Raw genomic sequence first — 55,941 nt, forward strand, 5'->3', positions numbered from 1 at the left:
GTGAGTAGACCAGTGATCCCATGAACTCCTCCCAACGCACAAACGTTGGAAGGCTGAGAAAGTTCACTCAATGGAATGAAAAGCCCCGGCAAGGTTTCGTTAACCGGGGCAGGCGCCTTGGGAAATCTAGCTGAAAGCAACGATAAGCGCCCAGTCTCCGTGTAGATCGCTAACTGTTAATATTGTCTTCCCAGAGACGTGGAAAACCCCGGCAACGAGGGTTACCGGGGCTGTGCAGGCCACCAGTCGCGTCGTGCCTGTTGACCTGCTCTTATACTTAGATAGCGCACCGGAGAACAAAAGAAAGCCCCGGACGCAGGAGGGACCCAGTCCGAGGCTTTGCGCACCGCAAAGGGTTAGCGGGGGCTAAAAACGGTGCGCAAAATTGATATAGCGCAATCAGCGAAAAAGAAAACCCCGGCTAGTCCGGGGTTGTGATTGCACTGATTGCCGGTTAAGCGGCTAGTGCTGGCACATACCAGTGGTCGTCGCAATAAGACAAAACAAATTTATCAGTGGTTTCGTCTTTCTGCGCCAGCTTTTCGAACCGGTCTATGATGTCTTTCATAACATCAGGTTTCTTGTCATCAGGAACCAAGGAAAGCAGATAGATCAACCGGAGGGCTAGAACAGCAGGTCCGTTTGGCTCGCTTTGTCCTTTCTCCCACCTAGCTACGCTTTGATCTGTCACACTTAGAACGCGTGCCAAGTCAGACTGTGTCATGTCCAACTCACCACGGAGGAACTTTAGTTCTTTCCCCGTAGGGGCTTTCTTCTCAAGAACAATGTGCAGACCAATAGCACGGTGCAGTCCGTCAATATCCTCAACGGTCAAATATTCTTCGCCGTCGATGATTTCTTTCGTAAAGCCGTTGCGTAGATAGATGTTGTCCAATCCGCACTCCACATAGTGAAGTGGCTCCTTGGAGAGCTTCTCACCTTGCCTGTAGAAGTTTTGGATGTTCATCTTAGGTCTTCCCATTCAACTGTTTTAACAAAGAGACGATCATTACGGATAATCACGACGACTACCCCAACATCTCTTCGGCCTTTCACATTTCGGACGATCTTTGCTTTCCATTCTCCGGCAGATTGGCCGGGTTCGATTGGACCCGAAACACGGCCTTCTCTTAGGACGGTAAGAGCAACTCGGATAGAAATTTCCCGCTCCTCCATCCGTTCTCTTGCATGTGCTGACCATGCGACACGGCCAGTTACTGCAGCGAGATTGCGCACGCGATCTTCAAATTCATCGGGTCGCAGCGCCATGCGGGCGACATTGTGAGAGCGTTGTTCGTCCTTCATGCACCTATCAATATGATAGGCAGATATTAATAGTCAATGAAAATCACATGAAAGTGTGAAAACGACGCACTTAAGTGCTGCAACGCAACAATCAAAGGAATGGAAACGAAAATGGCACGACGCATCAACGCGGCGGGGCTTTCGCTCGTGAAGCAGTGGGAAGGCCTCAAGAATACAGCTTACCGGGACGTGGCCGGTGTCCTGACCATCGGATATGGGCATACGAGCGCTGCCGGTGCACCTACGGTAACGCCGGGAATGGCAATCGGTGACAAGGAAGCCGAGCGCATCCTGAAGGCCGATCTGGCGAAATTCGAGGCGAGGGTAGAGCGGTTCGTAAAGGTGCCGCTTACCGACAACCAGTTCGCAGCGCTCGTCTCGTTCGATTTCAACACCGGGGCGCTTGATAAATCCACGCTGCTGAAAAAACTGAACAAGGGCGACTATGCCGCTGTCCCGGTCGAACTCATGAAGTGGGTGAATGCTGGCGGGAGGAAGGTGCAGGGTCTTGTGAACCGGCGAGCCGCTGAAGCCGGTCTCTGGGCCAAGGGAGATTTCGTTTCGTCCAACTATGTGTCAGCCGAGACGGCAGCCAATAAGACCGATGTCGCCACGATTGGCGGTGCTGGTGCTGCTGGTGCGGCGGCAACGGTCGGCCCTGTCATTCCTGAAATTGTTAGCACCATCTCAAATCAGCAGGACGAATTGTCTAGCGGTCAGTGGGTGCGTGTGGCGATTGCTAGTGTGATTGTCGCCCTTACCCTCTGGGGCATCTGGCGGAAGACGCGCTCATGATCTGGGCGCTCATCCCCTCATGGCTGAAATACTCGCTCGCTGCCGTTCTGGCGGCGTTTCTGCTTCTGGCGGGTGGATATTTCGCCGGGAAGCACGAAGGCCGTCAGCAAGCTGTTTCCGAGCAATTGCGCGAAACCGTCAAAGCCGAAAAGGAAAGGGGCAAGGACGATGAAAAACTACGCGGGCTTACGGATTATGATTTTTGTATTCTTGCCCTTCGTCGTCGCGGGCTGTCCTTCGATCAGTGCGACGAGCTGCGCGGGCTGGAGACAGAATAACCTATCGCCTGCCGGTCTGGTCGCACTGACCAAAGTGGACCGGCCAGCGGCGGAGCGGGTCGAAGGCAATGATGAAAACGGAAAACGGCGGGGCTGCTGGAGATGACGCCAATGGACAAAGATGCTGCTACAGCACACCGCCTTGTAGAGCTGCCGGAGGAAACGAGAGAGTTTCTATCCCAACTTCGCGAGGAAGATATTGACCTCTTGAAAGATGGTCTCGATCTGATCCGGTCACTAAGAACCATTGGCCGTTTCATGCGCTGGCTCATTCTCGGCATTCTGGCGATCCTTATCGGGATCGTTTCGCTGTATGAGAACGCGGTAAAAATATGGGCGTGGTTTCATAAGTGAGCGCGTAAGAAGTGCCATGCCACACTGATATCAAACGGAAAAACGAGCGCGTAAATACTCTATTTGATTTTCAATGCCTTCTTTCTCGGAGCAGGCGTGACCACGATAAGCTCGCGCTCCAAGCGCTGTTTTCGCAGGCGGAGAGTCTTTGCGACCCGCTCGTCTACTTCCGCATCTAGAATAGTACGCACGGCTTTATTGGTACGTGAAGCAACCGACTCGCGAGAGGAAGGAATTGGCTTGAAAAGAGTATCTTTCGTAAAGGGACCGCGTGGGTCTTGGGGCAATTGTTGTAATCCTTTTTGAAGTGAATAAAAAAGGCCAAGCAATGCTTGGCCTCAAAGCTAATTTCCTTCGACAGTGCCAGTACATCCGTGGTCAAAGGAAAGAAAATCAGCTATTTAAGCGGCTTGCAGATTGCAGGCCGACATTTTGCCGGACTTGCGATCCTGTTCAAGATCATAAGTGAGCTTCTGGCCTTCGGTCAGCGAGTACATACCTGCGCGTTCAACCGCAGAGATATGAACAAACGTATCGCCGCCGCCATTTTCAGGCTGAATAAATCCAAAGCCTTTTGCTGCATTAAACCATTTAACTGTGCCGGTGTTCATTTGAACCTCTTTCATAGTATATCAAAAACCGCGTTTAGAAAAACGCAGAGACGAAACGATTTTTAAAAGGGAGTTTTCGTTCATCGCACGGTGCTAATCGCGCAGCAAGCAAAGCTCAGCAAGAAAATATCGATAATTGTCTTTTAGATGGTTAAATAAAAATTGTCAAACGATTAATAAATTATGGGTCAATAAAGTGGAGAAAGCTTCTTAACTCGCTTAATATTTCCATTGTTTTTACAGTGAAATAACGATTCAAAAAATTATTATTTGAGAGGCCCAGTTTGGTGCCTCTCGAGGGATAATTGTTAGGCAGTGCCATAGGCGGACGACACTTCCGTTTGTGGACCTGGGCCTGTTTGAATGTCGCCCATTACTCCATCCATAAATCTCTTCAGAATTAACGCTGAGTCATTATAATGGGGTCCTGGTAGGGGTCTCATCCTGGATGTGACATAGCCGGCCTTAGCAATCATCTGCTTCAGAATGCGATGGTTTGAGTGAAAATCGCCATTATAGATATTGGAAGACATCGCGTCCTCCTTTCAATTGCGGGCAAGGGCCATTCCGCCCATGTCAGGGGCACCCGTATTCAATCAATACACTGACAATTAAGGATGGACTGCTTGCGATTTAATAGCAAGAGAACAATTACGGTCACTTAAAGGCAGATGCCCGATAATCTACTAATCTGGTAAGGCGCGCGATAGGTCAATAACAGCACTACTCCCCGCTGACTGTGAGAAAATACGACAACACAAAAAGTCCCACGAAAATCACTGGGAGACTTACAGCAAAGTCATCAACTTCTTGTAACTGTTTTGAAATTGGCCCTCAGGGAACTTTTCCCCCAGTCAAGTGCGCTACCGGGCTGCGCTACGCTCCGAGCCGGGGAAAGCCGTAGAATATAACGACTTGGCACGCAAGGGATAATTTCTCGAAACTGGCAAATTGCACACCGACTTTGTGTTACGCGTGAAATCGAAAATAGTCCTCCAATCCGGCTTCGGCGAATTGTGTCAGAATTGCGTACAAATTGTGACAATCTGTCACCTTCGATGGCAGCTATGTCTTTCCTAATAAATTGGGATAGGGGAGGGCATCAGTGGATGAGAATCAGTCACCTTTTCAAGACGCTTGATTTCTGGCGGGCGCATCGGGCCGTTAACCGTGAACCCGTCTGGGAGAACATATTGCCGTTGTTCTTCTTTCATCGCGACGGCGTGCTGGCGATCCAAAGATTGGCGCGAGAGTGGACCCGCCTTTACGGGCTCCGGCGGGTTGACGTATTTCAGGGAACCGTCGTCAATGAGAAGTGGTCGAACCGCCGTATCGCTGGGCTTCTCGACCAAATGCAGAAAACCAGCGATGCCCGTTCGGCAAAAAAACGTTTGCGAACAGTGGAGACACCCCGCCATGTCGAGGGAAGTCTGGTCGTGGTTCGCACGCAAGGTACGGAATTCCTGATTGACGGTCGCCGGCGCGCGAATATCTGGAGTAACATGCCGGGCCAATATGCCGTCTGGGTTATCGAAGTAGAGCCGCGCCCATCGCGTCTCTCGAAGCTGATAGGCGGCGGCGAACTCCAACCGTCTCGATCATAAAAGCATTTCCAGCAAAAAGAGCGTCGAAAATCAGGAGCGCGGTCCAAAGAGGATGATGCATGTACCGGCGAAGGCCGTGCACGCGCCGACCACATCCCAGCGATCGGGGCGGGCGCCCTCGGCAAACCAGATCCACAGGATCGACGCGATGATATAGATCCCGCCATAAGCTGCGTAGGCGCGACCGGCAACATTGCTCTCAATCAATGTCAGCAGATAGGCGAACAAGGCGAGGCACACCATGCCGGGCACCAGCCAGAACGGTGACTTGCCAAGCTTCAACCAAGCCCAAAAGGCAAAGCAACCGCCAATTTCAAACAGGGCTGCGGCGGCGTAGATCGCGAATTGCAAGGTTCTGCTCTCCTGAGCCTTCTTTGAGTTTGAGTGAAAGCTCATACTTGTATTCCAGCCCTGCACAACCCCAGATAATCCCGAAAAGCAGATAAAAATGTCGCCAGTGGTCGGTATCGATGACATTTCCGATCAGGACATGCCCGAGATAGGTTGCATAAGCCACCAAGAGAAATGGCTGCCAGGGACGATTGCGAAACAGCAGTTTGAAGCCGATCGCAAGGGTCAGAAATGTCAGTGTCAGAAAAGCTATGAATCCGACCCATCCATAGTCGAGCGCAGCCTTGAGCCAGATATTGTGCGTGTCTTCGCCAAACATCGGTCCGAATTCGAGCGGCCCGATACCCAAGGAATGCTGCGTGGCGAGAATCATACCAAGCCAATGGCGCGCGAAGCGTCCAAGTCTTGCACTGTCATAGCTCTGTTCAAGCCGCGCGCGCTCACGGAAGAAGTCGCCCACGCCGGGAATTTGCAGGATAATGAGGACCGCGAGAACGATCGCCACCACGGCAAGCAGGCCGATTGCGATCAGCCGAAACCGAAAGCGGTTGCTGTTGCTTTGCAGAAAAAGCACGCCGAACAAAAGGGCGAAGGAGAGGGGAACCATCGCCCATGCCGCGCGCGAAAAGGACAGCAGTACGCCAAGCATGAGCAGGCAGCAGAGCGGAAGATAGGCAGCCACATCGCGCATGCTTCCGCGCATGACGCGATAAAGCGTCCAGGTCAGCGGCAGTATAAGGAAGGGGCCGTAGACGTTCGGGTCTTGAAAAGCACCCTGCGCGCGTCCGTAGCGCGTGAAGTTTTCCGCTCCGGGGAAGAGGGCGAAATAACCGGCAATGCCGAGCAAGGAGGAGACGATGCTGACAAGAAGATAGGCGTTAAAGATGGTTCGCAGACGCCTGTAGTCAGCTTCGATCACAGCCGCGAAGAACACTGATGTAAAAGCCAGAAACAGCGAGACCGCAATATAAAGCGGGGCCTTCTTCACATCGGCCATCTGCATGACCGAGATCATTCCGCCGAAATTGAACACGGTAAGGATTGCCAGCAGCACGAGGCTGGTGCGGGTCAGCTTCAGGCCGAACAATAATGCCAGCACAATCAGGCCGACCATATAGAGTTCGTAAGGCGCGGGCTCACTCATCACGAAGCCCAACAGAAAAACACCGAAACCGATCGCCGTGTTGGCAATGAGGCGATTGAGCGCACGTTTGCGCGCTATATCTGCCCGCAGCTCTATGGGCGGGGGCAGATTGCCCTCAAACCTGTGCGCTACGCTGGTCAATAGGCGTTTTCCGTGTTGAGAAGCCGTATCGGCGTCAGGAACAGAATCTTGAGATCAAGCCACAGCGACCAGTTTTCGATGTAGTAAAGATCGAATTCCGTGCGCATGCGAATCTTGTTTTCATTGTCGATTTCGCCACGCCAGCCATTGATCTGCGCCCAGCCGGTGACGCCCGGCTTCACGCGGTGGCGCGCGAAATAGCCGTCGACGACCTCGTTATAGAGGACATTGTGCGAATGGGCTGCGACCGCATGCGGGCGTGGGCCGACGAGCGACAGGGAACCTGCCAGAACATTGAAGAATTGCGGCAGTTCATCGATGGAAGCCTTGCGAATGAAACGCCCGACCCGCGTAACGCGAGGATCGTTTTTGGTAACGGCCTGTTTTGCGGTGGGATCGCACATCTCGGTATACATTGACCGGAACTTCCAGACATTGATGACTTCGTTGTTGAAGCCATGCCGCTTCTGCTTGAAGATCACAGGGCCCTTGCTGTCCAGCTTGATAGCGATCGCCGTCCCGATCATGATCGGCGAAAGGAGAATGATGCCGAGAATGCTGAAAACCACATCGAAGATGCGTTTGGCGACGGAATCCCAATCGTTGATGGGCTTATCGAAAATATCCAGCATTGGCACCGCGCCGACATAGGAATAGGCGCGCGGGCGGAAACGCAGGTGATTGTTGAGTGCCGAAAGGCGAATGTCGACGGGAAGGACCCAGAGCTTCTTCAGCAGAGCCAGCACGCGGGCTTCGGCGCTAATCGGCAGGGACACGATTAGCATGTCGATGCGGGCAATGCGGGCAAACTCGATCAGTTCATTGATATTGCCGAGTTTTGGATAACCCGCAACGATGGGCGGCGACCGCTTGTCATCGCGATCGTCGAAAATACCGCATATGCGGATGTCGTTGTCCGGCTGCTGTTCCAGCGACCGGATGAGCACTTCCGCATTGGAGCCGCCGCCTACGATGACGGCGCGGCGTTCCATAGTGCCGTTTCGCGCCCAGCGCTTTATCTTCCAGGCGATGAAGACACGCGACAGCACAAGCAGCACGCAGGCGCTGAGCGCCCAGTACAGGAACCAGCCGCGTGAGAAATCTGAGGAGGATTTCAGCAGGAAACCCGCGATAGCCAGCGTTCCGAGCACGGCGGCCCAGCTGATGAACAGCCGCCGCAGATAACGGCCGGGACTGCGCAGCACGTTGATCTGATAGCCGTCATTGATTTCCATCAGCAGGACGAAAAGCGCGCCGCCAGCGATGATTATGAGCGGGTAGTAGATGAGGAGATGCGTGCCGAGGCCCACATAAAGCAGAAAGCTCGCAATGCCGGACAGGAAGACAAGCCCGAACTCTGCCATGCGCATGACGCCGCTCAGCATCAGCGGTGAGAACGTGTCGCGCTGATATTGCTCCGCCATCTGGCGCGCAAGAGGGCCGAGTTTCACCGGACCTTGTGGCTTGGCGTCTGGCCCTGCATCCTGGTTGCCGCTGGCTTCCATGGCTTTTCGGCCAAAAGGAGAAAGCGCATCATTATTTCGCACAACATTGCCCCTGATCATAAGAATGACGCGTAGTGATTAGCCCCAAAGTCCTAAGCAGAATATAAACACCGCCGGACAAGCTTATGGCTTAGGTAAACACCCGATTAAATACATGACTGAAAGCCATTACTGTTAGCAACGACTAAACTAAAAAGATTTCTGCTCGCACTGTTACAGCATTGGTGGCGGCAACCGGTATGCGCACGTTGCCGCAAGGCAAGCAGCTGCAAGGCTTGCCTTGCGGGATTATATTGCCTAGGACAGTGATATGGAACCGTTGGAAGATAAAGCTGCAAGCGGCATTTTGCCATCGAACTGTTCGGCACATATCGCCGTCAACAGGCAGGCTCTCTTCCCCCTCCTGATAGGCACCAGATCGGACGATGTCATGGGGTTGCTGCGCGCCTGACCGCACAGCGACCCAAATCCTGATGAGAGCAATTCACGCTGCGACCTTTCAAGGTCGTATTAACTGTTTGTTTTGATGCGCTTTATCCGAGCCCTTTGTGACGTTCGGAGAAGCGTACTAGGGTTGAACATGACTATCTGGGTCGAACTGGCTAGAGCGGGCAATCATGCCGGCGATGAAATTTTGTTGCGAAAACGCGATCACATCTATGAAATCCGTTATAATGGCCTGGAATTGATGTCGAACGTCAACTTCCAGTCCGAGACCGTATTGGCAGAGCGGTCGCTTCGCCTGCATGGTCGGGCGGTGTCGCATATGCTGATCGGCGGGCTCGGCATGGGTTTCACGCTTCGGGCCGCACTCGATCTGCTGGGACCCGAGGCCAGGGTCACTGTGTGCGATCTTGTCCCGGAAATCGTGGACTGGAACCGGACCCATATCGGGCATCTTGCCGGTTATCCACTGAACGATCCTCGGGTGGATATCCGGGTCGCGGACGTGATGGATGTCCTTCGTGCAGAACAGGGTCGGTATGATGCCATACTGATGGACACGGATAATGGACCGGATTTCACGGTCCGCGCCGCCAACGGAGCCATCTATGAGGATGATGGCCTCAGGCTGGTGAAACGGGCATTGAAGCCGAACGGCATCGCCGCGTTCTGGTCCGCAACCATATCCGACCCGTTTGAAGACAAGCTGGACATGCTGCCGTGGCAATGGCAACGCGAGGATATATCGTTGATTGGCGGACGCGCGGACGCCTTCCACTACATCTATTTTGCAGCGCAGGGGGGATTTCGGTCACAGGTGGACAGAATTGTGTCTGCCTCCGGGCCCTTCGCCGCGATGGCAGGCTGAGGAGAATATCCGTCAGTCTTCCGGCACTGTCCGGTCGGGATGGGCTTCATAATAGATCGTCTCGATCGACTGGGCCATGGATTGCAGACTGAAACGCTCACCTAGCCGCGCCGCCTCCGGCATCGCGGCGCGAAACGCCGCCGGATCATCCGCAACCTTCAGCATCTTGTCCGCAAGCGCTTCGTCCTCCGGCTCGACCAACGCCGGGGAACGCGGCCCGAACACTTCAGGAATGCCGCCGACATTGCTGGCGATGACGGGCTTTCCGGCGGCAAGCGCCTCCAGAACAATATAGGGAAACGCTTCGGCACGTGACGGGACCACCATTATCCTCCCAAGGGCAAAGGCCTCTCGCGCGGCCATGCCGGGCAGAAAGCGGATCTGCCGGAAGATGCCCAGTTCTTCGGCGAGGGCGACGAAGCCCGGCTTTTCCGCGCCGTCCCCCACCATGGTTGCGGTGAAAGCGCGCTCGCTCTGGTCGCGCAGGCGCGCCAGTGCACGGATCATGAGGTCCGGCCCTTTCAGTTCGCGCATCGTGCCGACAAAAAGAAAATCGCTGGCATCCGGCGCGTCAGCCATTGTTATGAACTCGTCTTCGGTCAGGCCGTTATAGATGACGGCGTGAAGGCCATAGGGCCGTCCTATCTTTTCTTCGTAGATGCGCTTTTCGAAGTTCGAGACGAACATCACCGCGTCGGTGAGAGGGGCCAGCAATCTCTCTATCAGAAAGACGGCGCCGCCTCGGCGCGTCTTCCCGTCGAAATGCAGGCTGCCGCCATGCGGTGAATAGATACGGGCTACGCGAGACCTGAATACCCGTAAGACTGAACCGAACAAACGCGCATAGACCCCGCCCTTGGCGCCATGTCCGTGCAATATGTCCGGCTGCAATTTCTTGATGATGCGATATGTTTTGTAGGCTGCGGCCGCATCGCCCAATCCGATATGGCGCTGCATGGCAATGCGATGCAAGCCGAGCGCGAGCTTTGGCCGTAATTCCTCCAGAAGCGCGTCTTCGCGCGGGCCGCCTGTGGTTGCATCGCAGACAATGCCGACCGCGTGGCCGTTCTCCGCCTGCAAGCCCACCAGATCGCGGACATGGCGGAAGAGCCCGCCGGTCGGTTCGCGGAAGCAGTGGAGGATGCGGAGCGGGGAGACGTTGGTGTCATCAGCCATCAATCGCCATCAGAACAGACGTTCGCGCACATAGATCGTGTCGCCCGGCAAAATAGGATCCGAAATCAGCACCCGCCCGGTCAGAACCTTGCCGTTGAACTGGCGCGTGATATCGACATTTTCCTGATTGGCGCGCGGACTGAAACCGCCTGCAGCGGCGATAGCCTTCTGCGCGGTCATGCCCGGAACATAGGAATACTGGCCGGCGGCACCCACTTCACCCATCACGAAGATCGGGCGATAGCGGTCGATTTCCGCGCTGACGTCTGGATCGCGCAGATAGCCGCCGCGCAGCTTGGATGCGATGATGCCTTCCAGCTGTTTGGATGTCTTGCCGCGGGCCGGAATGCTGCCGACAAGCGGGAAGGCGATATAGCCTGCCTGATCGACGCTGTAGGTGTTGGTAAGGCTCGGCTGCTCGAAAACCGTAATGCGCACACGGTCGCCGGCGTCCAGCATATAGGGCTGGTTCAGCGCTTCGTGGAAAGCGGGCGGGGCAGGGCGATAGCTGGAACAGGCAGAAAGCGTCATGGCCGCAAGGCCGAGTGCCACGAGCATGGCGTGGCCTTTGCGCTTGTTCTGATTTGTCTTCGCCGTCATCTTCCGCCTCGGTTCTTCCGAAAAGCATTATTTCCTAAAGTACGCAATCGACGCGGTATGGCCGCGCAATTGCGAATATCGGTTGCAAGGGTTATCGATTGATTAGGGTTAATGGCTGGTAAAGAAGACAGGGTGAGGCGCAAAATCTTTATGTTTCGCCGGGGTCGTGAGCTGGTCCTGCTTAACCCTCTGGTTACCTTGTTCCTTTACCGTTCGGCCAGATTCGGGGGTGGTTTACCCCACGCGGGCGAGAGCGATCACGCGCGCAAGCGCATTCGCGAAGTCCATGGAGAATGGGGAATGGCAGAAGTCGATCCGTTATCAAGGGATGCAGATATCGATATCGGCGCGCTGTTCGCAAGCCTGAGGCGCCACTGGCTGTTCATCGTCGTGGGCGCGCTCCTGATGGCAGCGCTCGCATGGGCCGTCTGCCTCCTTCTGACCCCGGATTATCGCGCCGAAGCCCGCATCATGATCGAGGCTCGCGAATCCATCTATACCCGCCCCAATGGCGAGACTGCCGCCGAGCGCCCGCTTTTCGACGCCGAAGGCGTGAAAAGCCAGGTCGAGGTATTCTCCTCCGGCGATCTTCTCAAGAAAGTTTCCGACGAGCTCAAGCTGACCAGCAACGAAGCCTTCACGACAACGGATGTGAAGCCCTGGACCCGCGTCCTCATCATGCTCGGCATGCGGACCGATCCGGCTCGGCTGACCCCGGAAGAGCGCGTCTTGCAGAAGCTGCGCAAGAACATGCAGGTGTTTGCCGTGACTGCCTCACGCGTCATCGCGGTGCAATATACCTCGCCGGACCCGGAAACGGCCAAGAACGTCGCCAACGCGCTGGCTGATCAGTACATCCTGTTTCAGCAGGCCGCGAAGCTTGAATCGAACGACGACGCGACCAGCTGGCTTGCCCCCGAAATTGACGACCTGCGCAATCGCGTCCGCGATGCGGAAAGGAAGGTCGCGGACTACCGTGCTTCGCGTGGGCTTCTGACGGGGCAGAGCAATAGCACCATCGCCACACAGCAGCTTTCCGAGGTCTCGACAGAACTCACACGGGTGCGCACCAATCGTGCATCGGCGGAAGCCAAGGCGGAAAGCATTCGCAAGGCGCTCGCCTCCGGCGCGCCCATCGACACGCTGCCGGATGTGCTTGCTTCCGGGATGATGCAGCGTCTTGCCGAAAGGCGCGTCCAGCTCAATGCACAGATTGCCGATCTTTCGACGACGCTTCTGGACGGCCATCCGCGCATCAAGGCGCTGCGTTCGCAGCTTGCCGATCTCGACCAGCAGATCAGGAACGAAGGCCGCAAGCTCATTGCCAGCCTCGACAATGAAGTGTCTGCCGCAAAGCTTCGCGAGGATGAACTCAATCGCGAGCTGAACCGGGTGAAGGCACAGGCGGCACAGGCAGGCGATCAGGAAGTCGAACTGCGCGCATTGGAGCGTGAAGCGGCGGCACAGCGCCAGCTTCTGGAAACCTACCTGACGCGCTATCGCGAAGCCGCATCCCGTACCGACCGCAATTATGTGCCGGTCGATGCCCGCGTTTTTGCTTCTGCCGAGGCTCCCGCTGTTCCCTATTATCCGATGATACTGCCGATTGTCAGCTCGACCTTCGTGGCGGGTTTGCTGCTGCTTTCGATTTTCGTTCTGTTGCGCGAATTGTTCAGTGGGCGCGCATTCGTGACGGCTGATGGCCAAAGGGCCGATGCGGTGGAGGAAATCGAAATGCCGGTTATTGCCGCCGCCGCTGAAGCCGCTGCGGTGCCGCCATCGAAAGCCGAAGGCGGTGATACGGTTTCGAACGAAACAATTGAAGCGCCGCGCCGGTCATGGACTACGCCATTTGCGGCCAAGCCGTTGGCTTCAGACACACGGAGAACCGTGGAGGAGTTTCCCATGACGGGGGGAGATAAGACCAGTCAACGCGAGGCACAGCAGCGTAATCCCAACGGCGTGAAAGCTGTCGCCGATCTGCTTGACGGCGGAAAGGAAAAGCGCATCGTGGTTGTCTCTCCCGAAGGTGACAAGGCATCGGCGGGAACGGTACGTCTGTTGCGCGAATTTGCCGACCGCGGCAAGCGGGCAATTCTCGTGGACATGACGGCACATGGAACCGTCGGTCTGGCCATGCTGGACGGTGCGCATCTGCCCGGCATAACCGAGCTTCTGTCCGGCGAGCGGCGTTTCAACGAGGTCATTCACAGCGACCGGTTTTCACAGGCTCATGTGGTGCCGCTGGGGGAGGCTGATCCCGAAATTGCCATGCGCTCCGCTGACCGCCTCCCGCTTATTCTTGACGCGCTGGAAACAGTCTACGATTTTGTCGTTGTGGAGTGTGGTCCGTCGTCATCGGAACAGATCGCGCGCATTGCCGATGGACCGGCTTCCGTTGTGATGAGCATTGTTGATCCGGACGACAAGGGCGTCGCGCTGGCTGCACTTGATCTCGACCAGGGCGGCTATGAAGATGTTGTCATTCTCATGGATGAGACCGTCTGATAGTCGAATCTGGATCTGGAACAGTATTTTAGAACAGGTTCTTGAACCAGATTGCCAGCATCCCCTACCTTTTTGCGAATCTGCTGCGCAGCGCCTTCGCCAAGCCCCAGAGACGTGGATTGCGCTTGAGATTTCCGGCGACCGTGTTGCGGGCTGATTGCAGCGTCGTGAAAAGCTTTCCCTTGGCGGAAAGCGGCACCAGCGTGTCATAGATAGTAAATTCGACGTCGCACCATTCGCGCTTGTAAGGCTCGTCCCCGATGCCGAAACTGTAGACCGAACGGCCTTCCTCACAACTCCGGCTTATATCCTCGAAGAAGAGGAATTCACCCGGACTTGCCGTCATCAGTTCATCCTCCGCGATCGCACCAAATTCAACGGTCGGTCCTGCAACGCCGAACACTTTCCCAATGATGGAACGTGTTGCTCCGCCCACCTCAAGAAAGCGTAACTCGTTCAGTTCTTGACCTTTGGTCAGCCCGTCACCGAAGAAAGATTTGAAGAAATTACGCACATTTTCATCGGCGAATGGGTCACTAATCCCCATCTTCTGGAAGCGCTGTGCCTTCATCGCGAAATAGAGATCGAGAACCTCGTCCGATTCCGCACGGCTATGCGGTCCGGCAATTCTCCAGCCTCCGCTTTCTTCATAGCGGCGACCATGCTGGCGATGTTTTTTGAGCTTCCGCTTGCGATGGGCGCGATCAAGCACGGCATCGAACCCATCATCAAGAGAGGCGGCGAGAACCGGATTCGGATTGGGGGCCTTTCCGAGAGCAAGCAGCGGGTTGGCGACGCCTTGCAGTTCCGAAAGCTGGCGCGTTAGCGACAATGCATCGATGTCAGGTCGTACTTTGCGGATAAGGCTCACTACCTGATTAACTGCATCGCGACTGCGAACGACGTCATATTCTTTCCGCAGCCATGGGAAATTGCAATTGGCGTGGCTCCCGCCGGGATAGCGCGCAATTTTCGCGCCGTTCTGGCGGACGACTTCCAGCGGCACGAGCAGGATCGGCCCGCTGCCGTCAAAAAGCCCTGCCACGAAACTGTCGGCATTGACGATTGTGCGCCAATTATCGATCCATTCGAGCGATTGGGGTGCGCCATGAATGGCGTCCGCATCTTTCCAGAGCCGCCCGATCTCGCTGAAATCCGTCAGAATGCGCGCTGCGACTTCACCCGCCATTGTCTGCAGCATCCTCAGGGGACTAATGTTGTTTCTTGCGTGGGGGCTGCGCCATCCACCAGATGATGCCCATGGCTGGCAGAACCCACAAAATGCCGGTCACGAAGAAATAAAGCAGATGCACCCAGGCGCTCGACTGGGCCAGATGCGCTACCGCGATGATGGTCGCAAATACCGCATAGACGATGACCAGTGAAACCAGCAAGAAAGTACCGATCAGTTTCTTCAACCGGACAGGCATGCGCATTCTCCTTTTCCCGGTTCATCACTAACCGGTGAAGGGGGCCAGCGAAAGGGCAAAAACGCGGCGGCATGTCGCGTGAGGCGAACTTGTAACTGCTCGGCCTATGCTGCATGTACACTTGAGCTCATTATTGAAGGGTGAACGGCATGACGACAGCAGCGGCGCAGCGTATGGGGCAGGGTTCGAGGTCATCGAAAGAGGACCGCGACCGCCGCCTCGTGCGTTACTGGCTCTATGCGGTTTTCGTCGTGCTGATCGCCATCGTCATGGTCGGCGGCGCCACCCGCATGACCGGGTCTGGCCTGTCGATCACCGAATGGAAGCCCATTCACGGGGTCATTCCGCCGCTCAATCATGCTGAATGGGTGGAAGAGTTCGACAAGTACCGCCAGATTCCGCAATACCAGCAGATCAACAAGGGCATGTCGCTGGAAGAGTTTCAGTACATCTTCTGGTGGGAATGGGCGCACCGCCTGCTTGCGCGTTTTGTCGGGTTTCTGGTCGCCGTTCCGCTGGCCTTCTTCTGGGTGACGGGGCGTCTCAAGGGTGGCCTCAAATATCGTATGCTGGGCCTGCTCGCGCTGGGTGGCTTGCAGGGCGCCATCGGCTGGTGGATGGTCGCATCCGGCCTCAGCGAGCTTACCAGCGTCAGCCAGTATCGTCTGGCGATTCACCTGACGACGGCCTGTGTCATCATAACGGCGGTGTTCTACATCGCGCGCGGGCTTGTCACCTATAGCGAGCGACCGGCGGAGCGATCCATCCAGCGCTTTGCCGGATGGATCGTGTTCGCGGTTCTGGTGCAGATTTACCTGGGCGGTCTGGTGGCCGGCTTGCATGCGGGATTGACTTACAATACCTGGCCGCTGATGGATGGCGCTGTCATTCCATCCGATCTGTTCATTCAGTCGCCCTGGTGGCGCAACTTGTTCGAAAACCCGAAAACGGTTCAGTTCGTGCACCGCATGTTCGCCTATACGGTTCTGGTTCTGGCGGTTCTGCATTCGTTGCAGGTCTGGAAACAGGCTCCCGGCACCACCCATGCGCGCCGCACCATCGTTCTCCTCGGGCTCGTTCTCGTGCAGGCGGTCATCGGCGTTGCCACGCTTTTGATGAGCGTTCCGCTGCATCTGGGCCTGACGCATCAGTTTGTTGCGCTGATCGTGCTGGCTTTCGCGGTGGCGCACTGGCGCGCAACCAAGGGTGCTTACGAGGGATAAGCGCTGTGGCGCAATTGCCGGAGTGCGGAGGCGATCTTCAGTTCCCGCGCTTCCTCCGCGTCGTTGCCGTCTTCACGATGCCAAGCGGCTGACAGGCAACCATAGGCGAAGGCATAATCCAGAATATAGGCCGGTTCGCGCCCGATGATCGGCGCGAAATGTTCGGCCATGTGCCGGGCGCGTTCAAGGTCGAGGCAAAGCTCGTCCCGATCGAGCGGATTATAGAAGATATTAGCCGCGTCGAAGGCGGCATCGCCGACCAGCCCGTGCGGATCGATGGCGAGCCAGCCGCGCGGTCCCTCAATGATATTCTCATGGTGAATATCACCATGCAGCGGAATGGCCTTGTGCGGCGTCGCCAGCAGGCGCTTGGCGACCGTCGTGCCATCTGCATAGATCGGGCTTTCATGCGCCACCGCAAAGAGGCCGGAAAAGTGCTTGTCCAGCGGCTGCAGGCCAGTCGGTATTGGAGCGGGAGAGGGCGTGTGCAGCGCGCTCAGCACCTCGCCGAAGATGTGCAGGCATTCGGCATCCTTGCCGCGCTTCAGGTGCTCATCAAGGTGATAGTCGCCGGCATATTCGAGCAGCATCGATATGCCCTTGAGGCCGTATAATCGCGCTGCACCATGGCCGTCCTGCCAGTCCAGATAATGCGCGCCGCGCAGCTCTTCCATCCCGGCTGGTTTCAACTGTTTGACGACAAAAACCTCGCCCGGATGATCGATGCGTTCGACCTTCCAGACGAGGCTTGAATGTGTATCGACCAGAGGCTCATAGGAGCCGATCTTCCATTCGACAGGAAACACCGGCTTCGTCGGCATCACGCCTTGCCAAGCATGAGGTTCATGTTCTGGACGGCGGCACCCGATGCGCCCTTGCCGAGATTGTCGAGCAGCGCCACCAGATTGACCTCGCCGTCGCCTTCAGTGCCGAAGACGAAAAGCTTCATGCCGTCCTTGCCCGCGAGCTCTTCCGCATCGACACGCGGAAGCTTCCCGCTTTCCTCAAGCGGCACGACCTCGACAATATCCTGACCGGCATAATGCTCCGTCAGCGCGGCATGAACCGCGGCAAGCGACGGCGATCCTTCGAGTTCGCTCAGGAACAGCGGAACCTGCACGATCATGCCCTGCGGGAAGCGTCCTACGCTGGGCGAAAAGATCGGGCGGCGATCCAGACGGCCATGCAATTGCAGTTCCGGCACGTGCTTGTGACGCAGCGGTAGGCCATAGAGGAAATTGTTAGCGGCAAGATGCTCCGGATGGTTCTTGTCTTCCATCTGGGCGATGAGCTGCTTGCCGCCGCCCGTATAGCCGGAAACAGCATTGACGCTGACCGGATAATCGGCAGGCAGCAGGCCCGCATCGCGCAGCGGGCGCACAAGTGCAATCGCGCCGGTCGGGTAGCAGCCCGGATTGGCAACGAGGCGCGCCTCGGCAATGCGTTGGCGCTGGCCCTTGGCCAGTTCCGCAAAGCCATAGGCCCAGTCCGGGTGCACGCGATAGGCGGTCGAGGTATCGATGATGCGGGTCGCGTTATGACCTTCGAGCAGGGAAACCGCTTCCTTGGAGGCATCGTCCGGCAGGCACAGGATCGCAATGTCGGCAGCACGCAGATAGTCGGCGCGCAAATCCTTGTTGCGCCGCTCGGCTTCCGGGATGGAAATCACTTCGAGATCGTCGCGCTCGGCCAGACGGTTGCGGATCTGCAAGCCGGTGGTGCCGTGTTCGCCATCGATGAAGATTTTCGGTTTCATGCGTTTTGCCTTTGAATTCAGAAAGTTACGACAATAGGTGGAATGGGTTTTTGAGCCGCTTGAATCACTTTGTGAACAAGCATCTCATCGTCGTTCTTTCCGTTCGGCCAGAAGGCCCAGATAGTACATTGCGATTGTCGCTCCCGCGATGGCCGTTATATCGGCATGGTCATAGGCTGGTGCAACCTCGACCACATCGGCGCCCACGAAGTCAAGAGTTGTCAGCTTGCGCAGGACCGACAGCATCTTTGCCGATGAAGGGCCGCCAGCGACCGGCGTGCCGGTTCCCGGCGCAAAGGCCGGATCGAGGCAGTCGATATCGAAGGTCAGATAGGTTTTCCGGCCATTGGTGCGTTTCAGGATTGCATCAGCAATCGCCGCCGCCGACATGTCCTCGACCTCATGGCCGTAGATGATTCTGATGCCGCAATCTTCCGGCGCGTGCGTGCGGATGCCGATCTGGATCGAATGGTCGGGATCGATGATGCCATCGCGCACCGCGCGGGCCACGAATGAGCCGTGATCGATCCGCTTGCCATCGTCGAACCATGTATCCTGATGCGCATCGAACTGCACCAAAGCAAGCGGACCATATTTCGCGGCATGGGCCTTGAGAAGCGGCCATGTGATGAAATGATCGCCGCCGAGCGTCAGCAGGAACGCATCGGATTTCAGGATTTTCGCCGCTTCGCGCTCGATTGTGGCAGGGGTCTTGGTGTGATTGCCGTAGTCGAGCAGGCAGTCGCCATAATCGATGACGGCAAGATTCTCGAACAGATCGCGCTCGAACGGATATTGCGGATCATTGTCAAAGATTGCCGAGGCCCGCCGGATCGCCTGCGGGCCGAAGCGCGCTCCGGGGCGATTGGAAACGGCGGCATCGAAGGGAATGCCCCAGACAACCGCCTCTGCAGCCTTGAGCGACTTCGTATATACCCGCCGCATGAAGGACAGCACGCCCGCATGGGTAGGGTCGGTCGCGGCGCTGGTCAGGCTGCGGGCCGTGATCGCGTGGTCGATGGTTTTTGAAGGCATGGTGGTGATCCGAGTGATAGTCTGGCTTCTATAGCGCTTTCATTCGCTCTTGGCATCAAATCCATAGGCGCGCTCCACGCGACCGATACGCACGCGATAGGTTTCATACCATTTTTGGCGACCAAGCTTCTGCGCCACCAGATGATCCACATCGCGCTTCCATGCGCGGATGCTTTCCTCGTCGGTCCAGAAAGAATTGGTGATGCCAAATCCTTCCGCGTCGCGGGCGCTCTCGATGCCGAGATAGCCGGGCTGTTTCGCTGCAAGTTCACCCATCTGAACCGCCATGTCTCCATAGCCATCGTCTTCACCCGTAACGCGCTGCGAAGCAAAGGTGACGATCAGATAAGGCGGCTCCGGGGTGGAAGCAAAACGACTGGACGACATTCGGCTGGCTCCGTGCTGGCTTTGAGTCTCTTGTTACATAGCAAAAAAGCGGACCCGAAGGCCCGCTTTTCTGTAAGCTCTGAAGCGATAGATATTAACGCTTGGAGAACTGGAAGCTGCGACGAGCCTTGGCCTTGCCGTACTTCTTACGTTCGACGACGCGGCTGTCGCGGGTCAGGAAGCCACCCTTCTTGAGAACCGCGCGCAGGCCCGGTTCGTAGTAGGTGAGGGCCTTGGAAATACCGTGACGAACGGCACCGGCCTGACCGGAGAGGCCACCACCGGCAACGGTGGCGACGATGTCGAACTGACCGACGCGGTTCGAAGCGACGATCGGCTGCTGCAGGATCATCTGCAGGACCGGACGTGCGAAATACTTTTCGAATTCCTTGTCGTTGACGACGATCTTGCCGGAGCCCGGCTTGACCCAAACGCGTGCAACGGCGTCCTTGCGCTTGCCGGTGGCATAGGCGCGGCCCTGTGCGTCCAGCTTCTGGACATGAACCGGAGCGGCAGCTTCGGTCTTGGCAACGGTGCCGAGTTCTTCGAGCGAGTTGATGCTCTCAGCCATGATTATGCATTCCCTTTGTTCTTGCGGTTCAGCGCTGCGACGTCGAGGACTTCCGGCTGCTGAGCTTCGTGCTGATGGTTCGGGCCTGCATAAACGCGCAGGTTCTTCATCTGGCGACGGCCGAGCGGACCGCGCGGGATCATGCGCTCGATTGCCTTCTCAAGAACGCGTTCCGGGAAACGGCCTTCGAGGATCTGGCGAGCAGTGCGCTCCTTGATGCCGCCCGGATGGCCGGTGTGCCAGTAATATTTCTTGTCGGCATACTTGTTGCCGGTCAGAACAACCTTGTCGGCATTGATGATGATGACATTGTCGCCATCGTCCACATGCGGGGTGAAGGTTGCTTTGTGCTTGCCACGCAGGCGATTGGCGACGAGCGATGCGAGACGGCCGACGACGAGACCTTCGGCGTCGATCAGCACCCACTTCTTCACCACTTCAGCCGGCTTCTGGGAGAAAGTTGCCATTGAAGTCTTCCTTGACTTGATCCCTGTCCTTGCGAACCGGGCTTTTTTTGTTGCTTGTGTTGGATATTCTCCAACCCGAACGGGCGTGTAAAAGTTGCCTTTCGCACGCTTCCGGCGGGTCGATATACAATGTTGGCGCTTCCGTCAAGCCCTGTATTTGAAGCATCTTTTAAAAAGAATAACAAAATCAATAAGTTGCGTGTTTGGTATTATAATACCTTATATTTTTTGCCCATTTATCGCGGTGGAATCGAATAGGTGGCGGTGGCATGGGCGACCAACTCGCCGCTTGCACCATCGGTCAGGCTGATATCGAGGACCGCAAGGCGCTTGCCGAGTTTCAGGAGGCGCGCCACGGCCTCGACCGTGCCGGGGGAGGGTTTGCGCAGGAAATTGATGTTGAGGTTGGTGGTGACGGCCAGGGCAACCGGACCGATATGGGCGAGAATGGCGGCATAGGCGGCAACGTCGGCCAGCGCAAACAGCGAAGGGCCGGAAACCGTCCCGCCCGGGCGCAGATGTTGCTCATCGGCGTGAAGGCGCATTGTAGCCGACCCCTCATCCACGGCCATGACCTCGAAAGCATCGCCAAGCTGCGGAAATTCACGCTTCATGAAGGCCCGCAATTCATCAAGGCTCATGACGGGGCTGACGCTTGTGCGATGTGCGGTATTGATATTCATGCATTTCTCCCAAATTTAATAATCAATAGAGGCTGCGGCGGCTTTCATGCAAGCGCCGGCTCAGGCGATTAAAGAGGACAAGATGCAAAACCCATCCGACGACCAGATCCGCGAAATCCTCCTTTCCGTGAAAACGATTGCGCTTCTCGGCGCATCGCCGAAGCCGGAACGCCCGAGCAATGGCGTGATGGAATTCCTGCTTGCCAAGGGCTATCGCGTCATTCCGGTCAATCCGGGGCAGGCGGGCAAGGATATACACGGCCAGCGCGTGGTGGCGCGTCTTGCCGACATCGGAGAACCGGTGGATATGGTGGATGTCTTCCGTGAACCCTACTCCCTGCCGGGCATCGTGGACGAAGTTCTGGCGATGAAACATCGGCCAAAGGTCTTGTGGACGCAGCTTGGCGTCGTGCACGAAGAGGCTGGAAACCGCGCCAGTGAAGCCGGTTTGACGGTCGTCATGGACCGCTGTCCTGCCATCGAATATCCCCGCCTCATTTCTGAATAGGAAGTTTTGGATTTAATTTCTGCGATTCCGCCATTTGGCGGAAAATCCGCCTTTGCTTTCCTGGCGGCAACGCCTAACGTCCTGTCATCATTGGGGCTTAGACGCTGGAGGAAATCATGTCAAAACGTTCGCCCGGAATTGAAACGCTGGCTGTCCACGCAGGCGCGAAGCCCGATCCGACGACGGGTGCGCGCGCGACACCGATCTATCAGACAACTTCGTTTGTGTTCGATGATGCGGATCATGCGGCATCGCTGTTCGGTCTTCAGGCTTTCGGCAATATCTATACGCGCATCACAAACCCGACGACTGCCGTTCTGGAAGAACGCATTGCGGCACTTGAAGGCGGAACAGCGGCGGTCGCGACCGCATCCGGCCATGCGGCGCAATTGCTCGTGTTCCACACGCTTCTGCGACCGGGCGACAATTTCATCGCCGCGCGCCAGCTCTATGGCGGCTCGATCAACCAGTTCGGCCAGTCGTTCAAGTCTTTCGACTGGCATGTGCGCTGGGCCGACGCCACCAATCCGACCGATTTCGCCAAGCAGATCGATGACAGGACGCGCGCCATCTTCATCGAAAGCTTCGCCAATCCGGGCGGGATTGTCGTGGATATCGAGGCCATTGCCGAAATCGCCCACAAGCACGGCCTGCCGCTGATCGTGGACAACACGCTCGCATCGCCCTATCTGGTGCGCCCGATCGAGCACGGCGCGGATATCGTCGTCCACTCGCTGACCAAGTTCATCGGCGGTCACGGCAGTTCGATGGGCGGCATTCTGGTCGATGGCGGCACGTTCGATTGGGCCAAATCCGGCAACTACCCGCTTCTGACCGAACCGCGCCCGGATTATGCCGGTCTGGAACTGCACAAGACATTCGGCAATATTTCCTTTGCCATAGCTGCCCGTGTTCTGGGCTTGCGGGATCTCGGCCCGGCCATTTCACCATTCAATGCGTTCCAGATACTGACAGGCGTGGAAACGCTGCCGCTGCGCATACAGCGCCACAGCGACAACGCATTGAAGGTTGCCTCCTGGCTGCACGGCCATGACAAGGTGTCGTGGGTCAATTATGCTGGATTGCCGAATGATAAATTCCACGCGCTCCAGCAGAAATATGCGCCGAAGGGGGCGGGCTCCGTGTTCACTTTCGGACTCAAGGGCGGTTACGACGCGGGCGTGAAATTCGTCGACAGCCTCGACCTGTTCTCGCTGCTTGCCAATATCGGCGACACGCGTTCGCTGGTCATCCATCCGGCATCCACCACCCACCGCCAGCTGACCGACGAGCAGAAGGTGGCGGCAGGCGCGGGACCGGACGTGGTACGCCTTTCCATCGGCATCGAGGATGCCGACGATATCATCGCCGATCTGGAACAGGCGCTGGCAAAGGTCTGATCGATGAGCCGGTTTCTCGCTTTCGACCTTTCCGGCATCGAGCCGGAGGAAGGCGCTCCCTTAGCGGAGCGCATTCTTTCAGGCAGCCCCAAATTCCGCACCTGGAATTTGGAAGAGAATGCCGAAGGCACGCTTTTCGCCGGCATATGGGAAGCGACGCCCGGCAAGTGGCGGATCGAATATGACGAATGGGAGTTCTGCCATATTCTGTCTGGTCGGTCGGTCATCCACGAAGAGGGTGGCGAAACCCGCGAGGTCAAGGCTGGCGACAGTTTCGTCATACGGCCCGGTTTCAGGGGAAACTGGGAAGTGATCGAGACGACCCGCAAGGAATATGTCATCAAGTTATAAAGCTGATGAAAAACACCCGCCGAGGGCTTCGGCGGGTGTTTTGCTTGAAATATGCGTTATCAATTATGCGATTCGCGCCTGATCGGGCGGAAAGGCGGAACCGTGTTCGGGCCCGGACGCTCCACGCTGGGAGTATTGAACGACGGGCGATCCGGCCGCGACGGGCGAGGGCGATCCGGCTTGTTATAGCTCGGCCGGTTACGATCCCTGTCACGGTAACGATAATTGTCGCGATAGCGATAGCGAGAGTCCCGATAATAGCGAGGATAGCGACGGTAATCGCGATAATAGCCGCCGCTGTCATAGATAACGCCGGTGCCGATATAGCTGCCGCGCGAATAATACGGATCGTAACCATCGCCATAATAGCCTTCGGACACGCAACCGCTGAGTGTAAGGCTCGCAGCGCCAATGCCGAGCGCCAGCAGAATAGATTTCAAGGACATGTCCGCTACTCCAGTAAAGCCGGTGTCAGCGCTGGAATACGCAACAACCACGCGGCGAACCACTATTTAGAGGGATTATGCGCATTTTTGCACCACGCCCATAATCAATAAAGATTGCAGATCGTTAGCTTGGTTAGCTTACTTCACATCTCCACGTCCACGCTGCTCAATTTCGATCCAATGCTGCAAACCTGTTAAATAACGCAACAAACGTTCCAAAAGTTGCTTCAGGCAGGCGAAAGGCGCCCCAAAACACAAAACCGCCCCGGAGGGCGGCTTTCTATGCAAAATATGTGTAGCTCTGTCACTTGCTTGCAGTAGAGATTGCAGTCGAAATTTCAGTAAATTTGTCGCGAATGTTGGTTCCCAGTTCCGTCGTTGCTGTGATGATGACAACAGCGATCAAAGCCGCGATGAGGCCGTATTCGATGGCAGTTGCGCCGGATTCGTTTTTACGAAAGCGTGCGATAAGCTTGGTCATGTGTTGCTCCTGAGATCATTCTTGTTTGTTTAGTGGTCGCTGTGACCTGCGAGCAAACTATCCGCCAATTATGTTCACCCTCTTAAGTTGCATGGTAAACGGAAGGTGAGTATTGCATATGATTAATAAAGTGCTGAATACAAAATGAAATTTGAAATTTCGGCATGAGCGGAATTTAAGCGATATTGAATGTATAGTTGCAGATAGCAAAAGAGCCCCGCTTGCGCGAGGCTCCATTCCCCAGTGGCTGTCATGCGCCTTACTGCGGCAGTTGTGCTCCTGCCTGTTTGACGGCATCGGCCATGGTCTGGCAGAGCTTTTCCTCGGAGATGTTCTGCGCCTTTGCGCTGGTGGCAATGTCCTGCTCCATACCCATGGCAGAGACCTTGCCCTGCTTGCCGGTTGCTTCGGCAGCGTCGGCCTTGGACGTGTCGGCCGGGGCTGGGATAAGCGCGATCATTTTCGTCTGGATATCAATTGCGCCGCCATCGGTATAACCCTTTTCCTGGCAGTACTGGAGTACGCCAAGCTGATTGCGGGCGGCGTTATAGGCCATTTCCATCTGCTCCGGCGTTGCCTGAGCGAAGGCCGTGGCAAGATTTGCGCCAAGAAAAAGACCGGTCAAAGAAACACGTACCAGATTGCGCATGATAATTTCATCTCCATGAGTCAAATACACGTTGTGATAGAGCGAAATTTTTTTGCGAAGGAAACTCAAGAAAAATTAATTAGTGAAATGAAATATAGAGGAAATTATTTCCGCGAAAAGCAAGCGGGTGTCATAAATATTTCATCCGGCCTGCGTGGGCGATTATCCCGCAGGTTGCATAAGATTTGCGATCAAGCGGAAAGCACCGGGGACAAGTTTATCGAGCTGATGATGCAGGACGAGGCTCGTATGCGTATGTCGGCCTTTGCCAATTCGGGCTGAAACCAGTGCGCCATAGAGCGGTTTTTCTCCGTCGTCATGCATGGAAAGCAGCGGCTGATAAGCATCGTCCCATGCGGAAACGAAATAAAGTCCGCGTTCCTTGTGCCAGCCGCTCCAGTCGCTTTCATCGATGCTGTTGGGATAGGTGAGCAGGGGGTGTTCAGGAGCAAGAACGGTAACCGCCGCCTGCGGGTTCGTAACGCGCCAGCGCAGTGATGGCGAGCCGATGGTCAGTTTTCGCGGTGGCGTCCGGTCTGGATGCCAGCCATCGGATGGCCGATGATAGAGCGTCACAAGATGTCCGCCATTCTCGACAAAACGATGCAGTTTTTTCGTCGCGGGGGTGAGATCGTCGCGCAGCCCAAAGGCAAATATCCCGACCACGATGGTCGTGAAGCCGGATAGATCACCCGCAAAATGATGCGGTTCGATCTCCGTGACGTCAAACCCCATGCGTTTCAGCCATAAGCCGACATTATCGGCACCGCCGCCAATATAGCCGATATGCGCATCGGGCAGCTTCATGTCGAGCGCCAGCACCGGCAGCACGGCTGACTCGCGCCAGATGGTTTTGCCTGTATGCGGATAGCTGGAAAAATGTGTTTGCCACGCCGGATTTCCATCAACCAGTGCTGGAAGAACGGTCAGGCCTGGTGCCGGATCGGAGGGACCATGCAAGACGGCATTTTGTCCGTTTTTGCTGACGCTCCAGCCGTTCTGCGACGCGAAGGTGATCTGCCTTGCCGGGCCATCGGCCAGAATCGAGATCGGCAATGGTTCCCATTTGCCCGACAGGATGACGGCTGGCGGGTCGATCTGCAACGAGACAGGCGGCACGATAACGAGCGGTTCTTCAAGGTCGAAGCTGCACTCCGCCAGATGTTCGTCAAACTGCGCTTTCAATCGGATATAGGCTTGTCCATTGCCGCCGAGAGACCGCCATGCCGGTTCAAAAAGCGGGGACAATGCCGCGTCGCCTGCCAGCGACACATCCAGAATTTCCCGTTCCGGCGTCCGGTGCCCGCAGGCGGTTGAGCAGCTTTCCGGCAGGACGGGTTGCGCCGTTGCTGCAACGTCTGCCGCACCCGGCCCATATTCGACAACAAGGCGGGTCTCGCCGCCGCTCGGCAATATAGGGGCTTCCAGATAAGCCCGCTCGAACAGCGAGGCTGCTTCGATCAGCGCGGCATCTATTTCATGCAGCTTGCGTTGCAGCCTGTGTCTGTGGCGCACAAGAAAATCTTCCGGTGCGCTGGCCAGAACAGTTTTCAGGCTTTTCGCGGCCTCGACCAGGTTTTTGATGATGGCTTTTCTATCGGGAAAAGCTGCGATTGCCGCTTCAACAGACAGATGCGCATCAAGAAGCTGCTTGCGATTTTCAAATGCCAGACTATCGGCGAGACTGGCTAAGGTTTCCGGGAGCCCGTCAAAAATCGTCTTTTCCGAACGGCTTTCCGGCAGTTTCAGATGCAGCGGCCATTCTGCTTTGGGCATTTCCGGCCCGCGGCCCATGCCTTGTGTGGCATGGCAGGCACGCGACCATTCACCGATCCGGTCGTAATCAGCGCCGGTTGCCTCGTCCCGCCCGGTCGCCCTGATCGTCAGCGTTGTGTCGGGTGGCGGAAGCTCGTCGTCGTAAGTGTCGCCGCCGCCGGACCAGGCGGGGAGATAAAGTTTCGCCACCTGCCACGGCGTCAGCCCTTCGGCAAAATGCTCTGGAAAGGCATGGGGATCGGCGGCAAGCCGTATGGCCGTTTCCGCCGCCCGCGTCATGGCGCGATGGTGGCCGTGCTGGCCGGGAACATCGAGGAAAGTCGGCAGCACGATATCCGGGCGTTCGGTGCGATAGGCGCGGACCAGCCGCTCAACGGTCTTCTCCTCGCCCCAATGGGCGAACGTGTCGTCGCCATCCTTGGAGAAGCCGAAATCGTGGACGGAATCGTCAGGACCATGCCCAAGCCAATGCAGGTCGCAATCGAGAATGCGCGCGGCTTCTTCCATCTCGCGGGTGCGGATCACGCCAAGCGCGCCGCCGCGTTCCGGGCCAAGCGCGTTCTGCCCGCCTTCGCCGCGCGTCGAGCAGGCAATCACCACCCGCATACCCAAGCCGAACCGCATATAGGCCATCAGGCCGCTCTGCTCGTCATCGGGGTGCGCGCCCGTATGCATCAGCGTCACGGTACAGCGCAGCCTGTTCAGCGCCCGGTGCAGGCGGACAAGGGCGGGAGACGATTTCTGGCGCTCCATGCGCTGGCGGGCTGTGAGCATGGTCAGACTTCCGAATTGGTGTCGAGCTTCGGCGTCATGGCCTCGAACATGGGGAGCGATGCAGCGCCGAGCGCGGCGGTAAACTGTCCCGTCTGGCCGCGAATGACACGTGGAAGCGCGCGGGCGCGGCGGCTTGCGACCGAAATCGGCAGGCCACCCATATGCCAGATCAGGTCATCAATGATCGCATCGGGCAACATGCCGCCCAGAATGATCGTCTCGGGATCGAGAATGTTTTCGATCATGGCAATCATTGGCGCGAGGTGGTCGGCGGCTTCCTGCACCCAGCCCATCAGGACCGGGTTGCGGTCTTCGTGCAGTTTCTGGAGCGCGTCGAAATCGGTGTCATCAATCCCGGCAGCGTGAAGCTTCTCGCGCAGGGCGTGAAGCGAGGCATAGGTTTCAAGGCAGCCCTTCTGGCCGCAGGCGCAGCCCCGCCCATTGGGCGTGATGACGATATGGCCGATTTCTCCGGCATTGCCGAAAGCGCCGCGAAACGGCGCGCCGTCTTGGATCATGCCAAGCCCGATACCGGCGCCAAAATAAATCATGGCGAAACTGGAAATCGCATGGCCCGCGCCGAACAGGCGCTCGCCGACGGCGGCGGCATTGGCGTCGTTTTCGACCAGAACCGGCTCGCCGCAGGCTTCGCTCAGAACCGCCGCCGCGTCGATGCCGGACCAGCCGGGCAGGGTGGTCGGGCCAACCGAACTCATGCCTTCAATGTCGAACGGTCCCGGCATCACCACGCCTATGCCGAGCAGGCGCGCCGGAAATGAAGCTTTCACGGCGTCGACTTCTTTTCGCAACTGCGCGGAAAGCCTGTCGGGGCTGACGTCGTGGATCGGGCGCACATGCTGCTTGCGCGGCTTGCCGGACAGGTCGAGCACTGTCGTTACCATATGCGTCGAACCCATTTCAACGCCGATGGTCATCGCGCCTTCGGGATTGACGGCAAACTGGATCGGCGGCTGGCCGCGTCCTGTTTTCAGCCGTCCGAGCTGCATGAGCAGATTCTCTGAAACCAGCTCATCGACGATATTGGCGATGGCCTGCGCGGTCAGGTGGGTCAGGCGGGCGATATGCATCCGGCCGAGCGGACCGTGGCGACGCACGACATCAAGCACCACGCGCCGGTTATGATCGCGGATTCGCTCGGGATTCTTGCCGAGGGTGACAGCCTGCGCAGCGGCTCGCATGGTTGCCGATGCATCTTCCGATTTCGATGTCATGATCCCCTCCTTCTCCCATTCAAAGAGATAGCGCGGGCTGTTTCTAACAGCAATATATTAATTCAACTAAATTATCTTATTGACAAATGGCTCGCAAAATTCAACCGTAAGGCAGGGTGGTGAAGACTGCCTTGCTCACGTTGGGGAAGTGGGTTCCTGCGTGAGGAAAAATGGGCGCTGCGCATAAGCTGTGCGGCATGTGGTGGAATATGCGGACTGACCAATCCAGTCCGCAGCCGTGCCTGGCGACCGCATTCGAACCGGTGGGCGGGGCATTAGGGAGGTTTAAATGCGTAAGCTGTTATTGGCAGGTCTGGTTGCGGGTCTCAGCACCTTTGCGATCAATGCCGCTCAAGCTGTCGAAATCGAATATTGGCAATATGTCTTCGAGACACGCGTCAAGGCGATGGACAAGCTGATCGAGAATTTCGAAAAGGCCAATCCGGACATCAAGGTCAAGCAGGTCACGTTCCCATACGACGACTATCAGACACGCGTGATCGCCGCGAAGATGGCGGGCAAGAGCCCGGACGTAATGCAGCTTTTCTATGGCTGGCTGGACAAGTTCGTGGCTGGCGGCATCTTGCAGCCGCTGCCGCAGGACGCATTCCCGCATGACAAGATCGAGAGCGAGTTCTTCCCGATCGTTTCGGCAATGAAGCGCGGCGATGAATATTACGGCCTGCCGACGGCTGTGCGTTCGCTGGCGCTTTTCTACAACAAGAAGCTGTTCACCGAAGCTGGCCTCGACCCGAACAATCCGCCCAAGACGCTGGATGAAATGGTCGAAGCCGCCAAGAAGACGACGAAGCGCGACGCTTCTGGCAATCTTCTGGCCGAAGGCATCACGCTCGACATGCCGGGACAGGACCAGCATTGGTGGCGTGAGGTTCTGGTGCGCCAGTTCGGCGGCCAGCCTTACACCGACAACGACCGCAAAGTCGCCTATAACGACGCTGCTGGCGAAAAGGCGCTTGCCTTCTATACCGGTCTCCAGACCGAACATAAGGTCGGCGAAGTAAAGTTCATGGACGAAGGCCAGGCTGCATTCCGGGCCGGCATGGCGGCGATGACCATCGACGGCACATTCCGTCTTGGTTCGTTCCGCACCATCAAGGACTTCGAATGGGGCGTGACCGAGCTTCCGGCCAACGCCGAAGGCGTGCGCTCCAACTATGCGAGCTACTTCGCCAACGGCATCAGCGCCAAGGCAAGCGGCGAGAAACTCGAAGCCGCCAAGAAGTTCCTGAACTACATCTCCTCGCCGGAAGCCATGGAAATCTGGCTAAAGGATGTGGGCGAACTGCCTGCACGCCGTTCCGCGGCCCTGACGGAAACGAACCTTGCCGACCCGATCTACGGCCCGTTCCTGAAAGGTCTGGAATATGCGCACACGACCATGTTCGTGGACGAGTTGAAGCAGCGTCAGGTCGCTGTTGACATGGCCAACCGCGTGATCCTCGAAAAGCAGCCGGTCAAGGATTCTCTCGAACAGGCTGCCAAGACCGAGCAGGAAGTGCTCGACGCGGCCAAGTAACAGGCTTGATGCGGCGGGGCAGGGGCCTCGCCGCTCTTCTCGCTGCGCGGCTCATCCGTAGCCGAAGGATTTTGACACATGACAATGACTGTAGAGGCCGGGACGGCTGAAACAGGCGGTACGGGCAAGGGGCCTTCGGGCAACGGCCTGACGGACCGCCTTTCCATGCGCACAAGACGGTTGATTTGGGTGTGGAGCTTTCTGGCTCTCCCGATCCTGTTCTATTCGGTCATCCGCTTTTACCCGACGATAGAGGCTTTCTGGCTGTCGCTTACCGACTGGGACCTGATGAACCCGCCAAAGTTCATTGGCTTCGCCAATTACCAGAAGCTTTTCGCCGATCCCGAATTCTGGAAAGTGTTCAGGAACACTTTCACCTATCTTCTGGTCGGCACGCCGATCAGCCTCGTGGTGGCGTTCACAATCGCCTATTTCCTGGATCGCGTGCGCGTGATGCACGGGTTCATTCGTGCGCTCTACTTCCTGCCTTACCTCACCACGGCAGCGGCCATGGCATGGGTCTGGCGCTGGTTCTACCAGCCAGCCCCCATCGGCTTCATCAATAATATCCTGAATGCGCTGGGCCTTCCGCAGCAGGGGTTTCTGCGCTCGGTCGATCAGGGTCTCTATGCGATCATGGCGACATCCATCTGGGCCGGTCTCGGCTTCCAGATCATCATCTTCATGGCGGGGCTGCGCGCTGTTCCCAACACCTTCTACGAAGCCGCGCGCATTGACGGCCTCGGCGAATGGGCGATCTTGCGCAAGATCACGATCCCGCTTTTGAAACCGACCACGGTATTCCTCGTCGTCTTTTCGTCCATCGGCTTCCTGCGCATCTTCGATCAGGTCTACAACATGACCACGAACGATCCCGGCGGCCCGCTCGGCTCCACCAAGCCGCTGGTGCTGATGATCTATCAGACGGCCTTCTCCTCCTATGCGATGGGTTATGCGGCAGCGCAAACCGTCGTCCTCTTCACCATCCTGCTTTGCGTCTCGCTGTTGCAACTCTGGATTCTGAGGGAAAAGAAATGACAGCGTCCGCCCAAACGAAACCGCTCCCCTTCCAGAATCTTCGGCCCGGCCGCATCGTGACATGGACGCTGCTGCTCATCGGCGGTCTCATCATGATCACGCCGCTGGCTTTCATGTTCTCCACCTCGCTCAAGACGGCAGGACAGGTCTATGACCTGCGCCTGATTCCGGCAGAGCCGACATTGCAGAACTACGTCACCATCCTTGCCGATGGCCGCTTCATTCGCTGGTTCCTGAATTCCATGATCGTTGCGGTCGTGGTCACGCTGTCGAACGTCTTCTTCGACAGTCTCGTCGGCTACACGCTGGCGAAATTCCAGTTCCGCGGACGCTATTTCATCTTCCTCGCCATCCTCTCCACGCTGATGATCCCCACCGAAATGCTGGTGATCCCGTGGTATCTGATGTCGAGCAAGCTCGGCTGGCTGGATAGCTACTGGGGCATCATGTTCCCCGGCATGATGACGGCCTTCGGCACGTTCCTCATGAAGCAGTTCTTTGAAGGCGTTCCCAACGACTTTCTGGAAGCTGCCCGCGTCGACGGCCTCAACGAATTCCAGATCTGGTGGAAAGTCGCCATGCCGCTGGTGACGCCTGCGCTGTCGGCGCTTGCGATCTTCACCTTCCTCGGCAACTGGACCGCCTTCTTCTGGCCGCTGATCGTCGCCACCAGCCCGGAGCTTTACACGCTGCCGGTCGGGCTTTCGAGCTTCGCCGTCGAGCAGTCCATCCAGTGGGAAATGATCATGACTGGCGCGGCCATCGCCACGCTTCCCACGCTCGTCGTCTTTCTTCTTCTCCAGCGTTACATCGTGCGCGGTGTCATGCTCGCTGGCCTCAAGGGTTGAACCATGTCCGATCTCGATCCACGGCTGTCCGATAAAAGCGTCTTCCCCGATCCGGTTTACAAGGAAACCGTGCTTCGCCCGCTTTTCGACGGCGCCAAGACCCATCATGTCGACGGCTTTCGCCGCATCGACCGCGCCCATCTCGTCATGCTGGTTGAAACCGGCATTCTCGACCGCGAGCAGGCCGCAGCCATTGCCGGTGCGCTGGAAGCCATCGACAAGGAAATCGATCCTTCAAAGCTTACCTATACGGGTGAAGTAGAGGACTTCTTCTTCCTCATCGAAAAGGAGCTGAAGGCCCGCATCGGTGCCGATATTGCCGGTCGCCTTCACACGGCGCGCTCGCGCAACGACATCGACCACACCCTGTTCAAGCTTGGCCTGAAAGCCCGCATCGACACGCTGATGGCGCAGGCGCGCAATCTGCTGGATAGCATGGTTGCCGCAGCGACACGCGAAAAACAGACGCTGATCGTCGCCTATACGCACGGTCAGCCTGCACAGCCATCGACCTTCGGCCATTATCTTTCGGCGGCAATTGAGGTTCTCGTCCGCGACATGGAACGGATGGAAGCCGCGCGCGCCATCGTCAACCTGTCGCCCATGGGGGCGGCGGCCATCACCACCTCAGGCTTCCCTATTGACCGCGCACAGGTCGCCAGCCTGTTGGGCTTTGCCGCCCCCTTGCCGAATTCCTATAGCTGCATCGCGGGGGTGGACTACATCACCTCCACCTATTCGGCGCTGGAACTGATGTTCGTGCATCTTGGGCGTCTCATTCAGGACTTCCAGTTCTGGACCAGTTTCGAGGTCGGCCAGATTTATGTGCCGAACGCTTTCGTGCAGATTTCGTCGATCATGCCGCAGAAGCGCAATCCGGTTCCAATCGAACATATGCGCCATCTGGCAAGCCAGACCATGGGCCGCGCCCGCACGGTGCTCGATGTGATGCACAACACGCCTTTCACTGACATGAACGACAGTGAAGGCGAAACGCAACAGATGGGCTATGAGGCGTTCGCTTCAGCTGGCCGCGTGCTTGATCTTCTGGCCGCGTTCATCGGCGCGATCCGCATCGATCCGGCGCGTGTCGCCGAAAACATCCGCCGCTCCTGCATCACCATCACGGAACTTGCGGATTCGCTGGTGCGCATCGAAGGGCTTTCGTTCCGGCAGGCGCATGAAATCGCCGCCAGGGTTGCGCGGGCGGTCGTTGCCATGGGCGGCGGTCTGGAAAAGGACGGTTTTGAGCCTTTCCTCGAAGCTTTCCGCGAATCCGCCGGGCGCGAGCCGTCCTTCGGGCGCGAGAAATTCGAGGAGCTGGTCTCGCCGCAGCATTTCGTGGTGGTGCGGGATCGTCTGGGCGGTCCGGCGCCAACAGCGATGGATGCAGCGCTGGCGCGGCATAAGGCCGAGGCCGACCGCTTCAGGGCGCTGGCCGTCGATCACGCAGCCGCCGAGGCAAAGGCTGCGCGCGAACTCAATGATAAATTCAGTGCACTTGTGGAGACCCGCTGATGGCAACCATCGAACTTGAAAAGCTGGTCAAGCGTTATGGCAAGGTCGAGGCGGTCCGGGCAATCGATCTCCAGATCAAGGATGGCGAATTCGTCGTTTTTGTTGGCCCTTCCGGCTGCGGCAAGTCCACAACCCTGCGCATGATCGCGGGGCTTGAGGACATTTCCGGCGGTCATCTGAAGATTGGCGGCGAAGTCGTCAACGAACGCGATCCGAAGCAGCGCAACATCGCCATGGTGTTCCAGAACTATGCAATCTATCCGCATATGACGGTTCGCCAGAATATCGGCTTCGGGCTTTATACATCGAAACTGTCCAAGGCCGAGAAGGACAAACGGATCGAAGAAACCGGCAAGGCGCTCGGTCTCGAACCCTATCTCGACCGTCGCCCGGCGGCACTGTCCGGCGGCCAGCGCCAGCGCGTCGCCATCGGTCGCGCCATGGTGCGCAACCCGTCGGCCTTCCTTTTCGATGAGCCGCTGTCGAACCTCGATGCCCAGCTTCGCGCACAGATGCGCATTGAAATCAAGAGCTTGCATCAGCGTCTTAAGACGACGACCGTTTATGTGACGCACGATCAGGTGGAAGCCATGACCATGGCCGACCGCATCGTGGTCATGCGCGACGGCCGCATTCTTCAGACCGGCACGCCGACAGAGCTTTATGAAAACCCGACCGATGTGTTCACGGCGCGCTTCATCGGCAGCCCGTCGATGAACCTCATTGCAGGCCGTCGCAGCGGTGCGGGCGTTGAGCTTGCGCCTGATGGCGACATTCTGGTCGGCGTTCGTCCGCACGACCTGAAAGTCGAGGAGGGGACGGCCAATGGTCTATCGCTCACCGGCACGGTGACGGCGGTTGAGCCGCTCGGCGCGGAAACGCTGGTGCATCTTGATGTCAATGGCGTTTCGGTGATTGCAACCGCTCCGGGCAAGGTCATTCCGGCAACGGGCGGCACGCTTGCTGTGTCTGCGCCTGCCGGAAGCCTCTATCTCTTCGACGCGAAAACCGAGAAGAGTCTGGGCCGCCTATGATGCCGCAACAATTCAAGCGTCCGGCTGTCCTCAGCATCGGACGGATTTACTGCGACCTCATCTTCACCGGGCTGCAATCGCTGCCGCAGCCGGGGCGCGAGATTTTCGCCGAAAACATGAAGATGGCGGCAGGTGGCGGCGCCTTTATTTCCGCTGCCCATCTTGCCCATGCGGGCAGGGCAGTGGCGCTGGTTGCACGGCTTGGCTTTGACGGCCTGTCACGCGGGCTGGAGCCGGACTTGAAGATCGATGGCGTCGACCTGCGCTTTCTGGAGCGCGCCGACGATGCCGGGCCGCAGGTGACGGTGGCCAGTGTGATCGGCAACGACCGCGCCTTCCTGTCGCGCCGCGCCGGTTCAGCGCTTCCCGCCACGCTTTCCGCCGCTTTGGCATGGAAGGATGCCGGGCATCTGCACATCGCCGAATTTGCAACGCTGCACGAAATTCCAGGTCTCGTGCAGCAGGCAAAGGCTGCCGGACTTTCCGTCTCGCTCGACCCGAGCTGGGATGAGACCCTGATCTATGATCCCGGCCTGCTCGCGGCCTGTGAGGGCGTCGACATCTTCCTGCCCAACCGTGAAGAAGCGCAGGCCATCACCGGCCATGACGATCCGGCGAAGGCGCTCGATGCGCTTGCAGGTCATTTTCCCGTTGTCGCATTGAAGGGCGGCGGTGAGGGCGCGTGGCTTCGCACTGCCGAAGCCGACATTCACATGGCGGCAAAAGACGTGCCGGTTATCGACACGACCGGAGCGGGCGATGCCTTCAATGCAGGCTTCATCGATTCGTGGCTTGAAGGCCATGACGTCCATCGGGCACTCACTGCCGGGATCGAATATGGGAGCCTCGCCGTGCAAGCGGCAGGCGGCGCATCCATCCTGCGCTCGTCTGAGCGGCTGGCGGGATAAGGTTCAGGGCGGTGGCCCAATGCCCACCGCCCGAACAATGTGTTTTCCTGTTCCGTCAGCAAAACCGACACCGAGTTCCGATTTGCCGTTGGCGCTAATCGGTGTTTTTCGGCTGGCCGTTTTTCTTTTGGCTGATCCTTTTGCCGCGGCACGGGAGTGCTTGTAGAAAAACACAAGAAAGACGCCAGATGCTGATTTTTGCACTTGCGCTTGTCGCATGAATTGCCTAAACGGCTCTCACAGCGACTGGCCACTAGGCGAAACAGTCGGGCGATTAGCTCAGTTGGTAGAGCGCTTCGTTTACACCGAAGATGTCGGGAGTTCGAGTCTCTCATCGCCCACCAGTTTTTCATAATAATATCAATTACTTAGATGGTCGCCTCGGCGGCCTTTATTTTTACCGCCACCAAAACCGCCACCAAAACTCCCTCACTCCATCGATGCGTGAAGTCCGATTTTTTGATATCTTTCATTTCTTGGGGAATAAAACGGAGGGGAAATGATGCTTGTGAAAGTCAGAGCAGCTCGGCGCGAAGGTTCAAATTCCGCGACAATCTACGATAAACCGATTAGTGAAGCTCACGTCGAAGCCACGTCTGAACGAGGAATGCAAATCTCATTTGTGGCATCTGGTATCTATGGTCCAGATCGCCAAAATGCTAGATATCGGTACACTGTTGTATTGTCACCTGATGAACTGATTCTCTTGAAAGTCACGAATTAATCGGTTTATGTTCCTGACAACATATTTGGCTTTATGTCGTAAAAGACATATTCCTGCGCGGTAATAATCGGCGTCCAAATGCCCTCAAATCACCGAGCGGTAATACGCGTTGTCGGCTATCCATTTCAATTTGAGATGATTTGCGTTTGTCACTTATATGTTACAAACGCAGACAAAAAAGGCCTCCGAAGAAGCCTGTTTTAAAAGTCGGAATACAATGTTTTCCTGCTGTGCGATTACAATGTTTTGTTGCAGTTACGCGGCCACCAGGACTAGGCCGTCCTCATATTTGCGGGCTAGCTGTATGAGATCGCCGAGTGTAGCCGTGCGGCCATCCAACCGCCACAAGCGTTCATTGATCTGACTCACGCGGTGCCCTTCCTCACGCAAAAGCCAGATCATATGAGCTTCAGAAATCGGCAACGACTTCGGTGACTCACCCTTCAACGAGTTTCGATGGGCATCCAGTGCAAGTGCTGCGGCCGCACCATGATATCCCCTCACGACATCGCGCCAGTCTGGTCTGCCCCCTGAAAAGTGGTCCTCCCTGAAGTAGGCTATTGAGCCGTAGGAGGACGTTGGAATGCCCCAGAAGAAGCACAAACCCGAAGAGATCGTCGCGAAGCTGCGCCAGGTCGATGTTCTGCTGTCGCAAGGAAAATCGGTTGGCGAGGCGGTTCGCACGATCGGCGTGACGCAGTTCACGTATTACCGCTGGCGCAAGGAGTTCGGCGGCCTGAAGGGTGACCAGGTGAAGCGGCTGAAGGAGCTTGAGAAAGAGAACGACCGTCTGCGCAAGGCTGTGTCGGACCTGACGCTCGAGAAGCTGATCCTGAAAGAGGCTGCCTCGGGAAACTATTGAGCCCCGCCCGTCGTCGTCACTGCGTCGACCATGTCGTGGCGAAGTTCTCCGTCTCGGAGCGGTTTGCCTGCAAGGTTCTCGGCCAGCATCGTTCGACCCAGCGCAAGAAGCCGCACGGCCGACCCGATGAAGAGGCATTGACCGCCGACATTATCCGGCTCGCTTCCCGGTATGGCCGCTATGGCTATCGCAGGATCACGGCGATGCTGCGGTCTGAAGGCTGGACGGTGAACGCCAAGCGTGTCGAACGGATCTGGCGGCGGGAGGGGCTGAAGGTTCCCCAGAAGCAACCGAAGAAGGGGCGGCTCTGGTTGAATGACGGATCGTGCATCCGGCTTCGACCCGAGCATCCAAACCATGTCTGGTCCTATGACTTCGTCGAGGGTCGGACCCACGATGGCAGGAGATTCCGCATGCTCAACATCATCGACGAGTTCACCAGGGAATGCCTTGCAATCCGCATCGATCGCAAGCTCAACTCGACCGACGTCATCGACGCCCTGTCGGACCTGTTCATCCTGCGTGGTGTGCCCGGCCATGTCCGTTCCGACAACGGCCCGGAGTTCATCGCCAAGGCTGTACGGGAGTGGATCGTAGCCGTCGGCGCAAAGACAGCGTTCATCGAACCTGGAAGCCCTTGGGAGAACGGCTACTGCGAGAGCTTCAACTCGAAGCTCCGCGACGAACTGCTCGACGGTGAGATCTTCTACAGCCTCGCCGAGGCCAAGATCATCATCGAAGCCTGGCGGCGGTACTACAACACCGAGAGGCCACACTCGTCGCTTGGATACAAGCCACCGGCACCCGAGGCCATCATCTGGCCTGCGCCAGCAAGCGGAGCAGCACCGTCATCTGCCCAGGCAATAGCCCCAAGGCCGAACATGAACTAAGATTGAAACCGGACCACCCTATGGGGTCAGGCCAAGTCGCATTCTTGATGAACGCATCAAGTTTTTCTTCCATGCGCGCTTGGGATACAAGGAGCTGTAAAATCTTCTCTGTCGGAAAATCTGAAGGCATAAAAATGATCTCGTAAACATGTTTGCTTTACTTACCAGATCACGCTCCAGTGCAAGATTCTAGGCCGTGTGGACGAATTGACTCAGGTATTGGCCTGAGGATTCCGCGAAGGAATCCAGTGTGATTCATGGATTGCCGACTGATTCTGGAGGTCGGCATGTCCACGAAGATGACGGAAGCGGATTGGGCGGTGGTGCTGGAGGTCTTTCGCGCCTCGCTGCCGCGGCGCGGCGCCAAGGGGCGGGATGACCGGTTGTTCCTGGAGGCTCTGCACTATTTCTCGGTCCATAACATTAGCTGGCGGGCGCTGCCGGAGCGCTTCGGTAAATGGAACAGCGTGTGGAAGCGGTTCGATCGATTGAGCAAGGCGGGCGTGTTCGAGATCTTCTTCGACCATCTCGCCTCGCTGTCGGCCTCCGCCCATCTGGTGCAGATGTTCGACAGCACCATCGTGCGCGCCCATGTCTCGGCGGCGGGCGCAAAAGGGGGCAAAAAGGCCAGGCACTCGGCCGTTCGCGCGGCGGCTTTTCGACCAAGATCCATCTGAAGACTGACTTCGACGGTCATCCGATCGCCTTCGACCTGACCGGCGGCGAGAAAGCCGATGCGCCGCACTTTCCCGTCCTGCTCGGGCTCGGCCCCGACATCGATCCACGCGCGGCCGTCGGCGACAAAGGCTACGCCAGCAAGACCAACCGCCAAGCCGCACGCGATCGCGGCATCATTCCCGTCATCCCGCCCAAGGCGAACGAGAAGGACGGGCCCGCCTTCTTCGCCAGAGCGCTCTACCGGGGGCGTGCCCGCATCGAGCAGACCGTCGGCAAGCTCAAACGCTTCAAGCGCATCGCCCTACGCTGCGAGAAGACAAAGCGAAACTTTGCTTCCTTCGTCGCGCTCGTCGCAGGCTTCATCTTGGCCAAATCCGTCCACACGGCCTAGCTCTGTGCGGAGTCAGGCCTGTAGCGCGTAAAGTCGCCCGATTTGCTAAAATAAACGAACGGGAAAATGCAACTTTGGATATTAACCTTTTGTTAATATTTGCGCTATAACTGTGAACTCACAGTTGGGGCCTATGCCAAGCGCATATCGGTAGACATGATGTCGTTCTCAACTTTCGGTGAAATTCCGACTTGTCCCTTCCTTTCATTTTGGGGACTTTTTTTATGTCCAGCATTCTGACTAACGCTTCGGCGATGACCGCTCTGCAGACTCTTGCTAACACCAACAAGAATCTCGCAACAACTCAAAGCCGAATTTCGACTGGTATGAAGGTTGCCGAAGCTTCGGACAATGCAGCTTATTGGTCTATTGCAACGACCATGCGCTCCGACAACAAGGCAAATGATGTCATTGCCAGCTCGCTTGGTCTCGGTGGCGCTAAGCTCGACACTGCTTACACTGCAGTGAAAGACACCATCTCTGTGGTCGATCAGATCAAGGAAAAAGTTCTGTCGGCAAAGAACGCATCCGCAGATGACCGTGCAAAGATCCAGACCGAAATCACCGCTCTGCAGAAGCAGCTCGGTGAAAGCGTCAAGGCTTCTTACGCAGGTTCCAATCTGTTGAGCACGGATTCGTCAGAAGATCCGGCTGATCCTGCTACAGAACCAGCGAACAATTTCAGTATTGTTTCGTCTTACAATCGCGCGTCCGATGGAACGATTAGCACCGGTTCTATCGATGTTGATCTCAAGTCAGTTCGATTGGTCGATACAAACGCTGACGACACCGCAGAGAGAACTGGCATTCTCGATACGGCCTTCACAATTTCTGCCGATGGAGCAACGACAGAAGTCAAGGCAAGTGTCCTTGATCTCGATGTTTCAGGCGCTGACATTGACAATGCCGCTCTCGACAAAATGCTTGCAGGTATCGAAAAGGCGGCTGGTGGACTTGCTACTGCTGCTTCTACACTCGGTGCGGCAAACAACCGTGTAGCACTGCAGACGACGTTGGTTAAGAGCCTGTCGGATGCGATTGACCGTGGTATCGGTGCAATGGTCGACGCTGACATGAATGCTGAATCGGCCCGCCTTTCGGCACTCCAGGTTCAGCAGCAGCTCGGTGTTCAGGCGCTCTCGATTGCAAATCAGAGCACCCAGAATATCTTGTCGCTCTTCCGTTAATAAGAGGACGGATTTGGGCGGGGCAAGAAGCGGGCGGGAAACTGCCCGCTTTTTAGGTCGAAACTCTAACAACGTTTGTCTCAACAATCGCGCTAGATAAATCGCACCTCTCCGTTGACCCTATAATCAGCTTGGTCGAGTAGCTATCTCGTCTGCGAGCGCTACTATCCCGAATAGACCCTCTCGTCGGCTGGGCCATGCGATCTCGGCGCGCTTGATCCTGTGCCTGCAATCGCATGGCCTGCAGAGCGCCCAAAATTTCGCTCGAATTCTCTACGGTCGTATCCATACCCATTTCTCCTAACTTCCGATAACTACATTCTGAGGGAGCCAGATCGGCTTGCATGTTACTGCCAGATTTCGCGTCAGGAGGTCTTCTTCACGGATCGGGTCGACGTCCAATTCTATTCTGGTGGGCATCGATTCGATGACAGCCACGGGGTCGCCCTCATAGAGAGCAGCGGATTTCTGCTCGGCGTAGGAGTTGATGATGTCGACGAAATGCACCTTCGTGCGGAGCTGACCAGCTACGGTCGGCGTCGACGGATCTGGATATGTCATCGTGTAAATGACGTCGCCCGTTTCCTCATCTGACCCCGATGCGACAGGCGGAGGTGTGCCGTCGCCAAGGCATGCAAGGATCGTCACCTCGGCATAGCGTTTCGCGCCATCGGCCACGAGTTTGATGCTCGAAATCTTGGCGGTTACCTCGCCAATCTTACGGTTCTCAACGCGTGCGGCGTCACGACAGGTCATCGCGCGAGCCGCCTCGCCAACCGATTTTCCTTGCGACAGCAGAACATCGACCTGGCGCAGCTTCGCGACGATCTCTTCGGGTTTGTGCTTCTTCTGGGGCATTCCAACGTCCTCCTACGGCTCAATAGCCTACTTCAGGGAGGACCACTTTTCAGGGGGCAGACCAGTTTCGCAGTAGCAGCAGTGATCTGTGCGCTTAGCGCCTCATTGAATACGCTGCATGTTGACTGGATTATGATAGCCCTGCTCTGTTTATGCGTGTCTGTGGCATGCAGGGTTTGTTTCGCTGCGACGCATTACAGGCGTACCGTCCAGCACTACACCCGCTACGTTAAAGAGGTTGACAGGCGAGGGGTCGTATTCCCCGGGGAGAGACGGAACTATCTCGCGGACCGTCGCAAGAGACCTGCTCTGAGCGGGCATTTGTGGGTGCTGGAAGTTGCCGCGACAGTTATGCTGGTATTTCCACTTATGACCTTTGCCACAAGCTGGCGGTACAGCGATCTTATGGATCAGCCTGTCGCAACGGTGCTGACAGATCAATTTGCTTCCCTTTTTGAGATTGCCGCTGGAAACGATGCCGTAGAAACAACCAGTTTTGTGTCACTTGCCGCCAAGATGAACAAGGCGGCTTCGTTGCTTGAGAGCGATCGTTCGACAGAAAGCGTTCGGTTGCGAGATGTCAGCCGTCCTCTGGATATTGTTGGTTTTCGTTCCCAACTCACGAAGTTGTCGGACCAGACGACGAAATCTGTCAAGCCGCTGACCCCGTTGATTGCCCGCCAACGCAAGTTGGAAAAGCTGGCTGAACTTTATCGCCAGGCATCGGTTGAAGAACGCCGGGACATTCAAAAGACTTTGGCACAGTGGGGGCCGCTGCTTGAAGCAGCATCCTTGTTGGATCCGCTTCTTGAGGCAGCTTTGTGGGAACTTCTGCCACCACGCACCAGCGAGGCTCGTTCGATAGTGTCCGCGGAGCAGGAATTGCATCAGGTGCTGATCAAGCGGCTCCTGGACAGCAACCTCGGCTCGATCGCGAATTTTGAGAAGCAAAACATCGCTCAAGTGGCTGCGCAACTGGAGTTATTATTAAACGCCAGCGACAGCTTGTTGCTCGCGGTGGTTAATGCTTCAGTTGTATCCTATGAAAATATAGCCAGCCCTTTGGATCTACTTCCACGCCAGAAGCAGGACGACGAAGCCGTATCAGCACCCCGGTTTCTCGATGACATGATATATAATGTAATCGGTAGCACTGATCGCTCCGACAATGCGCCGCGTCTGGCTGTATTTAATGAGGCACTTCCGGTCTGGAGTGAAGAGGTCATCGGCTGGGGAGGCTTTCTGAAACAGGCTGTTCGTTGCCTGAATACGGTTGCACCAGATGACCGGAACGTTGTTCGGACGATGATATCAGAGGTGCTGAAGACCGCTCAAAACGTTAATGAGCAAGAAAAGTCGCGATATTGGCCCCGTGCTTCGAACCGGATGTTCGATATCCCAGCCTGCCGCGCGCCCTATGCGGCTGTCGCCGTTACGGTTCCAACCCGTGAGGGGCTCCAAGCGAAGATTGCAGATCTCAGCGCGGAAAAAAACTCAGGCGAAGCCAGAAAAGCGGCGCAGTACGCAGTGGCAATCGCTGACGAAGGATATTGGGGCGGTGAGTTGAGAAGTTTCGCCAACAACTATCTTGCATACGATAGTCTGCAGAAGGGTTTGCCGCGACGGGCGCTGTATTATCTCGACGGTGCCGCTGACCAGTATGGTTTATGCGGTCAGATAAGGGCCTTGCGCGGGGCGACGTTGCAAGCTCTCGGCGAGAACGGACGCGCATTGCAGGAGTTCCGGGCTTCCAGGCGGACATATACATGTCCGTTCGCGGACAGTGCCTTCTTATACGATGATGCCGATATCGATCGTGCGATTGAAAAACTGGAAAGGGGAACGGAAGTTTCGGGGTCATCGCTGCATTGAATATGCAGCGGTGACATAAGTGACTGACTCATTAGATCGCAGCCCAATTCGAATCGAAGCGAGTTGGACGGATGCGATGAAGTTATCGTCGCGTTTCTCCTATCTGGTTGCAACGGCTCGAAAGTGTTTGAGTTTGCTAAAGAACCTCTCGACGGCATTGCGCTGTTTATAGTCATGGGCTGAAGGCTGCGACATTGACGCGGTTCGGCATGGGGCAATGCCGGAACAATTGGGGCTGTTGCCGAGTTTGTCCTGCGTAGCAATCAGATAGCGCGAGAGGACAAATGGGTGAATTCTTGTTTTGGGTCGTTTTGATCGGCTTGCCTGCGCTTCTCGCCGGCGGTTTTGCCTATGCGCACTATCTCAAGCGTACCGGCGGAACGACCCGGCACGAAGATGGAGCCTGAGGAAGCGAGACAATCGATGGCGCCTCGTGCAAATTGGAAAGGCCAACTGAAGATCGAGCAGCTCTTGTGTCCTGTCGCGCTCTACACGGCAGCATCGACTTCGGAACGCGTTTCGTTTCACCTGATTAATCGCAAGACCGGAAACCGCCTCAGCCGGGAGTTTGTGGACAGCGATACGGGCAAGCCCGTACCGCGCGATAACCAGGTCAAGGGCTACGAGGTTTCGTCCGGCTCTTACTTGAGTTTCGACGAAGAGGAAATCACTTCCGCAATCCCCGAAAGCGACAAGACGCTCAATGTTACCCATTTTATCAAATGCGATGAAATCGATGACGTCTATCTCGACCGGCCGTATTATCTTGCGCCAGCCGGCGATGACGACAGTTTCGTGCTGGTTCGCGACGGAATGAAAGCTGAAAAGGTGGCGGCGATAGCGGAGGCCGTCCTTTTTCGTCGTGCGCGACAGGTCCTCATCCGTCCTCATAATCAGGGTTTGATCGCCACCACGCTCAATTTTCAATATGAGGTGCGCGCTGCGGCGGAGGCATTCGCTGATCTGGGCTCTTTCAAGTTCGATCGAGAAATGCTCGATCTGGCGAAACACATCATCGACACCAAGATGGGCAGTTTTGACCCCGCAAGCTTCGACGACCGGTACGATGCCGCGCTGGCTGATTTGATCAAGGCAAAGATGGAAGGCAAGCCGCTCAGGAAACCGGCCGCGCCAAAAACCGCGGAGGTCATCGATCTCAAGGAGGCTCTTCGCAAGAGTGCGGGCCTCGGTGGGGGCGGGCGGAAGGCAGCCAAACCAACAAAAGGCAGAACGAAGTCGCGGGCTGAAACCGGCTTGAAGTCTCGAAAGAGGGCAGGGTGATCATGGGACAGCCACTCGAAACCTATCGGAAGAAGCGCGATTTCACTCTGACCAGCGAGCCACGGGGCAAGTCCGCGCGGACAAAAGGTGACATCTTTGTCGTGCAGAAACATGATGCGCGGCGGCTGCATTATGACTTTCGCCTCGAAATGGATGGCGTTCTGAAAAGCTGGGCCGTGACGCGCGGCCCAAGCCTCGTTCCCGGCGAAAAGCGCCTGGCGGTGCATGTGGAGGATCATCCCCTTGAATATGCGGGCTTTGAAGGCACAATACCCAAGGGCGAATATGGCGGCGGCACGGTTATCGTCTGGGATACGGGACGTTGGAAATCCACCGGCGATGCACATAAACAATACAGGAAAGGGCACCTAGAGTTTGAACTCACCGGGGAAAAACTCAAAGGACGCTGGCATCTTGTCCGTATGCATGGAAAGCCCGGCGAGAAGCGGGAGAACTGGCTTCTCATCAAGGGAGAGGACGAGTTCGCCAGGGAGCCCGATGAGCCAGACATTCTCGAAGAAAAACCTGAATCGGTAAAAACCGGACGCGTGATCGCCGATGTTGAAGACGAGGCCCCCGGCTGGTCGTCGAAAACCGGCCCGATCAAGAAGAAGGCGGCCACCCGGAGGAAAGTTGCGGCCTCACCCCCAAAAAACAGTCGGAAACGAGCTATGCCGGACTTTATCGAGCCCGAGCTGGCCACGCTCGTACCGGCTGCGCCGGAAGGAGATCGCTGGCTTCATGAGATAAAGTTTGACGGTTATCGTGTTCAGGCCCATGTGGCGCAGGGCGAGGTAAAGCTCTATTCGCGCGGCGGACTGGATTGGACCGAAAAATTCGGTCAGCAGATCGTTGCCGACCTTTTGGGGACAGGTGCGGACGAAGCCATTTTCGACGGCGAAATAGTTGTCGAAAATCAGTCGGGGCTATCCGATTTTTCGGCCTTGCAGGAAGATCTGAGCCAGGGTCGGTCGGACCGTTTCACTTACTATCTCTTCGATCTTCTCCATTTGGACGGGAACGACCTACGGGGCACGCCCTTGGTTGAGCGCAAAAAGCTGCTCGAAAAACTGCTTTCCAGAACGTCGTCCACTCTGCGCTTCAGCGAGGCATTCGATGCCGATGGCGCTGCGGTATGGGAGAATGCGTGCGGACTTGGTCTTGAAGGGATTGTGTCGAAGCTGAAGGATGCGGCGTACAAAAGCGGGCGCAGCAACGATTGGCGCAAGTCCAAATGCATTGGACGGCAGGAATTTGTTATTGCGGGTTATGTTCCCTCAACAGCGACAAGAGGTGCAATAGGCTCGCTGCTATTGGGAGTACAGGATAAAAAGGGGCTGGTTTCGGTGGGCCGTGTGGGAACCGGCTTTTCGGTCAAGGTTGCCAAGGAACTTTACAAACGGCTGCACGCCATGCGGTCGGAACAAAGCCCCTTCGCGGTGCCATTGACCGCAGATGAAAGGCGCGGCGCGAAGTTCGTCAAGCCGAAACTGGTGGCGGAGATCGAATTTCGCGCATGGACCGCCGACAAGCGGGTGCGTCACGCTTCCTTTCGGGGGCTGCGCGAGGACAAGTCTGCCAGCGATGTCACATGGGAGGAGCAAAACGTGCCAGCTCGTGTTTCCGACAAGGATACCCAGAAGACCGATGTCAAGCTCACGCATCCTGACCGTGTCTACTGGCCCGGCGAGGGCGTCACCAAGCAAGGGCTCGCCGATTATTACGCCGAGGTGTGGCCGCGCATCGAGCCTTTCATCGTCAATCGCCCCTTGGCCCTGTTGCGCTGTCCTACCGGTATAGAGGGAGAGTTTTTCTTTCAGAAACATGCATGGAAGGGGCTGAATGAGCATATTGTCGAAGTTCAGGACCCGAAGGACAAGGACGAGGAGCCTTATATCAGCATCCGCGATTTCAACGGGCTGATCGGTCTGGTGCAAGCCGCGACACTGGAAATTCATCCTTGGGGATCGACGCTCAGGAACTGGGAATTGCCTGATACACTGACGATGGATCTTGACCCGGGCGAAGGTGTTCCCTGGCCGCGCGTGATTGAGGCCGCCACCGAAGTCAGGGAGCGACTGGAAAAACTCGGATTGACGGCCTTTGTCAAAACTTCTGGCGGCAAGGGGCTGCATGTGGTGGCCCCGCTCAAGCCAAAGGCTGGCTGGGACACGCTGAAGAGCTTTACCAAGGCTATCGCCGACCAGATGGCTGCCGACAGCCCGGATCGCTATGTATCGACGATTTCCAAAGCCAAGCGCAAAGGCAAGATTCTTATCGATTATCTGCGCAACCAGCGCGGCATGACTGCCGTAGCGCCTTATTCTCCGCGGGCGCGGTCCGGCGCCGGGGTATCCATGCCGCTTGCCTGGGAGGAAGTCACCCCGGCCATAGGTCCGGCGCATTTTACCATTCCCAACACGCCGACGCGGCTGGCTGCGTTGAAAAACGACCCCTGGCAGGATTTTCGCAGTGCGGAAACGCCGTTGCCGAAAATGAAAAAACAGGGTGGGTGACGCTCAACGCCCGAAACGGGCCGCCTTACGATTTCTTGCCTTCCTTGGTCAGGCTCTTGCGCAGCGCGTCCATGATATTGATAACATTGCCTTCGCTGGCCGGTTCGGCCTTGCGGGATTTTGGTCGGGTTGCCGGTTTCTTTTTCTTCTTGGCAGAGATCATCGACTGGAGGTTTTTCTGTACCGGGTCCTGAAGGAAGTCCGGGTTCCACTCTTCCGTCTTGTCCTTGATAAGCTTGCGGACCATTGAAAGCAGTTTGGTGTCGGGCTTGCCTTTCCCGACCGCTGAAAAATAGTCGTCGGCTTTGCGGACTTCATCGCCGAAACGCAGGGTCCACAAGACGATCCCGCGTCCGCGTGGTTCAAGCAGCACCGCCCGTTCGCGCCGATACATGACGAGGCGAGCCAGACCGAAGACCGAGCTTTTCTCCATCGCTTCCCGAATGACGGAAAAGGCTTCCTGCCCCACCTTGTCGGAAGGAGCCAGATAGTGCGGCTTGTCATACCAGATCCAACCGATGCTGTCGCGCGGAACGAACTTGTCGATATCGATGGTTCTGGTGCTCTCAAGCGCCACGGCCTCAAGCTCGTCCTCCTCAAGAACGATATAGCTGCCATCCTCTTTCTCGAACCCCCTGACCTCGTCCTCGTCGCGAACGGGCTTGTGCGTGACCGAATCCACATACCGGCTGATCACCCGGTTCCCGGTCTCGGCATTGAGGGTATGGAAGCGCACTTTTTCGCTTTCGCTGGTTGCAGGCGTCAACTCCACCGCACAGGTGACGAGCGAAAGCTTGAGATAACCTTTCCAGAAACTGTGGGGCACGATCTGATCCTCCGGAGAACAGGATAACCGGTTGGCAGCCGGATGGTTCCGGACCGGACTTGTACGAGTGGGGAACCAGTCGCGGTTCGTCGCGGTTATCCGGCAAGAAGAACAAGATCGGGGTTATCCATTGCTTGAAAAATCGTTCACCGCGCCGCCGGTTGAAACGGAGGTTGCCGAGAGCAAGTTGCTTCATATCAGCGACACTGCGCCGGGTATCAAACGCCTGCGGTGCGGTGCGGGGTTTCGCTATGTCCGTTTTGACAGGTCGGCAATTACGGCTGCGGATCGTGACAGGATCGCCCGGCTTGCCATTCCGCCGGCATGGACCGAGGTCTGGATATGCTGCGATGCCCAGGGACATATACAGGCCACAGGCCGCGATGCGCGAGGAAGAAAGCAGTATCGTTACCACCCGTTATGGATGGCGATGCAGGAAGAAACGAAATTTTCGAGCCTGCCGGATTTCGCGCGCGCCCTCAGCCGGCTGCGCAAGGCTGTCGATGCCGATATGCGACGGCGCTCGCTTTGCCGTGACAAGGTTGTTGCCACCGTCATCTGGCTGATGGACCGGCTGCTGCTGCGTGTCGGAAACCCTGACTATGCGCGAAGCAACAACAGTTTTGGCGCAACCACCTTGCGCAACCGGCATCTGCGCGATGAGGGCAGCGGCCTGCGGCTGGTTTTCACGGGCAAATCGGGCAAGATGTGGAGCCTGAAACTTTCCGACAAGCGGATCGTTCGCATTGTTCGCTCCATACAGGAACTGCCGGGGCAGCAGCTATTCCAGTATGTCGATGACCAGGGAAACCGCTGTCCTGTCACCTCGCAGGATATAAACGACTATCTGCGGACGATCATGCAGGCTGACTTCACGTCGAAGCATTTCCGGACATGGGCGGCAACGGCTGCCGCACTGGAGGCGCTGCGCTGCATTGAGTTGCCCGAAAGCGAGCGTGCAAAAAAGCGAACGCTGAATGGCGAAATCGACAAGGTTGCGCATCGGCTTGGCAATACAAGGGCTGTGTGCAGGCAGTCCTATATACATCCCGCCGTTCCCGAACATTGGCTTGCCGGTACTCTGGCTGCAGAGGTGGATGCGGCAGCGGCCATCCGCCTGGTCGCACCGGAACTGAACGACGCAGAACGCCGCACGTTGAAATGGCTGGATTTCATTGACCGGACACATGCATGACGCGCTGGGCCTGCCGCGCGGATCGCAGTCACACCAGAATGCCGGATGTCGAGGCGGCCCGCTCGAAAGCGAGCCGTGCATCTTCCGTACTGCGAATGTCATGCGTACACAGGAGGCAGGCCTTGATAGCGGCCCCGAGGCTATTTAGTTCAAATCTGTTCCACTGCGACAACAACACGTTCTCCGCATCCGCTACCGTTCTCACTGTCTGCGTGATGCCCTCGGCAATTTCGATGATGACAGCATCATCCCAGTGCATCTGTTCCATGGCGAGCTCCTCCATGCAGACAACCCGGCAGCAGTTTGAAAGTTCCGCAGGCGTCGGCCTTTATCGGTGTTTGCGGGCAAATTTGAAAGCGCGCGGTACTTGAGATTGCAGGGTTCCTCAAAGAAGAGCCTTGTTTATTTCTGCGATTACCATAGATATTTCTTCGTTTCCGAAGTAGAACGGAAATCATTGCTACAAGGAGGTGAAAGTTCATGACCTCGATAAAGCAGCATATGATTCCATTGGCTTTGATTGCGGGACTCGTTTCGCTTGGCTCGGCTGATGTTTCTCAAGCCCAGTTCCGGGATTCCTTCAGGCCCCGAAACACCATAACGGCGGATGTCATAACCCGAACGCCCGTAGGCACCCGTGTCGTGCTGGTCGGCTCGGTCAAAAGCAATGTCGGAAGAGCTCACTATGCTTTCCGGGACCGTACCGGAACAACGAGAGTCCGGATCGAGCGCGAAGTCTGGCGCGGACGGGAAATAAACACAAAAAATACAATTGAAATCCGGGGACGTGTCGAAAACGACGTCAGGGGAAGGTTCGTAGACGTATATTATTTCAAGGTAATCAAATAGCTGCCTTCAACGATGCCTCATGCGGGAGCTGCCATGTTTAGAATGGGTGGGAAGTATCAGCATTTTGTTCACGGCGACGGCTGCGGTTGCTCCAACCCGATATTGCAGCAGGTTTCCCGGCGACTGGATCGGCTGTCCCGAAGGCATTTCCTCGCGGGCATGGCAGCGGCAGTCGGCGCAACGGTGGTTGCGGATCGCTCCGCCGCGCAATCACCGAAGGTTCTACTGAGGCGAGCAAGGCTCTTCGACGGCAAGGCGGACACGCTGAAGTCCGGGGTACAGGTTCTGGTCGAAGGCAATCGCATTGCGGCTGTCGATACGTCGAACAGCGCTCCGCCCGATGGAGCGACGGTCATCGATTGCGGCGACCGGGTGCTGATGCCGGGTCTGATCGACGCGCATTGGCACGCCATATATGCGGCGGTGCCGCTTCCGGTCCTGCTGGAAGGTGATCCTGGTATTATTTTCGCCGCATCGACGGCGGAGGCGGAAAGAACGCTTCTGCGCGGCTTCACGACGGTGCGTGATATGGGCGGGCCCACTTTTTCGTTCAAGCGCGCGATCGATACCGGCATTATCAGCGGCCCGCGTATCTTTCCGGCAGGCGCGATGATAACGACGACCGGTGGCCACGGCGATCTCCGGTTGCCCACGGAAATACCGCGTGATGGCGGCAAACTTAGCACCAGCGAGTTAATGGGCGCTTCCGCAATCGTCGATGATGCAGGCAGCTTGAAACTTCGTGTGCGCGAACAATTGTTGCAGGGCGCCTCGCAGATCAAGATCGTTGCTGGCGGCGGCGTGTCCTCGCCGCGCAGTCCGCTCGATATGTCTACATTCAGCGAAGACGAGATACGGGCTGCGGTCGATGTGGCAAGGGATTGGAACACCTATGTCACCGTTCATGCCTATGCGCCGAACACAGTCCAGCGTTCCATACGTGCGGGTGTTGCCTGTGTCGAACATGCACATCTGATAGACGAGGAAACCGCGCGGATGATTGCGGAAAAAAATGTCTGGTTGAGCACCCAGCCTTTCCTCACGATGGATGATGCGGCATCGCAGACAGGCCCCGGTGCCGAACGAATTCAGCAGCTTTTCGCAGGCACGCCACGAATTTACGAATTTATCCGCAAATATGGGATCAAGACCGGCTGGGGTTCCGACGTTCTGTTTTCGCCCGAATTGACCCCGCGCCAAAATTTCATGCTGACCCATTTGAGCCGGTGGTATTCGAATGCGGAGGTGCTTCGTGCGGCGACATCGGTCAATGCCGAACTTCTCGCGCTTTCCAATCTGCGCAATCCCTATCCCGGCAAGCTCGGTCTCATAGAGCCCGGCGCTTTTGCTGATCTTCTGGTGCTGAACGAGAATCCGCTCGATGACATTCACGTGCTGGAAAAGCCGGAAGAGACGCTGGCGATCATCATGAAAGATGGCCAGATTCACAAGAATACCCTGAAATCATAATCTGGTTTCGTCCTCGGGTCAGGGAGGTCCTATGCTGAAAGCTGGCAATGCAGCCCTGATCCTGATCGCGGGATGCGTGCTGATTGCATTGCTCCATTACGGCAGCGCGGTTTTCGCGCCGGTCGTTTTCGCCTTGTTCATCATCATGCTTGTCTGGCCCATCCAATGGTCGCTTTCGCTGATCACGTCGCGCTATGTCGCCTTGGCTATCACTTTCCTCCTTGTGGTATTCCTTCTGCTCGGTTTCGGATGGCTCATCGCCTGGACGATGGGGCAGGTCGGAAGCCGGATATTGATTGACGCTGTGCGATATCAGATGCTTTATGACCAGTTGCGCACCTGGCTCGAGGGCCATGGAATTGCCGCGTCGATGCTATGGTCGGAGAATTTCAGTGTAAGCTGGACCCTGCGAACGCTTCAATCGATAGGAAGCCGTCTCAATAATACGTTCAGCTTCTGGATTGTGGCGCTGGTCTACGTGCTGTTGGGGCTTGCTGAAACCGAGGAGTTCGGCGCGCGCATCAGGCAGTTGAAAAATCAGGCTGCTGCGAACGCGTTTCTTCGCGCCAGCCGGTCAGCCTCGACGAAAATCCGGTATTACATGCTGCTCAGGGCGCTGATGAGTATTGCGACCGGTTCCTTTGTCTGGCTTTTGACGCGGCTCATGGGACTGCCATTTGCTGAAACCTGGGGCTTTGCTGCGTTCATTCTCAACTTCATCCCCTTTCTGGGGCCGCTGGTCGCCACACTCTTCATTACTGCCTTTGCGTTCACGCACTTTGCGAGCTGGCAACTGGTGCTTGCCGTTTTCATAGGCCTTAATATCGTTCAGTCCGTCATTGGAAGTGTGATCGAGCCCCGGCTGACGGGAAAAACCATCTCCCTGTCGCCTTTCGCAACGCTCTTTTCCGTTTTCGCTTGGGGTGCGCTGTGGGGTATCTTCGGCGCTTTCATCGGCGTTCCGATCACCATTGTCGCGCTGACTTTCTGCGCGCATTATTCCGCGACGGGTTGGCTTGCGGAAATATTCGGCTTTCCGCGCGAACCGCTTTGAAAGTTTCGGCATAGAAAACGCCAGCCCCGCACCGGCGGCATATCTTGACCTTTCAAGATGCGGCCTATGTATTGGGCGGTAAAGCGCATCATCAAAATGGGAAGGATATTTCGATGAGAATGATCCTGTACAGCGTCGTGACGATGGCCTTGATAGGCGCCACTGCGAGCGGGTGCACGACTGATGAACGAAGAACAGCCGGCTACGGTGTCGGCGGTGCCGCAATTGGCGGTCTTGCCGGAGCAGCCATTGGCGGCGACACGCGCGGCGCGCTGACCGGCGCAGCTATCGGTGCAGCGGCAGGCACGCTCATAGGCGTCGCCCAAACCCGTAACGGCGTGCAGTACTGCCGTTATCGCGACCGGAACGGCCGCGTTTTTGAGGCGCGTTGCCGCTAGGTTATGTCTCCCGTAAGCGGACACTGGTTTTGGGTTAAACATGGCGTAAAGGCAGACAGAGCATTTCCATGTCGCACGAAATGCCCTGTGACGAACCGGAAATGCTCAATGGTGACGTATAAGACGTCGCGTGGCCGTTACGAACGAGACTGTGCATTCGTTATCTGGAGCGCCTCCTGATCTGATCGCATCAGCAGGCGCTCCAAAAGATGGTTTGAATGGCGTTGTCCCCCCGAACCGTTTCACTATCCCGAGGAAGACGGAAGCGCACCTGCCGAAACGCCCGCATGTCCGCCACATTGATGGCTTGCCCGGAAGACAGCAGGCAGACCGGTTTCCTGCCGGTCGGCGGCGAGAATTTCATGCTCCGCTACAATAGCAGTCTTCCGATTGTCATCTATGCGAAAGACGGCTTTGAAATCCGCTATACAATCTGGAAGCTCTCCGATGACGGCTTGACAAGCCGCACCCGACTTTCCATGGTCGGCTGGACACAATTTGAACAAAATTACCCAGGGAACGGAGAGCAGTTATGACATTGGGAAAATTCACCCGGCGCGGTGTGGTTGCTGCGTTTGCAGGCATTTTCGCGGTGGGGGCAAGCATCGCCGTCGCGCAGGCTCCGGCCTTCTTCCGCATCGGCACCGGCGGCACGGCGGGGACCTATTATCCAATAGGCGGGTTGATCGCCAACGCGATTTCCGGCGCGGGAGACAAGGGCGTTCCGGGTCTGGTGGCCACGGCGGTTTCGTCGAACGGTTCGGTCGCGAACATCAACGCCATCCAGTCCGGTTCGCTGGAATCCGGCTTCACCCAGTCCGACGTCGCCTATTGGGCGCATACCGGCACCGGCCTTTATGAGGGCAAGGGCAAGGTCGATGATCTGCGCCTGATTGCTACGCTCTATCCCGAGACGATCCATCTGGTTGCCCGCAAGGACGCGGGAATCAAATCCGTTGCCGATCTCAAGGGAAAGCGCGTTTCCATCGATGAGCCGGGCTCCGGCACGATTGTCGATGCCCGCATCGTTCTGGAAGCATATGGCTTGAGCGAAAGCGATATCAAGGCCGAGCATCTGAAGCCCGGTCCGGCAGGCGAGCGTCTGAAGGACGGCGCGCTCGACGCCTATTTCTTCGTCGGTGGCTATCCGACCGGCGCAATCTCTGAACTGGCGACGTCGAACGGCATCTCACTGGTCCCGATTTCCGGTCCGGAAGCGCAGAAGATTCTGGAGAAATATTCGTTCTTCTCCAAGGATACGGTGCCGGCCGACACCTATAAGGATGTCGGCGAAACCGAAACGCTGGCGGTCGCGGCACAGTGGGTCACGAACGCCAAGCAGCCGGAAGAACTGGTCTACAACATCACCAAGACCCTGTTTAACGACGACAGCAGAAAGGCTTTCGATGCCGGACATGCAAAGGGCAAGCTCATCAAGCTCGATACGGCGACGACAAGTCTCGGCATTCCGCTGCATCCCGGCGCGGAACGCTTCTACAAGGAAGCAGGCGTACTGAAATAAGTCGCCCGTTCCGGTCGGACGAACAAGATGCACGGAGCTTCGCCTGAACTCCGTGCATTTGCTTCCGGCGCTGGAAAAAGACTGTAAAACATGGAGTTAGAGCGGTTTCCGGATTCAGTTGAATCGGCTGCGCTTTGAATGGAGAGGACAGTATGGTGAGCGAGCAAGAGACAAAGCTTTCACCCATGGAACTGGATGAGGCCAAGGCGCGCGAGCTGGAAGAAAAGTTCGACTCCGAGATTCGCTTTCGGCCGCTCGGTCCGCTTGCGGCGCGTATCGTCGGCGGGCTGCTCATCATACTTTCCATCTTCCACTATTATACGGCGGGCTTTGGCCTTCTGTCGGAAATGGTGCATCGCGGCATCCATCTTTCCTTCGTGCTTGGTCTGGTCTTTCTCGTCTTTCCGTTTTCCCGCAAGGGCTACGACCAGCCCACAACATCGTCATTGCTGAGGCCGCTCGGCATTTCCGTCATCGACTGGGCGCTGGCGATCATTGCGGTCGTGTCCGTTGCCCATGTTCCGATGATTCCGCTTGACGATCTGGCGTTCCGTGTCGGCAATCCGACGACGACGGACGTTGTGCTTGGCGGTCTTCTCATTCTGGTTCTGCTGGAAGCGACACGGCGCTCGGTCGGGTGGCCGCTGCCGATCATATCCGTCCTGTTCATGCTCTATGCCATTTATGGGCAGCATATGCCGGGCATTCTCGTCCATCCCGGCGCGACCGTCAGCCAGCTTGTCGATCATCTTTATCTGACGACGCAGGGCATCTACGGCATCGCGCTTGGCGTGGTCGCAACCTATGTCTTCCATTTCGTGCTGTTCGGGGTGTTTGCGACCCGTATCGGCCTCGGTCAGCTGTTTCTGGATTGCGCGGCGTGGGTGGCGGGCCGTTTCGCAGGCGGCCCGGCAAAAGTCTCCATTTTCGGGTCAGCCCTTTTCGGCATGATTTCCGGTTCGTCGGTCGCCAACACGGTGACGGTCGGTTCGCTCACCATCCCGGCAATGATCCGGCTTGGCTACAAGCGCCATTTCGCCGCCGCCGTTGAGTCCGCATCATCGACAGGCGGGCAGATCACGCCGCCGATCATGGGTGCTGCCGCCTTCCTGATGATCGAATTCCTGAACCTGCCTTACACGACGATCATTCTGGCGGCTATCGTGCCGGCCTTCATGCACTTCTTCGGCGTTTTGATGCAGGTCCATTTCGAAGCAAAGCGCAACGGCTTGCGCGGCATGACCAAGGAAGAGCTGCCCGACCTCAAGGAAGCCTTCAAGCGCGACTGGCCGACTGTCATTCCGCTGGTCGTGCTGATCGGGGTGCTTCTGTCCGGTTACACGCCTTATCTGGCTGCATTCTGGGGCATTACGCTGTGTATCGCGGTGGGTTTGCTCAATCCGCGCAAGCGCATGTCGATAGGCGAGATTTTTGACGGTCTGCGCGATGGCGCCAAATATGCGCTCGCCGTGGGCGCGGCGGCGGCGACTGTCGGCATTATCGTCGGTGTGGTCACGCTTACCGGCGTCGGTTTCAAGATTTCCTATATCGTGACGTCGACGGCGGCGCAGCTCTCCACTTATTTCGGCACGATTCTGCCTGCCGCATGGTTTGGTCCGCAGACCCTGACGC

57 protein-coding genes, 1 tRNA gene and 2 pseudogenes (1 of these 60 only partly in view) are annotated in these 55,941 nt (G+C 57.0%); 34 read left to right on the forward strand and 26 right to left on the reverse strand.

Translation table 11 applies throughout. The features are described from left to right. Window positions 1-454: 454 nt before the first annotated feature. Window positions 455-967, reverse strand: a complete 513-nt coding sequence (locus F9K78_RS15650) for a helix-turn-helix domain-containing protein (RefSeq protein ID WP_167518126.1) — start codon at window positions 965-967, stop codon at window positions 455-457. Beyond that, the gene (locus F9K78_RS15655) at window positions 964-1,305 is read right to left on the reverse strand and encodes a DUF4258 domain-containing protein (protein ID WP_151682396.1); all 342 of its coding nucleotides are present in this window, start codon (window positions 1,303-1,305) and stop codon (window positions 964-966) included. The genes F9K78_RS15650 and F9K78_RS15655 overlap by 4 nt, the downstream gene beginning before the upstream one ends. A gap of 111 nt (window positions 1,306-1,416) precedes the next feature. On the opposite strand from F9K78_RS15655, the gene F9K78_RS15660 reads away from it, so the two are divergent. The 3 genes from F9K78_RS15660 to F9K78_RS15670 all read left to right on the forward strand — a co-directional run bounded on the left by F9K78_RS15660 (window position 1,417) and on the right by F9K78_RS15670 (window position 2,732). Continuing rightward, on the forward strand, window positions 1,417-2,100 hold the full coding sequence (locus F9K78_RS15660) for a lysozyme (RefSeq protein ID WP_151682397.1): 684 nt from the start codon (window positions 1,417-1,419) through the stop codon (window positions 2,098-2,100). Further along, window positions 2,097-2,378 carry a hypothetical protein gene (locus F9K78_RS15665; RefSeq protein ID WP_151682398.1) on the forward strand — a complete coding sequence of 94 codons (282 nt, stop codon included), beginning with the start codon at window positions 2,097-2,099 and terminating at the stop codon, window positions 2,376-2,378. Before F9K78_RS15660 ends, F9K78_RS15665 begins: the two co-directional genes overlap by 4 nt. Before the next feature lie 111 nt (window positions 2,379-2,489). After that, window positions 2,490-2,732: a hypothetical protein gene (locus F9K78_RS15670; RefSeq protein WP_235925452.1), complete on the forward strand. Its 243-nt coding sequence runs from the start codon at window positions 2,490-2,492 to the stop codon at window positions 2,730-2,732. A gap of 401 nt (window positions 2,733-3,133) precedes the next feature. On the opposite strand, the gene F9K78_RS15675 is transcribed toward F9K78_RS15670, so the two are convergent. After that, entirely contained in the window at window positions 3,134-3,343 is a 210-nt protein-coding gene (locus tag F9K78_RS15675) for a cold-shock protein (protein ID WP_121982997.1), read from the reverse strand. A gap of 1,109 nt (window positions 3,344-4,452) precedes the next feature. On the opposite strand from F9K78_RS15675, the gene F9K78_RS15685 reads away from it, so the two are divergent. After that, window positions 4,453-4,947, forward strand: coding sequence for a hypothetical protein (locus F9K78_RS15685; RefSeq protein WP_121986578.1), 495 nt, complete (start codon window positions 4,453-4,455; stop codon window positions 4,945-4,947). Between the two features lie 30 nt (window positions 4,948-4,977). On the opposite strand, the gene F9K78_RS15690 is transcribed toward F9K78_RS15685, so the two are convergent. The 3 genes from F9K78_RS15690 to F9K78_RS15700 are packed head-to-tail and all read right to left on the reverse strand — an operon-like array spanning window position 4,978 to window position 8,088. After that, window positions 4,978-5,298, reverse strand: a complete 321-nt coding sequence (locus tag F9K78_RS15690; protein WP_121986579.1) for a YnfA family protein — start codon at window positions 5,296-5,298, stop codon at window positions 4,978-4,980. Then, window positions 5,261-6,583 (reverse strand): O-antigen ligase family protein, encoded by a 1,323-nt coding sequence (locus F9K78_RS15695; protein WP_121986580.1) that lies wholly within the window; start codon window positions 6,581-6,583, stop codon window positions 5,261-5,263. The genes F9K78_RS15690 and F9K78_RS15695 overlap by 38 nt, the downstream gene beginning before the upstream one ends. Further along, window positions 6,580-8,088, reverse strand: coding sequence for an undecaprenyl-phosphate glucose phosphotransferase (locus F9K78_RS15700; protein WP_376903278.1), 1,509 nt, complete (start codon window positions 8,086-8,088; stop codon window positions 6,580-6,582). The genes F9K78_RS15695 and F9K78_RS15700 overlap by 4 nt, the downstream gene beginning before the upstream one ends. Window positions 8,089-8,398: 310 nt before the next feature. Here F9K78_RS15700 and F9K78_RS21905 point away from each other — a divergent pair, with 310 nt between their 5' ends. Next, window positions 8,399-8,539 carry a hypothetical protein gene (locus F9K78_RS21905; protein WP_021587771.1) on the forward strand — a complete coding sequence of 47 codons (141 nt, stop codon included), beginning with the start codon at window positions 8,399-8,401 and terminating at the stop codon, window positions 8,537-8,539. 129 nt (window positions 8,540-8,668) lie between these two features. After that, complete coding sequence (locus F9K78_RS15705; RefSeq protein ID WP_121986581.1) at window positions 8,669-9,400, forward strand: spermidine synthase; 732 nt, start codon at window positions 8,669-8,671, stop codon at window positions 9,398-9,400. A 12-nt stretch (window positions 9,401-9,412) separates the two neighbouring features. On the opposite strand, the gene F9K78_RS15710 is transcribed toward F9K78_RS15705, so the two are convergent. Both F9K78_RS15710 and F9K78_RS15715 read right to left on the reverse strand, forming a co-directional pair. Further along, entirely contained in the window at window positions 9,413-10,576 is a 1,164-nt protein-coding gene (locus tag F9K78_RS15710; protein WP_121986582.1) for a glycosyltransferase, read from the reverse strand. 9 nt (window positions 10,577-10,585) lie between these two features. Then, window positions 10,586-11,176 (reverse strand): polysaccharide biosynthesis/export family protein, encoded by a 591-nt coding sequence (locus tag F9K78_RS15715; RefSeq protein WP_121986583.1) that lies wholly within the window; start codon window positions 11,174-11,176, stop codon window positions 10,586-10,588. Window positions 11,177-11,476: 300 nt separating this feature from the next. Between F9K78_RS15715 and F9K78_RS15720 the strand changes: the two genes are divergently transcribed. Then, complete coding sequence (locus tag F9K78_RS15720) at window positions 11,477-13,684, forward strand: GumC family protein (protein ID WP_121986584.1); 2,208 nt, start codon at window positions 11,477-11,479, stop codon at window positions 13,682-13,684. A 64-nt stretch (window positions 13,685-13,748) separates the two neighbouring features. Here the strand turns inward: F9K78_RS15720 and F9K78_RS15725 are convergent, their stop codons facing one another. After that, window positions 13,749-14,873: a GNAT family N-acetyltransferase gene (locus F9K78_RS15725; protein WP_121986585.1), complete on the reverse strand. Its 1,125-nt coding sequence runs from the start codon at window positions 14,871-14,873 to the stop codon at window positions 13,749-13,751. Window positions 14,874-14,895: 22 nt separating this feature from the next. Continuing rightward, complete coding sequence (locus F9K78_RS15730; protein WP_121983004.1) at window positions 14,896-15,114, reverse strand: DUF2842 domain-containing protein; 219 nt, start codon at window positions 15,112-15,114, stop codon at window positions 14,896-14,898. Between the two features lie 149 nt (window positions 15,115-15,263). Here F9K78_RS15730 and F9K78_RS15735 point away from each other — a divergent pair, with 149 nt between their 5' ends. Further along, complete coding sequence (locus tag F9K78_RS15735) at window positions 15,264-16,337, forward strand: COX15/CtaA family protein (RefSeq protein WP_121986586.1); 1,074 nt, start codon at window positions 15,264-15,266, stop codon at window positions 16,335-16,337. Here the strand turns inward: F9K78_RS15735 and F9K78_RS15740 are convergent. The 7 genes from F9K78_RS15740 to F9K78_RS15770 all read right to left on the reverse strand — a co-directional run bounded on the left by F9K78_RS15740 (window position 16,325) and on the right by F9K78_RS15770 (window position 21,236). After that, window positions 16,325-17,158, reverse strand: coding sequence for an aminoglycoside phosphotransferase family protein (locus F9K78_RS15740; RefSeq protein ID WP_151682400.1), 834 nt, complete (start codon window positions 17,156-17,158; stop codon window positions 16,325-16,327). The genes F9K78_RS15735 and F9K78_RS15740 overlap by 13 nt on opposite strands. Then, window positions 17,158-18,093 (reverse strand): N-acetyl-gamma-glutamyl-phosphate reductase, encoded by a 936-nt coding sequence (argC, locus tag F9K78_RS15745; protein ID WP_121986588.1) that lies wholly within the window; start codon window positions 18,091-18,093, stop codon window positions 17,158-17,160. Before argC ends, F9K78_RS15740 begins: the two co-directional genes overlap by 1 nt. Window positions 18,094-18,177: 84 nt before the next feature. Continuing rightward, window positions 18,178-19,128, reverse strand: a complete 951-nt coding sequence (gene speB, locus F9K78_RS15750; RefSeq protein ID WP_121986589.1) for an agmatinase — start codon at window positions 19,126-19,128, stop codon at window positions 18,178-18,180. 39 nt (window positions 19,129-19,167) lie between these two features. After that, window positions 19,168-19,515 carry an antibiotic biosynthesis monooxygenase family protein gene (locus F9K78_RS15755; RefSeq protein ID WP_121986590.1) on the reverse strand — a complete coding sequence of 116 codons (348 nt, stop codon included), beginning with the start codon at window positions 19,513-19,515 and terminating at the stop codon, window positions 19,168-19,170. Window positions 19,516-19,609: 94 nt separating this feature from the next. Beyond that, the gene (rpsI, locus tag F9K78_RS15760) at window positions 19,610-20,086 is read right to left on the reverse strand and encodes a 30S ribosomal protein S9 (RefSeq protein WP_121982983.1); all 477 of its coding nucleotides are present in this window, start codon (window positions 20,084-20,086) and stop codon (window positions 19,610-19,612) included. A gap of 2 nt (window positions 20,087-20,088) precedes the next feature. Further along, complete coding sequence (rplM, locus tag F9K78_RS15765; protein ID WP_006472812.1) at window positions 20,089-20,553, reverse strand: 50S ribosomal protein L13; 465 nt, start codon at window positions 20,551-20,553, stop codon at window positions 20,089-20,091. A gap of 236 nt (window positions 20,554-20,789) precedes the next feature. After that, a complete protein-coding gene (locus F9K78_RS15770) occupies window positions 20,790-21,236 on the reverse strand; it encodes a PaaI family thioesterase (RefSeq protein ID WP_121986591.1) in 447 nt (148 codons plus the stop codon). 82 nt (window positions 21,237-21,318) lie between these two features. Between F9K78_RS15770 and F9K78_RS15775 the strand changes: the two genes are divergently transcribed. The 3 genes from F9K78_RS15775 (at window position 21,319) to F9K78_RS15785 (ending at window position 23,495) form a co-directional block, all read left to right on the forward strand. After that, complete coding sequence (locus tag F9K78_RS15775) at window positions 21,319-21,744, forward strand: CoA-binding protein (RefSeq protein WP_162929841.1); 426 nt, start codon at window positions 21,319-21,321, stop codon at window positions 21,742-21,744. 116 nt (window positions 21,745-21,860) lie between these two features. Continuing rightward, window positions 21,861-23,144 (forward strand): O-acetylhomoserine aminocarboxypropyltransferase, encoded by a 1,284-nt coding sequence (locus F9K78_RS15780; RefSeq protein WP_151682401.1) that lies wholly within the window; start codon window positions 21,861-21,863, stop codon window positions 23,142-23,144. A 3-nt stretch (window positions 23,145-23,147) separates the two neighbouring features. Further along, on the forward strand, window positions 23,148-23,495 hold the full coding sequence (locus F9K78_RS15785) for a cupin domain-containing protein (protein WP_121986594.1): 348 nt from the start codon (window positions 23,148-23,150) through the stop codon (window positions 23,493-23,495). 59 nt (window positions 23,496-23,554) lie between these two features. Here the strand turns inward: F9K78_RS15785 and F9K78_RS15790 are convergent, their stop codons facing one another. The 5 genes from F9K78_RS15790 to F9K78_RS15810 form a co-directional block, all read right to left on the reverse strand. Beyond that, a complete protein-coding gene (locus F9K78_RS15790; RefSeq protein ID WP_121986595.1) occupies window positions 23,555-23,941 on the reverse strand; it encodes a hypothetical protein in 387 nt (128 codons plus the stop codon). A gap of 304 nt (window positions 23,942-24,245) precedes the next feature. Further along, the gene (locus tag F9K78_RS15795) at window positions 24,246-24,422 is read right to left on the reverse strand and encodes a Flp family type IVb pilin (RefSeq protein WP_122066969.1); all 177 of its coding nucleotides are present in this window, start codon (window positions 24,420-24,422) and stop codon (window positions 24,246-24,248) included. 259 nt (window positions 24,423-24,681) lie between these two features. Then, entirely contained in the window at window positions 24,682-25,071 is a 390-nt protein-coding gene (locus F9K78_RS15800) for a pore-forming ESAT-6 family protein (protein ID WP_121986596.1), read from the reverse strand. 162 nt (window positions 25,072-25,233) lie between these two features. Continuing rightward, window positions 25,234-27,621: a PIG-L family deacetylase gene (locus tag F9K78_RS15805; RefSeq protein ID WP_151682402.1), complete on the reverse strand. Its 2,388-nt coding sequence runs from the start codon at window positions 27,619-27,621 to the stop codon at window positions 25,234-25,236. Window positions 27,622-27,623: 2 nt separating this feature from the next. After that, the gene (locus tag F9K78_RS15810; protein WP_121986598.1) at window positions 27,624-28,853 is read right to left on the reverse strand and encodes an ROK family protein; all 1,230 of its coding nucleotides are present in this window, start codon (window positions 28,851-28,853) and stop codon (window positions 27,624-27,626) included. Window positions 28,854-29,142: 289 nt separating this feature from the next. Between F9K78_RS15810 and F9K78_RS15815 the strand changes: the two genes are divergently transcribed. The 11 genes and pseudogenes from F9K78_RS15815 to F9K78_RS15865 all read left to right on the forward strand — a co-directional run bounded on the left by F9K78_RS15815 (window position 29,143) and on the right by F9K78_RS15865 (window position 40,468). Further along, window positions 29,143-30,390 (forward strand): extracellular solute-binding protein, encoded by a 1,248-nt coding sequence (locus F9K78_RS15815; protein WP_121986599.1) that lies wholly within the window; start codon window positions 29,143-29,145, stop codon window positions 30,388-30,390. A gap of 165 nt (window positions 30,391-30,555) precedes the next feature. Further along, entirely contained in the window at window positions 30,556-31,428 is an 873-nt protein-coding gene (locus F9K78_RS15820) for a carbohydrate ABC transporter permease (RefSeq protein ID WP_162929845.1), read from the forward strand. Continuing rightward, window positions 31,425-32,276: a carbohydrate ABC transporter permease gene (locus tag F9K78_RS15825; protein ID WP_121982972.1), complete on the forward strand. Its 852-nt coding sequence runs from the start codon at window positions 31,425-31,427 to the stop codon at window positions 32,274-32,276. The genes F9K78_RS15820 and F9K78_RS15825 overlap by 4 nt, the downstream gene beginning before the upstream one ends. Before the next feature lie 3 nt (window positions 32,277-32,279). Beyond that, window positions 32,280-33,794 carry an argininosuccinate lyase gene (gene argH, locus F9K78_RS15830; RefSeq protein ID WP_121986600.1) on the forward strand — a complete coding sequence of 505 codons (1,515 nt, stop codon included), beginning with the start codon at window positions 32,280-32,282 and terminating at the stop codon, window positions 33,792-33,794. Next, complete coding sequence (locus tag F9K78_RS15835) at window positions 33,794-34,828, forward strand: ABC transporter ATP-binding protein (RefSeq protein WP_121986601.1); 1,035 nt, start codon at window positions 33,794-33,796, stop codon at window positions 34,826-34,828. Before argH ends, F9K78_RS15835 begins: the two co-directional genes overlap by 1 nt. Next, a complete protein-coding gene (locus tag F9K78_RS15840) occupies window positions 34,825-35,736 on the forward strand; it encodes a carbohydrate kinase family protein (RefSeq protein WP_121986602.1) in 912 nt (303 codons plus the stop codon). Before F9K78_RS15835 ends, F9K78_RS15840 begins: the two co-directional genes overlap by 4 nt. Window positions 35,737-36,004: 268 nt before the next feature. After that, window positions 36,005-36,080: transfer RNA gene (locus tag F9K78_RS15845), tRNA-Val, on the forward strand. A gap of 963 nt (window positions 36,081-37,043) precedes the next feature. Beyond that, window positions 37,044-38,212, forward strand: a protein-coding gene (locus F9K78_RS15850) for an IS3 family transposase (protein WP_139975428.1) whose coding sequence is annotated in 2 segments (ribosomal slippage) — window positions 37,044-37,308 and window positions 37,308-38,212 — 1,170 coding nt in all. Because the reading frame shifts where the segments join, the coding sequence is not laid out codon by codon here. Between the two features lie 299 nt (window positions 38,213-38,511). Next, a pseudogene (locus tag F9K78_RS22370) lies at window positions 38,512-38,667 on the forward strand (transposase); the annotation flags it as partial. A gap of 2 nt (window positions 38,668-38,669) precedes the next feature. Beyond that, window positions 38,670-39,281, forward strand: coding sequence for an IS5 family transposase (locus tag F9K78_RS15860; protein ID WP_151682403.1), 612 nt, complete (start codon window positions 38,670-38,672; stop codon window positions 39,279-39,281). Between the two features lie 224 nt (window positions 39,282-39,505). Continuing rightward, entirely contained in the window at window positions 39,506-40,468 is a 963-nt protein-coding gene (locus F9K78_RS15865; protein ID WP_121986100.1) for a flagellin N-terminal helical domain-containing protein, read from the forward strand. A gap of 300 nt (window positions 40,469-40,768) precedes the next feature. Here the strand turns inward: F9K78_RS15865 and F9K78_RS15870 are convergent, their stop codons facing one another. Beyond that, entirely contained in the window at window positions 40,769-41,326 is a 558-nt protein-coding gene (locus tag F9K78_RS15870) for a hypothetical protein (RefSeq protein ID WP_144897705.1), read from the reverse strand. A gap of 327 nt (window positions 41,327-41,653) precedes the next feature. Between F9K78_RS15870 and F9K78_RS15875 the strand changes: the two genes are divergently transcribed. Then, complete coding sequence (locus tag F9K78_RS15875) at window positions 41,654-43,198, forward strand: hypothetical protein (RefSeq protein ID WP_144897706.1); 1,545 nt, start codon at window positions 41,654-41,656, stop codon at window positions 43,196-43,198. Here the strand turns inward: F9K78_RS15875 and F9K78_RS22115 are convergent. After that, window positions 43,184-43,369 (reverse strand): annotated as a pseudogene (locus F9K78_RS22115) (hypothetical protein); the annotation flags it as partial. The gene F9K78_RS15875 and the pseudogene F9K78_RS22115 overlap by 15 nt on opposite strands. A gap of 113 nt (window positions 43,370-43,482) precedes the next feature. Here F9K78_RS22115 and F9K78_RS22250 point away from each other — a divergent pair. The 3 genes from F9K78_RS22250 to ligD are packed head-to-tail and all read left to right on the forward strand — an operon-like array spanning window position 43,483 to window position 46,995. Continuing rightward, window positions 43,483-43,605, forward strand: coding sequence for a hypothetical protein (locus tag F9K78_RS22250; protein WP_259697959.1), 123 nt, complete (start codon window positions 43,483-43,485; stop codon window positions 43,603-43,605). Between the two features lie 16 nt (window positions 43,606-43,621). Next, the gene (ku, locus tag F9K78_RS15880; RefSeq protein WP_121986092.1) at window positions 43,622-44,479 is read left to right on the forward strand and encodes a non-homologous end joining protein Ku; all 858 of its coding nucleotides are present in this window, start codon (window positions 43,622-43,624) and stop codon (window positions 44,477-44,479) included. 2 nt (window positions 44,480-44,481) lie between these two features. Next, complete coding sequence (ligD, locus tag F9K78_RS15885; protein ID WP_121986091.1) at window positions 44,482-46,995, forward strand: DNA ligase D; 2,514 nt, start codon at window positions 44,482-44,484, stop codon at window positions 46,993-46,995. Between the two features lie 25 nt (window positions 46,996-47,020). Here ligD and ku (F9K78_RS15890) read toward each other — a convergent pair whose 3' ends face one another. Further along, on the reverse strand, window positions 47,021-47,821 hold the full coding sequence (gene ku, locus F9K78_RS15890) for a non-homologous end joining protein Ku (RefSeq protein ID WP_121986090.1): 801 nt from the start codon (window positions 47,819-47,821) through the stop codon (window positions 47,021-47,023). Window positions 47,822-47,951: 130 nt separating this feature from the next. On the opposite strand from ku (F9K78_RS15890), the gene F9K78_RS15895 reads away from it, so the two are divergent. Beyond that, window positions 47,952-49,016 (forward strand): DNA topoisomerase IB, encoded by a 1,065-nt coding sequence (locus tag F9K78_RS15895; protein WP_121986089.1) that lies wholly within the window; start codon window positions 47,952-47,954, stop codon window positions 49,014-49,016. A gap of 28 nt (window positions 49,017-49,044) precedes the next feature. Here the strand turns inward: F9K78_RS15895 and F9K78_RS15900 are convergent, their stop codons facing one another. Further along, the gene (locus tag F9K78_RS15900) at window positions 49,045-49,284 is read right to left on the reverse strand and encodes a DUF982 domain-containing protein (protein ID WP_235925454.1); all 240 of its coding nucleotides are present in this window, start codon (window positions 49,282-49,284) and stop codon (window positions 49,045-49,047) included. 233 nt (window positions 49,285-49,517) lie between these two features. Between F9K78_RS15900 and F9K78_RS15905 the strand changes: the two genes are divergently transcribed. The 7 genes from F9K78_RS15905 to F9K78_RS15935 form a co-directional block, all read left to right on the forward strand. Beyond that, window positions 49,518-49,865, forward strand: coding sequence for a YgiW/YdeI family stress tolerance OB fold protein (locus F9K78_RS15905; RefSeq protein ID WP_235925457.1), 348 nt, complete (start codon window positions 49,518-49,520; stop codon window positions 49,863-49,865). A gap of 33 nt (window positions 49,866-49,898) precedes the next feature. Continuing rightward, entirely contained in the window at window positions 49,899-51,335 is a 1,437-nt protein-coding gene (locus F9K78_RS15910; RefSeq protein WP_122066410.1) for a metal-dependent hydrolase family protein, read from the forward strand. Between the two features lie 31 nt (window positions 51,336-51,366). Further along, window positions 51,367-52,389, forward strand: coding sequence for an AI-2E family transporter (locus F9K78_RS15915; protein ID WP_121986086.1), 1,023 nt, complete (start codon window positions 51,367-51,369; stop codon window positions 52,387-52,389). Between the two features lie 113 nt (window positions 52,390-52,502). Further along, window positions 52,503-52,787, forward strand: coding sequence for a glycine zipper 2TM domain-containing protein (locus F9K78_RS15920; protein ID WP_121982506.1), 285 nt, complete (start codon window positions 52,503-52,505; stop codon window positions 52,785-52,787). A 287-nt stretch (window positions 52,788-53,074) separates the two neighbouring features. Next, complete coding sequence (locus F9K78_RS15925) at window positions 53,075-53,323, forward strand: ecotin family protein (protein WP_235925455.1); 249 nt, start codon at window positions 53,075-53,077, stop codon at window positions 53,321-53,323. Further along, window positions 53,320-54,309 carry a TAXI family TRAP transporter solute-binding subunit gene (locus F9K78_RS15930; RefSeq protein ID WP_121986085.1) on the forward strand — a complete coding sequence of 330 codons (990 nt, stop codon included), beginning with the start codon at window positions 53,320-53,322 and terminating at the stop codon, window positions 54,307-54,309. The genes F9K78_RS15925 and F9K78_RS15930 overlap by 4 nt, the downstream gene beginning before the upstream one ends. A gap of 152 nt (window positions 54,310-54,461) precedes the next feature. Beyond that, window positions 54,462-55,941 carry the 5' portion of a TRAP transporter permease gene (locus F9K78_RS15935; RefSeq protein WP_121986084.1) on the forward strand. It continues 572 nt past the right edge of the window, so the window shows 1,480 of its 2,052 coding nt (coding positions 1-1,480); its start codon is at window positions 54,462-54,464; its stop codon lies beyond the right edge, outside the window.

This window comes from Brucella pseudintermedia (assembly GCF_008932435.1).
Classification (GTDB): Bacteria; Pseudomonadota; Alphaproteobacteria; order Rhizobiales; family Rhizobiaceae; genus Brucella; species Brucella pseudintermedia.

Bases quoted from the DNA above. Each gene is read 5' to 3' on its own strand.
- F9K78_RS15650 (WP_167518126.1), bottom strand. From the start codon at position 967: ATGAACATCCAAAACTTCTACAGGCAAGGTGAGAAGCTCTCCAAGGAG.
- F9K78_RS15655 (WP_151682396.1), bottom strand. From the start codon at position 1,305: ATGAAGGACGAACAACGCTCTCACAATGTCGCCCGCATGGCGCTGCGA.
- F9K78_RS15660 (WP_151682397.1), top strand. From the start codon at position 1,417: ATGGCACGACGCATCAACGCGGCGGGGCTTTCGCTCGTGAAGCAGTGG.
- F9K78_RS15665 (WP_151682398.1), top strand. From the start codon at position 2,097: ATGATCTGGGCGCTCATCCCCTCATGGCTGAAATACTCGCTCGCTGCC.
- F9K78_RS15670 (WP_235925452.1), top strand. From the start codon at position 2,490: ATGGACAAAGATGCTGCTACAGCACACCGCCTTGTAGAGCTGCCGGAG.
- F9K78_RS15675 (WP_121982997.1), bottom strand. From the start codon at position 3,343: ATGAACACCGGCACAGTTAAATGGTTTAATGCAGCAAAAGGCTTTGGA.
- F9K78_RS15685 (WP_121986578.1), top strand. From the start codon at position 4,453: ATGAGAATCAGTCACCTTTTCAAGACGCTTGATTTCTGGCGGGCGCAT.
- F9K78_RS15700 (WP_376903278.1), bottom strand. From the start codon at position 8,088: ATGGAAGCCAGCGGCAACCAGGATGCAGGGCCAGACGCCAAGCCACAA.
- F9K78_RS21905 (WP_021587771.1), top strand. From the start codon at position 8,399: ATGGAACCGTTGGAAGATAAAGCTGCAAGCGGCATTTTGCCATCGAAC.
- F9K78_RS15705 (WP_121986581.1), top strand. From the start codon at position 8,669: ATGACTATCTGGGTCGAACTGGCTAGAGCGGGCAATCATGCCGGCGAT.
- F9K78_RS15710 (WP_121986582.1), bottom strand. From the start codon at position 10,576: ATGGCTGATGACACCAACGTCTCCCCGCTCCGCATCCTCCACTGCTTC.
- F9K78_RS15715 (WP_121986583.1), bottom strand. From the start codon at position 11,176: ATGACGGCGAAGACAAATCAGAACAAGCGCAAAGGCCACGCCATGCTC.
- F9K78_RS15720 (WP_121986584.1), top strand. From the start codon at position 11,477: ATGGCAGAAGTCGATCCGTTATCAAGGGATGCAGATATCGATATCGGC.
- F9K78_RS15725 (WP_121986585.1), bottom strand. From the start codon at position 14,873: ATGGCGGGTGAAGTCGCAGCGCGCATTCTGACGGATTTCAGCGAGATC.
- F9K78_RS15730 (WP_121983004.1), bottom strand. From the start codon at position 15,114: ATGCCTGTCCGGTTGAAGAAACTGATCGGTACTTTCTTGCTGGTTTCA.
- F9K78_RS15735 (WP_121986586.1), top strand. From the start codon at position 15,264: ATGACGACAGCAGCGGCGCAGCGTATGGGGCAGGGTTCGAGGTCATCG.
- F9K78_RS15740 (WP_151682400.1), bottom strand. From the start codon at position 17,158: ATGCCGACGAAGCCGGTGTTTCCTGTCGAATGGAAGATCGGCTCCTAT.
- argC (WP_121986588.1), bottom strand. From the start codon at position 18,093: ATGAAACCGAAAATCTTCATCGATGGCGAACACGGCACCACCGGCTTG.
- speB (WP_121986589.1), bottom strand. From the start codon at position 19,128: ATGCCTTCAAAAACCATCGACCACGCGATCACGGCCCGCAGCCTGACC.
- F9K78_RS15755 (WP_121986590.1), bottom strand. From the start codon at position 19,515: ATGTCGTCCAGTCGTTTTGCTTCCACCCCGGAGCCGCCTTATCTGATC.
- rpsI (WP_121982983.1), bottom strand. From the start codon at position 20,086: ATGGCTGAGAGCATCAACTCGCTCGAAGAACTCGGCACCGTTGCCAAG.
- rplM (WP_006472812.1), bottom strand. From the start codon at position 20,553: ATGGCAACTTTCTCCCAGAAGCCGGCTGAAGTGGTGAAGAAGTGGGTG.
- F9K78_RS15770 (WP_121986591.1), bottom strand. From the start codon at position 21,236: ATGAATATCAATACCGCACATCGCACAAGCGTCAGCCCCGTCATGAGC.
- F9K78_RS15775 (WP_162929841.1), top strand. From the start codon at position 21,319: ATGCAAAACCCATCCGACGACCAGATCCGCGAAATCCTCCTTTCCGTG.
- F9K78_RS15780 (WP_151682401.1), top strand. From the start codon at position 21,861: ATGTCAAAACGTTCGCCCGGAATTGAAACGCTGGCTGTCCACGCAGGC.
- F9K78_RS15785 (WP_121986594.1), top strand. From the start codon at position 23,148: ATGAGCCGGTTTCTCGCTTTCGACCTTTCCGGCATCGAGCCGGAGGAA.
- F9K78_RS15790 (WP_121986595.1), bottom strand. From the start codon at position 23,941: ATGTCCTTGAAATCTATTCTGCTGGCGCTCGGCATTGGCGCTGCGAGC.
- F9K78_RS15795 (WP_122066969.1), bottom strand. From the start codon at position 24,422: ATGACCAAGCTTATCGCACGCTTTCGTAAAAACGAATCCGGCGCAACT.
- F9K78_RS15800 (WP_121986596.1), bottom strand. From the start codon at position 25,071: ATGCGCAATCTGGTACGTGTTTCTTTGACCGGTCTTTTTCTTGGCGCA.
- F9K78_RS15805 (WP_151682402.1), bottom strand. From the start codon at position 27,621: ATGCTCACAGCCCGCCAGCGCATGGAGCGCCAGAAATCGTCTCCCGCC.
- F9K78_RS15810 (WP_121986598.1), bottom strand. From the start codon at position 28,853: ATGACATCGAAATCGGAAGATGCATCGGCAACCATGCGAGCCGCTGCG.
- F9K78_RS15815 (WP_121986599.1), top strand. From the start codon at position 29,143: ATGCGTAAGCTGTTATTGGCAGGTCTGGTTGCGGGTCTCAGCACCTTT.
- F9K78_RS15820 (WP_162929845.1), top strand. From the start codon at position 30,556: ATGCGCACAAGACGGTTGATTTGGGTGTGGAGCTTTCTGGCTCTCCCG.
- F9K78_RS15825 (WP_121982972.1), top strand. From the start codon at position 31,425: ATGACAGCGTCCGCCCAAACGAAACCGCTCCCCTTCCAGAATCTTCGG.
- argH (WP_121986600.1), top strand. From the start codon at position 32,280: ATGTCCGATCTCGATCCACGGCTGTCCGATAAAAGCGTCTTCCCCGAT.
- F9K78_RS15835 (WP_121986601.1), top strand. From the start codon at position 33,794: ATGGCAACCATCGAACTTGAAAAGCTGGTCAAGCGTTATGGCAAGGTC.
- F9K78_RS15840 (WP_121986602.1), top strand. From the start codon at position 34,825: ATGATGCCGCAACAATTCAAGCGTCCGGCTGTCCTCAGCATCGGACGG.
- F9K78_RS15860 (WP_151682403.1), top strand. From the start codon at position 38,670: ATGGAACAGCGTGTGGAAGCGGTTCGATCGATTGAGCAAGGCGGGCGT.
- F9K78_RS15865 (WP_121986100.1), top strand. From the start codon at position 39,506: ATGTCCAGCATTCTGACTAACGCTTCGGCGATGACCGCTCTGCAGACT.
- F9K78_RS15870 (WP_144897705.1), bottom strand. From the start codon at position 41,326: ATGCCCCAGAAGAAGCACAAACCCGAAGAGATCGTCGCGAAGCTGCGC.
- F9K78_RS22250 (WP_259697959.1), top strand. From the start codon at position 43,483: ATGGGTGAATTCTTGTTTTGGGTCGTTTTGATCGGCTTGCCTGCGCTT.
- ku (WP_121986092.1), top strand. From the start codon at position 43,622: ATGGCGCCTCGTGCAAATTGGAAAGGCCAACTGAAGATCGAGCAGCTC.
- ligD (WP_121986091.1), top strand. From the start codon at position 44,482: ATGGGACAGCCACTCGAAACCTATCGGAAGAAGCGCGATTTCACTCTG.
- F9K78_RS15900 (WP_235925454.1), bottom strand. From the start codon at position 49,284: ATGGAACAGATGCACTGGGATGATGCTGTCATCATCGAAATTGCCGAG.
- F9K78_RS15905 (WP_235925457.1), top strand. From the start codon at position 49,518: ATGATTCCATTGGCTTTGATTGCGGGACTCGTTTCGCTTGGCTCGGCT.
- F9K78_RS15910 (WP_122066410.1), top strand. From the start codon at position 49,899: ATGTTTAGAATGGGTGGGAAGTATCAGCATTTTGTTCACGGCGACGGC.
- F9K78_RS15915 (WP_121986086.1), top strand. From the start codon at position 51,367: ATGCTGAAAGCTGGCAATGCAGCCCTGATCCTGATCGCGGGATGCGTG.
- F9K78_RS15920 (WP_121982506.1), top strand. From the start codon at position 52,503: ATGAGAATGATCCTGTACAGCGTCGTGACGATGGCCTTGATAGGCGCC.
- F9K78_RS15925 (WP_235925455.1), top strand. From the start codon at position 53,075: ATGTCCGCCACATTGATGGCTTGCCCGGAAGACAGCAGGCAGACCGGT.
- F9K78_RS15930 (WP_121986085.1), top strand. From the start codon at position 53,320: ATGACATTGGGAAAATTCACCCGGCGCGGTGTGGTTGCTGCGTTTGCA.